The sequence below is a fragment of the Janthinobacterium saanense genome (genome assembly GCF_014200675.1).
Taxonomy (GTDB): Bacteria; Pseudomonadota; Gammaproteobacteria; order Burkholderiales; family Burkholderiaceae_D; genus Janthinobacterium.
The window spans coordinates 1-57,434 of the sequence record NZ_JACHCI010000020.1 but is presented as its reverse complement, the minus strand read 5'-3'; the positions used below and the strand labels follow the sequence as shown (position 1 = coordinate 57,434).

Sequence of the window (57,434 nt, the reverse complement as noted above, 5' to 3'; positions counted from 1 at the left end):
TTGCGGCGGACTCCATGTCCACCGCCACGATGCGCGATACGCCTTGCTCCTGCATCGTCACACCGATCAATTGATGGGCCATTTCCATCGCAATCTTGTTATGCGAAATGAAAAGGAATTGGGTCTGGTCGGACATGCGCTTGACCATGCGGCAGAAGCGTTCCGTATTCGAATCGTCCAGCGGTGCATCGACTTCGTCGAGCAGGCAGAACGGCGCCGGATTGAGGCGGAACATGGAAAACACCAATGCGGTCGCGGTCAGCGCCTTCTCTCCACCGGACAACAGGTGGATGGTCGCATTTTTCTTGCCTGGCGGTTGCGCCATGACTTGTACACCGGAATCGAGAATCTCGTCGCCCGTCATGGTCAGGCGGGCCTGGCCACCGCCGAACAGAATCGGGAACAGCTCGGAAAAGTGATGGTTGACCTTGTCGAACGTGTCTTGCAGCAAGTCGCGCGTTTCCTTGTCGATCTTGTGGATCGCGTCTTCCAGGGTGTTGATCGCTTCGGTCAAGTCGGCGTTCTGGGCATCGAGGAAATTCTTGCGCTCGGACGCCTGCGCCAGCTCGTCGAGCGCGGCCAGGTTGACGGCGCCCAGGGCCGTGATGGCATTGGTCAGGCGCGTCACTTCGCCTTGCAGATAAGACGGGCGCATGTCCGGGTGCAATTTTTCAGTCAGGGCGACTTCATCGGCGCCCGATTCCAGCAATTGCTGGGCAAACTGCTCCTGGTTCAGGCGCGCGGCCTGTTCCTTGAGCTGCATTTCCATGATCTTGTCGCGCTGCGGCTGCAAGCTGCGCTCCGATTGCGTGCGAGCATCTTCAGACAAACGCAGCTGCTGCGTGATCTGGTCCAGCTCATGGCGCGCATCGGCCAGCGCCCGCTCCTGCGTGGTGCGGCGCTCCAGCAAATCCTGCAAGCCATCGTTGGCGGCGCCGCTTTCCAGATTGGCCAGTTCCTGCTGGCCCGCCTGCAGGCTTGCCGACACTTGCTGGGCTTGCGTACTGGCCGTGGCGATATTGCGGCGCAATTCCTCGATCTTGGCGCGGTGCGATTTTTCCGCGTATTCGGTATCCTTGGCGGCCCGTTCCAGGTCGCGCAAGGCTTCGCGCGCTTCGGCCAGACGCTGCTCTTTCTGCAAGAAGTCGGTATGGCCGTCTTCGTGGGCTTCCTGCAAGTTGCCCAGCTCCATGTCGAGCTGTTCGAATTTTTCTTCCGATTCCAGCTTGGTCTGCATTTGCTCGGCTTCTTGCGCGGCAATCTCGGCCAGGTCGGCGCCGATCTGCGTGCTGCGCTGATTAAAGCGTGCTTCCACCTCGGACAATTTCACCACTTCCAGTTGCAGACTGTGCACGGACGAGGTCAGCTGCTGTATGCGCAGGCGCAAGTCGGACAGGTTGCGCGTCAACGCCGCCACGGCCGCATCGGCCCGCACGGAGCGGGCGCGCGCTTCTTCGGCCAGCAATTGCTGGGCGCGCAGCTGCTTGCCGATATTGTCGATTTCCTGCTGGCGGCCCAGCATGCCTTCCTGTTCGGAATCGGCCGCATAAAAGCGCACGCTGCCCGCCGTGACCACGTGGCCCTGGCGCGTGACAAAATAGCCGCCCGGCGGCAATTTGCTGCGCTCGAGCAAAGCTTCGGCCGCGTCTTCCACTGCGTAAGCGTTATACAGCCAGTCCTGCAGCAAGCCGCGCAAGCCTGGATCGTTGAGTTTGAGCAAGTTCAAGAACGGTTTCAAACCGGCTATTTCCGGCACAGGCAGCGGCGGCACGGTGGACGGCGCATACAGGGCCAGCTTGGCCGGTGGCGCATCGGCAAAGAAGGCCTTGGCCCAATCGATATTCGACAATTGCAAGGCCGAGGTGCGCTCGCGCAAGATCGATTCCATGGCCGCTTCCCAGCCCGCTTCGATCTGCAACTTTTGCCACAAGCGCGGTAAAGTGTCCAGCTCGTGCTTTTTCAGCCACGGTTGCACCTTGCCCTGGGTCTGCACTCTTTCCTGCAACTGTTTCAGGGCGGACAAGCGCGCTTCCAGCTGGGCGTTGGCGGCCGTTTCGGCATTGACTTGCGTTTGCGCTTCCTGGCGTTCCTGCTCCAGTTTCGGCTGCTGTTCCAGCGCTTCTTCCAGATAAAAGCCCTGCTCTTCGAGCGCCTGCTGCTTTTCTTCCAGTTGCAGTTTCAGGTTTTCCAGATGACTGCTGTCGGGCAAGCTCAGGCTGTTCTTTTCCTGTTGCAGGCGCTCGCGGCGCGTCAACAGGCTGTTCAGGATATTCGAGGCGTTGCGCTGGTGCGCCGATTCCAGCTCCAGCTGCTGCTGGGCCTGCATGATCCTGGCGCGCGATTCCGTGCTCTTGTTTTGCGCGGTCCGCCAGGCGGCGTCGAGCTCGGGCAATTGCTCGCCTTTTTGCTCGGCCATCATTTGCGACTGCTCCACCTTGGCGGCCAGCTCTTCGAGGTGGAATTCCGCTTCTTCGATCTGCTCCTGGTATTCGCTGCCTTGGCTGCTCCATTGATCGCGCTGGGCCGTCAAGGTCGCCAGTTGCGCCTGCAAGCGGGCGCGCGATTCGATCACGAACTTGATTTGCGCTTCCAGGCTGCCGATTTCCGCATTCGTCTGGTACAGATGGCCTTGCGCCGTATGCAAACGGTCGCCCACGGCAAAGTGCGCCTGGCGCATCTGCTCCAGGGTCAGTTCCACATTGCGCAGCTTGGCCGTCTGTTCTTCCAGGTCGGTCTGCGCCTGTTCCACTTCGCGGAAATAACGCGTCTGCTCGTTCTGCGCTTCATTCTTGCGCAGCAGCCACAGCAATTTCTGCTTTTCTTCCTGATCGGCCTGCAAGGTATGGAAACGGGTAGCCACGGCCGCCTGCGCTTCCAGTTTTTCCAGATTGGCGTTCAGCTCGCGCAAGATGTCTTCCACGCGCAGCAGGTTTTCGCGCGTATCCTGCAAGCGGTTTTCCGTCTCGCGGCGGCGTTCCTTGTATTTCGATACCCCGGCCGCTTCTTCGAGGAAGACGCGCAGTTCTTCCGGGCGCGATTCGATGATGCGCGAAATCATGCCCTGGCCGATGATGGCGTAGGCGCGCGGGCCCAGGCCGGTACCGAGGAAGATATCCTGGATATCGCGCCGGCGCACAGGCTGGCTATTGATGTAATAGGTGGACGTGCCGTCGCGCGTCAAGGTGCGCTTGACAGCGATCTCGGCATACTGGCCCCATTGGCCGGACGCCTTGCCATCGTTGTTGTCGAACACCAGTTCAACCGAGGCGCGCCCGGCGGGCTTGCGGTGCGTGGAACCGTTGAAGATCACGTCCTGCATCGACTCGCCGCGCAACTCGGACGCTTTCGACTCACCCAGCACCCAGCGCACGGCGTCGATGATGTTCGACTTGCCGCAGCCATTCGGCCCGACCACGCCCACCAGCTGGCCTGGCACCTGGAAATTGGTGGGATCGACGAAAGACTTAAATCCCGACAACTTGATGGAAGAGAGACGCACGTGTTTTAGAGTTCCTGGCCTGGGCTGGCGGTTGAGTGTAGCAACTGTATAGCAACTGGGTTAATGAAATGCGCATCCGGCGCAGGCACTTGTCTGCGCACTTAGCTAATTATGCACTGGCGATGATGCCACTGAAAAGTGGCTCATCATACCATTTCCTGATGATTTTCTGGCTAAAAACACGTGTGCGCCATAGCAGGCAGTTGCCGCCCTCATTCGCGTGCTCAATGGGCAGGATGCCCGTCTTGCACCAGCTTCCAGTCCGCCCGCGAAAAAACGCGCTCGTGGCCAGACAAATGCATGGCCAATTTATGCAGCCACAGCTCGGTCGGCACCGGTTCGGCCTTGAAGCTGAGCACCGCCATCACAAGCAGGCTGGCCAATGCCAGCGGCCGGCTGATGGCGATATCGACGGCGCCACGTGCACCCCAGATAAAGCCGGCCGCCATGGCCAGGCCCAGCAAGCAACCGCTGACCGCTTCCGACACACTGTGCGCATGGCCGAGCACGCGCGCGATGGCCACCAGCACAGCATAGGCCACGCCCAGGACCACACCAGCCTGGCGCCAGCGCGGCTGGGCGCGCTGCAGCACGACATACAGCAAGACAGGATAGACGGCGCCTGCGCGCATGGCGTGGCCGCTGAAACCGGTAAAGTCGAGCGCGCTGCTGCCCACGCCCCAGCCCATGAAGACCAGCTTGGACAGCACGACCAGCAGCAAGCCGCCGCCGTACCACACGCTCCAGCTCAATACCAGCCGCCACTGCTTCGACACCAGCAACCACAAGGCGATAAGCACGCCAGCCGGCCCCATCAATGCCATATCGGCCGTAAAAGAAATGCTATTCCACCAATTCATCGCCACACCTATTTCATCATCAGGCTGAACTATGCCATGACTGCCCCTCTTGCTGCCCTGCTTTTTGTCAGCGCAAGGCGGGAATTACATTCAATTACAAATTCATTCTCGAACATTGCAATAAGGAAATGGCTTCGCCTCATCATCAGGCAAGCTCCTACACGGGGTCGAGCAGTGTTCCGATACTAGCGCCCAAGCTTTCTGCGCATCATGCAGCCACCGGAAGTAGTTCCGGCGAGTGACTTCTTTTAATTTCAGTAAAGGAAATATGATGAACTCGAATCAAAAAGGCGATCAAGGCAACAAACAGTCGGGTAGCGGCTCACGCAGCGGCAGCCAAAGTGGCACCCAGGGCGGCACGCATGAGCAGCACGTGGACGCCGGCCGTCAAAGCCACAAAAATGACGGCAACAAGCAGTCGGGTGGCAGCGCTGGCAGCAGTGGCAGTGGCAACAAACAGTCTGGCACTGCCAGCAACAAGGGCAGCAAATCCTGACGCCTTTGCCCTTAGCACAACAGGGCTGGCCGCACCACTCATGGGGCGGCCAGCCCTGTTTTATTTGGGAAATTAGATATTGGTCAGGCGCTTGCCCTTGGGCGGCGCGAAATCGCGGATGGCGTCGATCAAGCCCACTTCCAGAGCCTGTTCCGCCGTCAGATGCAGGTCGGAATAGGCATGCACGCGCCAATGCTCTTCATCCAGGGTCACATGGCTGCGCAGGATGCGCTCGGTGCGCAAATCGTCAGCCCGCAAGCCTTCGACGATGATGCTGAGCGCATCGGGCCGCGCACCGGGCGAAGCAGTGGCGTGCGATTTATGCACCATGAAACGGGCCGTGTCGCTGGCACAACGATGCCGCCCGGCAAGAAACAAGGTCACGGCGATCGATGCCACGGCGCCGCCGTTATACGTGACCAGCTCGATCGGCAGCTTGCTGAGGAAGTTGTACAGACAGATGCCGTCGCTGACATAACCGCCGTTCGACTGTATCAGTACGTGGGCGGTGGCGATCTTGTCTTCGGTCATGTCAGAGACCGCGTTGAAGACGCGCCTGACCATATCGCTGTTGACGTCGCCAGACAGCGTGAAATAGGCGTGATGATCGGTATTGCTATGCGTATCGTTCATGGCAGAAACTCGCAAATGAAGCGCTGATTCATCATAGCAAATTTCTGCCGCAGGGCGCGCACGGCGCGGCATGAATGCAACAGCCGGCTAGCCATGAAACATGCGTGCTGCTGCCCTGTTTTGGTGCATTCTGGAAAGCCGTTTCAGATTGACAGAACACCCCTGCTGGCATATATTCCACACACTTGATCGGGAGAGGGCAATCCAGCGTTGCCGCCGAAGGGGCACTACCCAAAAACTCTCAGGCAAAAGGACCGATCAGGCGAGTTCAAACTGTTGCTTTGACAATAGGTTTTGATTCAACTCTGGAGAGCGGCCGCGGCGAAACGCCGGCGGCCCACCGAAGGGGCGCACGGGGCTAGCCCCCGTAATCTCTCAGGTACAAAGGACAGGGGGGTGAGTGAATGCCATGGAGAAACGCGTTGGCGGCTTTCTTGCGTGTTCTGTTTTCATCCCTTACACCTTCGTCCCGAGGATACAATGACGCTCAAAGCGACCCCACTCAATAACGCCCACCGTGCATCAGGTGCCCGCATGGTAGATTTCGGCGGTTGGGACATGCCGGTCAACTACGGTTCGCAAATCGAAGAGCATAACGCCGTGCGCGGCGACGCCGGCATGTTCGACGTGTCGCATATGTGCGTGGTCGATATCGAAGGCCCGAATGTGCGCGCCTTCTTGCGCGGCCTGCTGGCCAATAACGTCGACAAGCTGCAAGTGCCGGGCAAGGCGCTGTATTCGTGCATGCTCAATGCCGAAGGCACTGTCATCGATGACCTGATCGTCTACTTCTTCAGCGAAAACTGGTTCCGCCTGGTGGTCAACGCCGGCACCGCCGAAAAAGACGTGGCGTGGATGCAGCAACAGAACACCGCCACCAACAGCGGCCTGACGATTACCGAACGCCGCAACGCAAACGAGCCGATGGCCCTGGTCGCCGTGCAGGGCCCGAACGCGCGCGCCAAGGTATGGCAAGTGCTGCCGACCACCCAGGCCGCTTCAGAAGCCATCAAGCCTTTCAACGTGGTGATCGTCAAGGACACGCCATTTGGCGAAGTGATGCTGGCGCGTACCGGCTACACGGGCGAAGACGGTTTTGAAATCGGCGTCGCGGCGACGCAAGTCGAAGCACTGTGGAATGCCTTGGCTGCAGCCGGCGTAAAACCTGCCGGCCTGGGCGCGCGCGACACCCTGCGCCTGGAAGCGGGCATGAATCTGTACGGCCAGGACATGGATGAAACGGTCAACCCGCTCGACGCCGGCCTGGCATGGACCATCGACCTGGTCAGCGAGCGCGACTTCATCGGCAAGGCGGCCCTGCTGGCAAAAGGCCAGAATGCGCAATTCGTCGGCCTGATCCTGCGTGAAAAAGGCGGCGTGCTGCGCGCCCACCAGAAAGTCATCGTGGCCGGCACCGAAGCGGCCGGTGAAATCACCAGCGGCACCTTCAGCCCGACCATGCAGGAAGCGATTGCCCTGGCGCGCGTGCCGAACGGCGTGAACGTGGGCGACACGGTGCACGTGGAAATCCGCGGCAAGCAACTGGCCGCCTCCGTCGTCAAGCTGCCTTTCGTGCGTAACGGTAAAATCCTGGCTGCGTAAGGTTTTATAGAGCCGCCCGCAAGACCGAACAAACATAATCAATAACGAACACTTACCCTCTGGAGCATCACATGAACATTCCTGCAGACCTGAAGTACACCGCTTCCCACGAATGGGTACGCCTCGAAGCAGACGGCACGATCACCGTCGGCATCACCGAATACGCGCAGGACGCCCTGGGCGATATCGTGTTCGTTGAACTGCCTACCGTCGGCAACAGCTATGGCGCCGGCGACGACGCAGCGGTAGTTGAATCGGTCAAGGCAGCCAGCGACATCTACGCGCCACTCGCTGGCGAAGTCGTGGCAGTCAACGACGATGTCGTCAATTCGCCAGAAGCGATCAACACCGACGCCTACGCCAACTGGCTGTTCAAGATCAAGCCAGCCGACGTGTCGGCCCTGGACGGCTTGCTTGACGCTGCCGCCTATGGCGCTACCACCGGCGAGTAATCGCAATGACCAGCGGGCCGCGTTTGCGGCCCGTTTGCATTTATTTTTGCTGTCTCTTATTGACACACTCGCCGCCGCGCCCGCGCGCCGCATCCCGGTTTTTCAGTCTTTTTTGGCCTCTATATCATGACCCGCACCAGCCTGACCCAACTCGAAGCACGCGATGCTTTCATCGCCCGCCACATCGGCCCTTCCGCCGCCGAACAGGAAGCCATGCTGTCCACCCTCGGCTACGCCTCGCGCGCCGCCCTGATCGACGCCCTGGTTCCCGCCAACATCCGCAACAAGGGCGCCCTGCCCCTGGGCGCCTACTCGCAGCCGATGCCGGAACAGGAAGCCCTGTCGCGCCTGAAAGCCATCGCCGGCAAGAACCAGGTCTTGAAGTCCCTGATCGGCCAGGGCTACTACAACACCTTCACGCCTGGCGTGGTGTTACGCAACATCTTTGAAAACCCGGCCTGGTACACGGCCTACACGCCTTACCAGCCTGAGATTTCGCAAGGCCGCCTGGAAGCGATTTTGAACTTCCAGCAAGTGATCACCGACCTGACCGGCATGGGCATCGCGAATGCCTCGATGCTGGACGAAGGCACGGCCGCCGCCGAAGCGATGACCCTGATCCAGCGCGTGGGCAAGTCGAAATCGAACGTATTGTATGTCGCCAATGACGTGCTGCCGCAAACCCTGGAAGTGGTGCAAACGCGCGCCCAGCCGATCGGTATCGAGGTGCGCACTTTCGACCCGGCCGAAATCGAAGCGCTGGACAGCTGCTTCGGCGTGCTGCTGCAATACCCGGGCGTGAACGGTGTCGTACGCGACTACCGCGCCGGCGTGGAAAAACTGCATGCCAATGGCGCCATGGTCATCGTCGCCGCCGACCTGCTGGCCCTGACCATGCTCACGCCACCAGGCGAATGGGGCGCGGACGTGGTGGTCGGTAACAGCCAGCGCTTCGGCGTGCCGCTCGGTTTCGGCGGCCCGCACGCAGGCTATTTGTCTACCCGCGATGAATTCAAGCGCAATATGTCGGGCCGCCTGGTCGGCGTGACCGTCGATGCACAAGGCAACAAGGCGTATCGCCTGGCCCTGCAAACGCGCGAACAGCATATCCGCCGCGAAAAAGCCACCTCGAACATTTGCACGGCGCAAGTGCTGCTGGCCGTGATGGCTTCGATGTACGCCGTCTACCACGGCCCTGCCGGCCTGCTGCAGATCGCCCAGCGCGTGCACCGCTACACCGGCGTGCTGGCGGCCAACCTGAAAACCCTGGGCTACACGGTTGCCAACGCGAGCTACTTCGACACCCTGACGATCCAGGTTGCCGATGCAGACAAACTGCATCGCGCGGCCCTGAAACATGGCGTCAACCTGCGCAAGGTCGACAGCACCCACGTCGGCCTGTCGCTGGACGAAACCACCACCCGCGACGATATCGCGCTGCTGTGGAATGTGTTTGCCGACGGCGTGGCCAATGCGCCTGCCGCACCAGAACTGGACGCCATTGAAGCGGCCGTCACCAGCGCGCTGCCGCCGCAACTGGCCCGCAGCAGCGTTTACCTGACCCACCCGGTCTTCAATAGCTACCATTCCGAACACGAAATGCTGCGCTACCTGCGCAGCCTGGCCGACAAGGACCTGGCGCTGGACCGCACCATGATACCGCTCGGTTCGTGCACCATGAAGCTGAACGCCACCTCGGAAATGATCCCCGTGACCTGGCCGGAATTTTCGAACATCCACCCGTTCGCGCCCGATGCGCAAACCGTGGGTTACCGCGAAATGATCTCGCAGCTGGAAGAAATGCTGTGCGCGCTGACCGGCTACGCCGCCGTCTCGCTGCAGCCTAACGCCGGTTCGCAAGGCGAATACGCGGGCCTGCTGGTGATCAAGGCTTACCATGAATCGCGCGGCGAAGGCCACCGCAACATCTGCCTGATCCCCTCTTCGGCACACGGCACCAACCCTGCCTCGGCCAATATGGTCGGCATGCAAGTGGTTGTGACCAGCTGCGACGCCAACGGCAACGTGGACCTGGCCGACTTGAAAGCGAAAGCTGAAAAACACAGCGCCAACCTGGCGTGCGTGATGGTCACCTACCCATCGACCCATGGCGTGTTTGAAGAAGGCATCCAGGAACTGTGCGAAATCATCCACGCGCACGGCGGCCAGGTGTATATCGACGGCGCCAACATGAACGCGCTGGTCGGCGTGGCGGCGCCTGGCTCGTTTGGCGGCGACGTATCGCATCTGAACCTGCACAAAACCTTTTGCATCCCGCACGGCGGTGGCGGCCCAGGCGTCGGCCCGATCGGCGTGGGCGCCCACCTGGCAAAATTCCTGCCGAACCAGCGCTCGAGCGGTTATCAACGCGATGCGGCGGGTATCGGCGCAGTCAGCGCCGCACCATTCGGTTCGGCCAGCATCTTGCCGATCTCGTGGATGTATATCGCCATGATGGGCGCAGAAGGTTTGACGGCCGCCACCGAAACAGCCATCCTGGCAGCGAACTACATCGCGCGCCGCCTGTCGCCGCACTACCCGGTGCTGTACTCGGGCCACGACGGCCTGGTTGCGCACGAGTGCATCCTGGACCTGCGCCCGATCACGGATGCTACCGGCATCAGCAACGAAGACGTGGCCAAGCGCCTGATGGACTTCGGTTTCCATGCGCCAACCATGAGCTTCCCGGTACCAGGCACCCTGATGATCGAGCCGACGGAAAGCGAATCGAAAGTGGAGATCGACCGTTTCATCGACGCCATGATCGCCATCCGCGGCGAAATCGCCAAGGTTGCCAGCGGCGAATTCGACCATGACGACAATCCTTTGAGGAACGCACCGCACACGGCGCAGGTATTGCTGTCGGACAACTGGGAACGCAAATACAGCCGCGAAGTGGCGGCCTACCCAGTCGCCTCCTTGCGCCAGCGCAAATACTGGCCACCAGTCGGCCGCGCGGATAATGTGTATGGCGACCGCAATCTGTTCTGCGGCTGCGCGCCCATCAGTTCTTACGAGGAAGAATAAGCACCCGGCGCAAGCCGGGAGTGAGCGCTGAAAACAAAAACGGCAGGCCATTCAGGCCTGCCGTTTTTTTATGTTCGTACAGTTACTCTTTTACAGCGCCAGCAAAGCCGCTCCTGGCAAGGCCATGGCGCCGGCGGCGATGCTCAGGCAGACTACGTCGCGGCGTTCGCAGCGTGCGCGTTTGGCGCTCCAGGCGGCGAACAGCAGCGCCAGGCCGATACCGAACAGTGAAATTCCTAATGGCACCATACAAGCTCCTTATCTATCGTCGTCAACAAGCCGATCGACTACCGACCGGTAGGAAGTAAGTGTAACCCAAAAATGCATAAATTGCAGCACGCCTGCATCAAGGTCGCTCTGCTTGACGGTTTGCCATCTGCTGGTATGATGGCAAACGCTGCTTATATGCAGTCATGCATCAGCCTGGCAGCGCACTGTCGTGGCCGGCATCGTGCCTTCACTTTCAAAGAATTCTTTCCACCATGAAGAAACGCTCGGCTTCGGCCGATAGAATCTGTGCCGTGGCCGTCGGACATTTCTCCGAACATGGCTATGACGGTTCGTCCCTCAGTGATATCGCCGAACTGGCCGGCATGCGCAAGGCTTCGCTGTATTCCCACTTCGATAGCAAGGATGATTTATTCCTGGCCGTATTTGCCGATGCCTTGCTGGAAGAACACAGCTTCATGCAGCAATGTTTCGATGACGAAGCTGCGCTACAACAAGTGCCACAGCAGGCTGGCGCCCTGTATTGCGACCGCATGGCGCAGCGCTATGGCCAGTCGCCGCATGCGCGTTTTCTGCTGCGCACGGTCTATTTGCCGCCACAAGTGTTGCGTGATCACATCACTGGCGCTTACCGCGCCCTGCTCGACCAACTGGAGCGCCATTACGCGGCCAGCCTGGTCCACGCCGCACCGTGGCTGACCCAGCCGCGCCTGGCGCTGTATGTGCAAGCTTACCTCGGCATCATAGACAGCATGCAGGTGGAATTGATCTACGCCGATGGCGCCGCCTTGCAGCAACGTCATGCTGCGCTGTGGCAGATTTTGTCCGATTCGCTGGCGACGGCGGCGCAGCAACAAGCATAAAAATCCGCACCGCAACATTACAGTTTGGAAATCTAAGATTTCTTCAGTTGACACCTTTTAAGCTCATCAATATGATGCGGGCATTATTCATTTACGGAGTCCCTCGTGGGTACTTGTTCTAGTGACAGTAGTCGATCGCGTAACAGCGATGGTATCGGCAGCTAAGCAGCAAGCAACACGGAATCTGTCATCCTCCGTGCCTTGCTGAGCAAGGTGCGGTGTCTCTTGCGGCCAACTGGCTGTGCGTTTCTCCCCTCTTCCCTTTTTCTTTCCGATCGCGACCGGCTACTGACCCGGATTGCCCGCAAGCATCATGCACATCATGGTACGCTTGTGGCACGCAAGTCTTGCCTGCGGCTGCGCCGCCCGCCAACACCTAGTCGTGAAAGGAAGAGCATGAATCTCTTCACCCGTTTGTTCGAATCGTTCCTGCGCAAGCGCCATACGGCCGGCCATTTCCGCCGCCATGCCATGCCGCTTGAAAACAGCACCGCCCGCCCTGTGCCCGATCATCTGGCGCGCCAGTTATTGCTGGCCGCCCATGAAGAATTGCATGCGGCGCTGGAGCGATTGCACACGCGTGAAAGCGGTTTGAGCGAAGACGAAGCGCTGGACGTGATCGCGCAAACGGGTCCGAACGAGGTGGAGCACGAAAAGCCGCTGGCCTGGTACCAGCATCTGTGGCTGTGCTACAAGAACCCGTTCAATCTGCTGCTGACGGTGCTGGCCACCGTTTCCTACCTGACGGAAGATCCGAAGGCGACCATCGTCATCGGCACCATGGTGATCCTGTCGACCTTGCTGCGCTTCGTGCAGGAAGGCCGCTCGAACCGCGCCGCCGAACGCCTGAAAGCGCTGGTCAGCAACACCGCCACCGTGCTGCGCGCCGGACAGCAGATCGAATTGCCGATCCGCAAGTTGGTGCAAGGCGACATCATCGTGCTGTCGGCCGGCGACATGATCCCTGCCGATTGCCGCTTGTTGTCGGCCAAGGATTTGTTCGTCAGCCAGGCGGCGATGACGGGCGAATCCTTGCCGGTAGAAAAGATGGCCGAATTGGCCGACGGCAATGGCAAAGACCCGATGGACATGGCCAATCTGCTGTTCATGGGCACCAACGTCATCTCGGGCGCCGCCACGGCGCTGGTGCTGGCAACCGGCAACCGCACGTATTTTGGCACCATCGCCACCCGCGTGACAGCCACCGAGCGCACGCCGACCGCGTTTGAAGCGGGCGTCAACAGCGTCAGCTGGCTGCTGATCCGCTTTGCGCTGGTGATGGCGCCGCTGGTCTTCCTGATCAATGGCTGGACCAAGGGCGACTGGATGGAAGCATTCCTGTTCGCCTTGTCGGTGGCGGTCGGCCTGACGCCGGAAATGCTGCCGATGATCGTCACCAGCACCCTGGCCAAGGGCGCCGTGAAACTGTCGAAAAAGAAAGTCGTCGTCAAGCGCCTGGACGCGATCCAGAACTTTGGCGCGATGGACGTGCTGTGCACCGATAAAACCGGTACCTTGACACAGGACAAGATCGTGCTGGAGCGCCATACCGACGTGTTCGGCCAGCCATCGGATGAAGTCCTGCAATTTGCCTACCTGAACAGCCACTATCAGACCGGCTTGAAAAACCTGCTGGACCGCGCCGTGCTCGACCATGTCGAGCTGCAAACGGAAATGCAGCTGGCCCGCGATTACGTCAAGGTCGATGAAATTCCCTTCGATTTCGTGCGCCGCCGCATGTCGGTTGTCGTGTCTGAAAAGAATGATCACCATGAACTGATCTGCAAGGGCGCGGTGGAAGAAATCCTGGCCGCCTGCAGCCATCTGCGCCTGGGCCAGAGCAATATTCCGCTCGACGATGCGCTGCTGGAAAAAGTGCTGGCCACCACCCAAGGCCTGAATGCCGAAGGGCTGCGCGTGGTAGCCGTGGCCGTCAAGGAAGTGCCGCCGCACAAAACCGTGTATGGCGTGGCCGATGAAACGGCGCTGACACTGATCGGTTATGTAGCCTTCCTCGATCCGCCGAAAGAATCGACGGCGCCCGCCCTGCGCGCGCTGGCCGAACATGGCGTGACCGTGAAAGTATTGACCGGCGACAACCATCTGGTGACGGCGAAAATCTGCCGCGAAGTGGGCCTGACCGTGCATGGCGTGCTGCAGGGACCGCAGCTGGACGACATGGATGACGCCACCCTGGCCAGGGCGGCAGAAGACAATACCGTGTTCGCCAAGCTCAGCCCGCTGCACAAGGAACGCCTGGTGCGCGCGCTGCGCGGCAATGGCCATATCGTCGGCTTCATGGGCGACGGCATCAATGATGCGCCCGCCCTGCGCGCCGCCGACATCGGCATTTCAGTCGATTCCGCGGTCGATATCGCCAAGGAAGCAGCCGACATCATCTTGCTGGAAAAGAGCTTGATGGTGCTGGAAGAAGGCGTGCTGGAAGGCCGCCGCACCTTCAGCAATATGCTGAAATACATACGCATGACGGCCAGCTCGAACTTCGGCAACGTGTTTTCCGTGCTGGTGGCCAGCGCCTTTTTACCGTTCCTGCCGATGCTGCCGCTGCATTTGCTGGTGCAAAACCTGCTGTACGATGTGTCGCAGATCGCCATTCCTTTCGACAATGTCGACCCGGAACTGATCCAGCAGCCGCTGAGCTGGAACCCGCGCGACATCGGCCGCTTCATGGTCTTCTTCGGCCCGATCAGCTCGATCTTCGACATCACCACCTTTGCCCTGATGTGGTACGTGTTTGACGCCAATACGCCGGAAAAACAAACCCTGTTCCAATCCGGCTGGTTCGTGGTCGGCCTGCTGACGCAAACCCTGATCGTGCACCTGATCCGCACGCCCAAGCTGCCGTTCATCGAAAGCATCGCTTCCGTGCCCCTGCTGGTGGCCACCACGGCCATCATGGCGGTCGGTGTATTCCTGCCGATGGGATCGTTTGCGACCTACTTCAAGCTCGAAGCCCTGCCACTCAATTACTTCCCGTGGCTGGTCGCCATCCTGGTCTGCTACACCGTGCTGACGACCGTGATGAAACGCATCTACCTGCGCAAATTCGGCTGGCAATAGTATGATGGGCCGCTCTACCTTGACCACTTAAGGCGCGCATGAGCGGCTCTCCCTCCTTTCCACGCAACAAGCGCACCCAGGCCCTGCTGCTCTCTGGCCTGGTCTTCCCCGGCAGTGGACATTTCTTGTTGAAACGTCCACTGCGCGCCTGCCTGTACATTCTGCCCACTCTCGCCGCCCTGCTCTTTGTGCTGCGCGACATCATGGCCCGCACGGACCAGTTGATGGACCAGATCAATAGCGGCGCCTTGCCGCTGGACCCGCAACTGATCCTGGAAAAAGTACAAGCCCTGTCCGCCAGCGATGGCTCCGCGATGGGCATCGCCGTGTGGGTGCTGGTCGCTTGCTGGATAGCCAGCCTGATCGATACCGTGCTGCTCACGCGATGACGGCAGAGGCAGACGCCCGCAGGCAGCGCAAGGAAGCAAAGATGCAGGCGCGGCGAGATTTATGGGCCGCCAGGCGCCAGGATGCTGCAGGTCCGCTGGCCTGGCGCGGCTGGTTCGACGGTTCCGCCCATCCCAACCCTGGCAAGCTGGGCATAGGCGCCCTGCTGCTGGGCCCGCAGGGTGAGCGTATCGAGGTCAGTGAAGCGCTAGACTATGGCAATAGCAGCGAAGCAGAATACGCGGCCTTGACGGCCGTGCTGCAAGCGGCGCTGGCGCTCAGCCCGCCTCCCATGGAACTGCTGCTGTATGGCGACAGCCAGGTCGTCATCAACGATGTGCTGGGCAGTACGCCGCTGGGTGCAAAAGGATTGGAAACACAAAGGGCCAGCGTCGTGGCCCTGCTGCAACAACTCCACAACGTGACCCTGCGCTGGATACCGCGCCACCGCAATGGCGAGGCGGACAGGCTGTCGCAACTGGCGATAGCTGCGTGGGTGGAACAAGATCCTCCAGCGCAAGATTAAGCAGCGCGGCCTATCCGCAAAGCCGGTTTCGGCTTTTGCAGCGCCGGCCGCTTCAAGCCACCCTGCCCACCCAGATTAAACACGCTCACCACATGCGCCAGATTGTGCGCCTGGTGCTGCATCGATTCGGCGGCCGCCGCCGATTCTTCCACCAGGGCCGCGTTTTGCTGGGTCACGGCATCCATCTGGCCGATGGCGCGGTTGATTTCATCGATGCCCACGCTTTGCTCGTTGCTGGCGGCCGTGATCTCGGTAATGATGTCGCTCACGCGGTGCACGCTGGCAACGATATCGTCCATGGTCGAACCGGCCTGCGCCACCAGCTTGCTGCCCGCGCTGACTTGTTCGACGGAATCACCGATCAATGCCTTGATTTCCTTGGCCGCCTGGCTTGAACGCTGCGCCAGGTTGCGCACCTCGGTGGCCACCACGGCAAAGCCACGGCCCTGCTCACCTGCCCTGGCCGCTTCCACGGCCGCGTTCAAGGCCAGGATATTGGTCTGGAAAGCAATGCCGTCGATCACGGAAATGATGTCGACGATCTTGTTGGACGAGGCGTTGATCGCATCCATCGTGCCCACCACCTGCGCCACTACCGTGCCGCCCTTGACAGCCACTTGCGCCGCCGTTGCCGCCAGCTGATTGGCCTGGCGTGCATTGTCGGCATTCTGCTTGACGGTCGAGGTCAGTTCTTCCATGGACGAGGCCGTCTCTTCCAGCGAGCCGGCCTGCTGCTCCGTGCGGCTGGACAAATCCTGGTTGCCGGCCGCAATCTGGGTCGATGAGGTAGCGATGCTGTCGGTGCTGGTGCGCACTTCGCCGACGATGGTCAGCAAACTGCTGTTCATGTCTTTCAAGGCCAGCAGCAATTGCCCCGTCTCATCCTTGGCGCTGGCATCGATCTGCGCCGTCAAGTCGCCATCGGCCACCCGGCGCGCCACATCGACAGCCGTACGCAGCGGGCCGACGATGCCGGTCGTCAGCAGCCAGGAACAGACGACGCCAAAGACCAGCGCCAGCACGGCCAAGGTCAGCAGCAAGTTGCGGCTGGTGCTGGCCACCCGGTCGATATCGCGCGCGGTGGCGTCGATACTGGCGCGCTGATGCTCGAGCAATTCAAACACCATCTTCTGGTATGTGGCGGCAGCCGGCACGAAGGTTTTTTCAAATACCTCGTTGGCGGCCTCGGCCTGGCCTTCGCCCTTGAGCTGGTAGACCTGGTCACGCGAACTCAGGTACAGCTTGCGCTGTTCCAGCAAGGCGGCAAACATGGTTTTTTCAAGCGGCTGGGCTATCAGCGCCTCGATCTTCTTTTGCAGTTCGGCCGAGCTGGCCGACGAGACTTTCGATTCTTCGGCGAAATACGCGCTCAGCGAGGTATCGGAGCTGCGGGCAATCGCGATCGTGCGGCGCACCGCGCTGTCGATGCGGCCATACCAGTCGGAAATATGGCGCTCCTTGGCCAAAGGCTGCTCCATCATTACGCGCGTGGCCGTGGCCACGTCGTGCAAACGCCATACGCTGATGCCGGTAATCAACATGGAAAACAGCAGGATCACGGCAAAGCCCAGGCCAAGGCGGGAGCCGATGCTGATATTTCTTAATATATTCATAATACTATCCTGAAAAAATTGGCGCATGGTCCAGTGGAACCGTGCGCCAGGAAAATCTGCTACATGGCGATGGCTTAGGCAGCCAGCTTTTCGATCAAGCCCATCTCGGCGCTCGACATCAGCAGATCGATATCGACCAGTATCAGCATGCGCTCGTCGAGCGTGCCCAGGCCAATCACGTATTCCGTATTGAGCGAGCGGCCCATGTCGGGCGCCGGCTTGATTTGCTCGGGCAGCAAGGTGGTGACGTCGGAGACGCGGTCGACCACCATGCCGACCACGCGGTTGCCGATATTGAGGATGATGACGACGGTGAACTGGTCATAGCTGGGCGTGCCCAGGTTGAACTTGATGCGCATGTCGACGATGGGCACGATGATGCCGCGCAGATTGACCACGCCCTTGACGAATTCCGGTGCATTGGCGATGCGGGTCGGCGTTTCATAGCTGCGGATTTCGCTGACCTTCTGGATGTCAATGCCATACTCTTCCTGCCCCAGGGTAAAAGCCAGATATTCGGCAGCTTTGGCGACGGCCGCGCCAGACTCGCTAGCGATAGTGTTCATGATAATCCTTTAGTAAAATAATCTATCTATTTTTACAACTAATTTGCCGCAAAGCCTGCGTCTTAAATTTCTGCGTGGCAATATTACCTCATGTAAATTTTACATGCACAAGAAAATGCATCTAGCCAAAAGCGCTGCGCTGCAGGCCGCTTTATGCCACACTAGCGCCTCCGTTTTTCACCCATTGAGAAATATGCAATCTTTGCTTACCCTATGGCAGCCTCGCCTGCTGGCCCTGGCTACCGCCGGCCTCGGCGATGACAGCGCCCACGACATCGCGCATCTGCACCGCGTCTGGCGCAATGCCTCCATCTTGCTGGAACAGCACCCGGAAGCCGATGCGCTGGTGGTGATGGCGGCCAGCTATCTGCATGACCTGGTCAACTTGCCGAAAAACCATCCCGAACGCCATCTGGCGTCGCGCCAGGCCGCTGCGCTGGCCTGCCGCCAGCTGGCCGAACAGGATTTTCCATCCGACAAGCTGGCCGGCGTGGGCCACGCCATCGAAACGCACAGCTTTTCTGCTGATCTGGCGCCGCACACCATCGAGGCACGCATCGTGCAGGACGCCGACCGCATCGACGCCCTGGGCGCCGTCGGCCTGGCGCGGCTGTTTTATACGGCGGCCCGCATGGATAGCGCGCTGGCGCATGGCGCCGATCCGCTGGCGCTACAGCGTCCGCTGAACGACAAGGCTTACGCGCTCGACCATATCGAGACCAAGCTGGCCAAGCTGCCAGGCAAGATGCAGACGCAGGCTGGGCGCGCGCTGGCCGAAAGCCGCCTGACCATACTCACCGACTTCCGCAGCACCTTTGCGCAAGAGTGGACCATCGCACCGGCTGCTTGATGGTGATAGCCAGCAAGACGCCTGCTGTCTATAATACAAGGCTCAGCTAGCGCTGCGGCCTGATACGCCGGCGCCACGCCAACCACCTATCCCCGCCCAGCCTGGCCAGACCGGCGGCGCGGGGACTGCGCCGAAAGCCTGCATGTCCAACGACACCGTTACCCCCTCCCCCGCGCCCTCAGCACCGGCGCGCGGCGGCAATCTGAACTTCATCCTCGTCTGCGTCTTTATCGACATGCTGGGCATCGGCCTGGTCGTGCCCGTGCTGCCCATACTGATCGGCGACTTCGTCAGCGGACGCGAGCAGCAAGCTTTCTGGTACGGCATCATGGCCGCCGTGTTCGGCTTGCTGCAATTCATCTTCATGCCCATGCTGGGCGCCATCAGCGACCGCGTGGGGCGCCGCCCCGTGCTGCTCTATTCAATGGCCGGCATGTGCATCAACTTCCTGGCCACGGGCTGGGCGCCGAACCTGGCTTGCCTGTTCATCGGCCGCATCATCGGCGGCGTCTCGTCGGCCAGCATGTCGGTCGCCTCGGCTTACGCCTCTGACGTCTCCACGCCCGAGAACCGGGCCAAGAGCTTCGGCAAGATAGGCGCCGCCTTCGGCCTGGGCTTTATCTGCGGTCCGATGCTGGGCGGCTTGCTGGGCGATATCAACCTGCACCTGCCCTTCTTTGTGGCGGCCGGCCTGTCGGCAGCCAATTTCATCTACGGTTATTTCTTCGTGCCTGAATCGCTGGCGCCAGGCGCCAAAGCACCGTTCACCCTGGCCCGTATCAATCCCTTCGCGGCCCTGCTGAAACTGCTGCGCCGCCTGGAAATCCGTGGCCTGGTGCTGGCCTTTGGCTTGATGACGTTTGCGCAAATGATGCTCAACACCACCTGGGTGCTGTACACCCATTTCCGTTTTGACTGGACGCCGCGCCAGAATGGCATCGCGCTGTTTTGCGTGGGCCTGTGCGCGGCCGTCGTGCAGGCAGGCTTGCTGGGCATACTGATCAAGCGCCTGGGTGAAGTGCGGCTGTCCTTGCTGGGCATGGTATCGGGCGCCATCACCTATTTGCTGTATGGCCTGGCGACGCAGGGCTGGATGATGTACGGCTTGATCCTGTGCAACCTGCTGGCGTTTGCCGCCGGTCCTGCCCTGCAAGGGATTATTTCCAAGGCCTCGGCAGCCGGTGAACAGGGCGAACTGATGGGCTCCCTGCAATCGATCAGCAGCCTGGGCATCATCTTCATGCCGCTGCTGGGCAGCGCCATCCTCGGTGAAGTCAGCCATTTGCCCGCCAACGACTGGCGCATCGGCAGCACCTTCTTTGTCTGCGCCATCATGCAAACCCTGGGTCTGATTGTTGCCTGGCGTTATTTCAAGTTACGCGGGGCAAAGTAAGCTGCGACTAAAGTTATTATCCAGCCTACGCACTACACCCGGGTAGCCCAGCTAAGCATTGCACGTAAGAAATAAATAGGTGAAAATGAAGGAATCCGCCGGGCGTACAAACGCTCGGTATTCGAGTGCGAGCAAGGATGGGTATGACTGATTTTTATTGCAGCGCCTGGCGCCGTACCGCGGCCATGCTGGCGCTGGCCCTGCCAACCCTGGCGTGGGGGCAATGTTCACGCGATATCCAGGTGCCTGTCTCGGCGGTCAGCCCCAACGTCGTCGTCAATGGCGCCAGCATCAGCGGCATCTATCCCGAGCTGCTGCGTGCGCTGGGCGCCAGGATGGGTTGCACCTTCGTCTTCACCGCCGTGCCGCGCGCACGCCAGGAAGCCATGTTTGAGCTGGGCAAGGCCGACCTGCTGATCCCCGCCACCAGCACCCAGCGGCGCGATCAGCAAGGCTTGTTCGTGCCCCTGATGGGCAATCGCCCCCTGCTCATTTCACTGCAAAGCGCACGCGCACCCATCAACAACATGCAGGAATTGATCGACAGACGCGAATTGCGGGTGGCGCTGGTGCGCGGCTACGATTACGGCGCGTCCTACCAGGCACTGGCCAAGGAATTGAGTAGCCAGGGCCGGCTGTTTTATGAAGTCGACGCCCTCTCGGTGGCGCGGCTGATGCAAAGCGGATTCATCGACGCCACCATCATGAGCCCGACCATCCTGTCCGGCGTGGCGCAAAACGATGCCCGCGTGTATGGCATGGCCGACCGCCTGCGTCTGGAAGCCTTGCCCGAATTACCTTGGGGCATGAGCGGCGCCTATCTGTCGCGCAAAACCCTCACGCCGGAAGACCAGGCCACCTTGCGTGAATTGCTGGAAAAAGTGGGCCGCTCAGGCGCACTGCTGGACGCCTTGCAGCGCAATCACAGGTCTGAGCTGCTGTCGGCCAGCGTCAGGCCGCGCTAAGGGCCTCTCGCGCCATGTCCGCTTCCGTCGTCGCCATCGTTTTATTTGCTGCCCTGCTGCACGCCAGCTGGAAGGCCATCGATCGGATAAGGCGCGTCAACCCGGAACCCGCCTGGCAAAAAAACCAACAGCATGCCCGCTAGGGCTTCCAGTCAGCAGCGCCGGCTCACGCCATTGCTTTGAGCCATTCCAGCAAATCACGCTGTGGCGTGCCCTCGGCCAACGGCGCGGGCGACAGCAGGCAATAGTGCGATCCATCGTCGACGAAGCCCATCGGCGCGGCCAGCACGCCATGCTCGATATCGTCGCGCACCAGATGCCAGGGACCGATGGCCACGCCCAATCCAGCCACGGCCGCCTGCAAGCTGAAATAAAAATGTTCAAAGCGCTGTCCGATTGCCTCGGACTGTGGCTGGCCGGCCAAGTCCGCCCACGCCGGCCATGCGTTCGGCCGGGTGCGCGTATGTAGGCGCGGCGCCGCCGGCCGCAACGCGGCGTTTCTCCCCGACGTGAACCATGTGCTGACCTTGTCCGGGCGGCATACCGGGCCGTTTTTTTCCGCGAACAGCGGCGCCGCATGAATCGCATCGGACCACGCGAAATCGTCGCGACGAATGGCAAGATCGATGCCGCTGTCGAACGAAAACGCTCCGCCGCCGGCAACCAGGTGGATATTAATGGCGGGATGCCTGGCCTGGAAGTCCGGCCAGCGCGGAATCAGCCAGCACATCAGCAGTGTCGGTTCGCACGACAGTACCCACTGCCGCTGTTGACGCGCACTGGCGCGCAATTCGCGGGTAGCCTGGCGCATCAATCCCAGCCCATCGCGAACCGCCTGCGCCAGTTTGCGGCCGGCGTCGGTCAGGAACACGCGGCGGCTGCGCCGCTCGAACAGCGCCACGCCGAGATCGTCTTCCAGCGTGCGCACGGCACGGCTGATCGCGCCGTGCGTCAGGTGCAACTCATCAGCCGCACGGGTGAAATTCTCCAGCCGTGCCGCCGCCTCGAAGCAACGCAGCGCCAATAAAGAAGGTAGCCGGGCGTCATTTAATGGTGACTTTGAATCACTATCGTGGTCAGGAATCATCGTTATTCACTGGTGGTTTATTTGGATAACATCAGGCTATTCGTAAATCACCGATAGGATAAAGCATGACTGAACTGTTAGCTGTAATCACCATCACACTACTCGCCGTCATCAGTCCCGGCCCGGACTTCGCAATGGTCACGCGTAACAGCCTGATATTGTCGCGCCGCGCCGGCGTGCTCACCGCCGTGGGCGTCGGGCTGGGCGTGCTGGTTCACGTCGGCTATACCCTGATTGGCGTGGGCATACTGATCAAGCAGTCGCCGTGGCTGTTCAGCACCGTCAAACTGGCCGGGGCGGCCTACCTGATCTGGCTCGGCGTGAAAATGCTGCGCACTGCGCCGGGTGGCGCGCTGGCCGACGCCACCATGGCGCCGCTGTCCGACATGGCGGCGCTGCGCACGGGATTCCTGACCAATGCACTGAATCCGAAAACCACGGTGTTCATCATCAGCCTGTTCATGCAGGCGATGCGGCCCGACACCCCGCTGGCCATGCAAATCGGCTATGGGGCGTTCATCTCGGGAGTCCACATGGTCTGGTTCAGTTTGGTGGCGCTGTGCTTTTCAAGCGGCACCGTGCGTGAACGGCTGCTGGCCATGCGTCACTGGATCGACCGGTTCTTCGGCACATTGCTGATCGGCTTTGGCGTGCTGCTGGCCTTGATGGGCGGGATCCGCTAGGAACCTATCGACGGCATCGGCGTACGCCTGTCAAGCGCGCCAGCAGCGTACACCATGTGGATATTCTTACTGAATGGAGTGGAATTAGTGCTATGGATGCTGGCGCGCTGTTCAGCGGTTTCGGCACGCTCGCTTTCTACGCCCTTGCCCTGTGGGCCATGACGCAGGCGCCAGTGGCAGCCGGCGCCGCACTGATGCGGGCCGGCTGCCTGTTTACTTCTTACTTGTCGTTCGGCACGATCGGCAATTCGATCGCGCTGCCCGCTCCCACCGCGTGGTAGACGCGCTGCGTGGCCTTCTGGTAATCAGCAGGCTGGGCCAGGAAGATATTCGGCACGAAGGTTTGCGGGTTGCGGTCGTACAGCGGGAACCAGCTCGACTGTACCTGCACGGCGATGCGGTGGCCCGGCAGGAAGACGTGGTTGGCGTTCGGCAAGGCAAAACGGTAGCGCTCGACCTTGCCCGATGGTATCGCCGTCGGATGTTCCAGGCTGTCACGGTAGCGGCCACGGAAGATATCCATGGAGATGCCCAGCTGGTAGCCGCCCATCGCAGGCTGCGATGGCACTTCGTCCGGATACACGTCGATCACTTTCACCACCCAGTCGCTATCGCTGCCGCTGGTCGAGGCAAACAGGTTCACCACCGGGGCACCGGCGATGCGCACCGCTGCTTTCAATGGCTCGGATACATAGCTGAGCACATCGGTACGGTCGGCATAGCCGCGCTGGTCGCTGACCAGCCATGGTTTCCACACATCGCCATCGTTCAGGCGCACGGGACGGGGCACGAAAGGCACGGGTTTGGCCGGATCGGACACGTACTCATCATAGGCGCCAGTCGCCTCGACACCCACCTGTGGCGCGGTAAAGCCCAGCTTGTTGCCGTCTTGCAGGTAGATGGAAGTGAGCTTGGTATCGCAGGTATCGCACGCCAGCGGCCACTGCTGCAAACGCTGCCATCGGTTGGTGCCGCTCTGGTAGACCGTCACGGGCGCCGTATTGGCCACCGGTGCATCATCCTTGAGGTACTGGTCCAGGAAAGGCTGCATGACTTTTTCGCGGAACTGGCGCGCCGTGTCGCCGTCGAACTTCAGCGGTCCCAGGGTCGAGCCTTCATAGTTGACGCCGCTATGGCGCCATGGGCCTACCGCCAGATAGTTCAGGTTATTGTTCTTGTCGCGCCCTTCCATCGCCGTATAGGTGGCGTAAGGGCCATAGATATCTTCCTGGTCCCACAGGCCCACCACGTGCATGGTCGGCACGGTCAGCGGCTTTTTCGCCAGGATCTTGTCGAGCGCCTGTTCCTGCCAGTAGCTGTCGTAAGCCGGGTGCTCGAACAGTTTTTTGGTGTAGGTCAGCTTGTCGATACCGAATTTCTTGGCAAAGTCGCCGGCCGAACCGATGCGCAGATACGCCTCGTAATCGTCGGAGACGCCCAATACCGGCGATGGACCGCCGCTACGCGCGCCAGTCTGGCCCGCGATATACGACAGGCTGGGCTGGCGGAAAGCGCCATTGTGGAACCAGTCGTCGCCGCGCCAGCCATCGACCATGGCGCTCATCGGAATGGCCACCTTCAGCGCAGGATGCGGGTCGACCAGCGCCATCAGCACCGTGTGGCCTTCGTAGGAAGAACCCAGCATGCCGACCTTGCCGTTACTTTCTGGAATGTTCTTCGACAGCCAGTCTATGGTGTCCCAGGCGTCCGTCGTATTGTCGACCTTGGTATTGTTCAGCGGGCCGCGCACCGGGCGCGTCATCACATAGTCACCCTCGGAACCATATTTGCCGCGCACATCCTGGAACACGCGGATGTAACCGTGCTCGACCAGGGTATCGTCACCCTGAGGCAACAGTCCCAGCATGGTGGGGCTGGCGGCCCGCTCGGCGCGCCGGGCCGCATTGTACGGCGTGCGGGTCAGCATGATGGGCGCCCGCCTGGCGTCTTTCGGCACCACGATCACCGTGTACAGCTTGACGCCGTCGCGCATCGGTATCATCACCACACGCTTGACGTAGTCGTTCAAGTCCGGCATGGCCAGCTTGGCGCCGATATCGGGCTGCATATACGGCGTCATCGGCGCTGTCTTTTGCTGCGTTTGTGCATGCAAGGCTGGCGCAGCGGCCATGATGGCGCCGAGCAGGGTGAGTTGGGTATAGCGGGCAGCAGGCCGGAGGCGCATGTATTTCTCCAAAGAACGACAAAGATAAACAGCCATGGTAGCGAAACAATGGCCCTGAAGCAATGCAACGCGGCCCACCTTTCCCGACAAAACTTGACAGATTGCCGTTGAACTGCAACCATAACGCCATGAACTTTATCCCTTCACAACACGCCTGCTTGAATTGGTGGTCCCGCTCACTCCGCGCGGCCACTGTATAGTGATGTGATTATGATCAACGCCGCCTAACTCGGTGGCGTAACAGGCTCAGTCCTGGATCATCCCCGAACCAGGTGGCTCGAAAGGAAACTTGATGAGCTTACCCAATACCCCAGATACCCCCGACACCCAGGACAACGCACCGGCGGCACCGCTGTCCGCCGCCGCCATCGCTTCGCAATCCGTGATCCTGACGGGCGACCGCCCGACCGGCCCATTGCACCTGGGCCATTACGTGGGCAGCTTGCGCAACCGCGTGACCTATCAGCACGACTACCAGCAATTCATCATGCTGGCCGACGCACAGGCGCTGACCGACAATATGGATGACATCGACAAGGTGCACCGCAACGTGGTCGAAGTGGCGCTGGACTACCTGGCCGTCGGCATCGACCCGAGCAAGACCACGGTGTTCATCCAGTCGCAGATCCCCGAACTGGCCGAGCTGACCTTTTATTACCTGAACATCGTCACCGTGGCGCGCCTGGAACGCAACCCGACCGTCAAGGAAGAAATCCGCTTGCGCGGCTTCGAGCGCGACATCCCGGCCGGTTTCCTGACCTACCCGGCCAGCCAGGCAGCCGACATCACGGCCTTCAAGGCAGGCGTGGTGCCGGTCGGCGAAGACCAGATCCCGATGATCGAGCAAACCAATGAAATCGTGCGCCGCTTCAACCGCATGTACAACCGCGAAGTGCTGATGGAATGCAAGGCGCTGGTGCCGGAAATCGGCCGCCTGCCCGGCATCGATGGCAAGGCCAAGATGAGCAAATCCCTGGGCAACACCATCAACCTGGGCGCCACGCCGGAAGAAATCACCGCCGCCGTGAAAAAAGTCTATACCGACCCGCTGCACCTGCGCGTGGCCGATCCTGGCCACCTGGAAGGCAATGTAGCCTTTACTTACCTGGATGCCTTCGATCCGGAAAAAGCCGCCTTGGAAGAAATGAAAGCGCATTATGTACGCGGCGGCCTGGGCGACAGCATCGTCAAGAAACGCCTGGAAGTGGTGCTGCAAGACTTGCTGGCGCCGATACGCGCACGCCGCGAAGAGTTCGCCAAGGACAAGGGCCAGATCATCCAGATGCTGAAAGAAGGCACGTTCCGCGCCCGTGAAGTGGCGGCCCGCACGGCCGATGAAGTCAAGTCGGCACTGGGTCTGAATTACTTTTAAATCATCATTTAGTATTAGCAAGCTGATGCGCCCTGCCGGAGTCGGGTAAAATCTCGTCTCCGCCAGGGCGCGGTGCGTTTGTAACCATAGAATAAGTCATTAAGTAATCGGCAAAGAAGGCGCAATGAACGATACCGCTATCGAGCAGCTGCTGCAGCAGCATTTTTCCATCGATGCTCTGCAGCAGGCGCCCGCTCCCTTGCAGCAGGCGCTGCGCATGCTGGGCGGCTGGCTGGCTGCCGGGCGCGACACGCCCTATCCGCATACGCCGTATGCGGAACTGATACCGCAACTGTCCAGCATCGCCCCGCCCGCACATGGCATGGCGGTGACGGATTTCCTGCAAGAACTCGATGCGACCGTGCTGGCCAATACGGCCCAGCTGAACCACCCGCGCTATATCGGCCACATGACCCAGGCCCTGCCCTGGGTCAGCGTGCTGGCCGAAGCGTTTACGGCGGCGCTGAACCAGAACCAGGTCAAGATTGAAACCGCCTATGTCTCGACCCTGATCGAAAAGCAGATTCTGGGCTGGCTGCACCGCCAGGTTTACCAGCACGACGATGCGGTCTACACGCAGGCGATGGCGGCCACCAGCGGCGCGCTGGGCAATGTGGTCAATGGCGGCACCATGGGCAATTTGACAGCCTTGGCCGTGGCGCTCGAGCATCACCTACCGGGCACGCGCAAGCGCGGCCTGTTTGCCACCATGCAGGAATCCGGCTATAGCGGCCTGGCCGTGATCGGTTCGGCCCGCAGCCATTATTCGGCCAAGAAAGCCCTGGCCACCCTGGGCCTCGGTGAAAACGCCTTGCACCTGGTGCCCGTCGACCGCGACAACCGCATCGATATCACCGCGCTGGAAACCACGATTGCCGGCTTGAAAGCGCGCAACATCAAGGTGGTGGCCATGATCGGCATCGCCGGCACCACGGAAACGGGCGCCATCGATCCTTTGGCCGCCATGGCGGCCATTGCCGCGCGTGAAAACATCTGGTTTCATGTGGATGCGGCCTGGGGTGGCGCCCTCTTGATCGCCGAGCAATTCCGCCCGTTGTACGACGGGATAGCTTTGGCCGACTCCGTCGTCATCGATGGCCATAAACTGCTGTGGGTGCCGATGGCGCAAAGCATGGTGCTGTTCAAGGATAGCGCCAGCCTGAATTTACTGAAACACAACGCCAATTACATCCTGCGCGACAATTCCGGCGACCTGGGCCAGACTTCGCTGGAAGGTTCGCGCCGCTTTGACACCTTGAAACTGTGGGCTACGTTCAAGGTGCTGGGCGTCTCCGGCTACACTACCCTGCTGCAACAGGCGGCCACCTTGTCGCGCCAGTTGCAGGATTTGCTGGCCTGGCAGCAGGATTTCGAGCTGCTCACGCGCTCGGACACGTTTATTCTCACCTACCGCTACGTGCCCGCGCACTTGCGCCAGCGCATGGCCGCCTTGCTCGAGAGCGGCCAGATCGAAGCGGCAACGGCATTGAACCAGCAACTCAACACCCTCACCGCCAAGCTGCAAAACCGGCAAAAAGCCGAAGGCCACAGTTTTGTGTCGCGCACGGTGCTCGAATCGACGCCGTATCCAGGCCCGACCAATGTATTGCGCGTGGTGATGAGCAACGTCCAGACGCGGCCCCAGCATTTGCAGGCCATCCTCGATGAACAACGGGCTATCGGCCAGGCGCTGGTGGCCGAGCTGGGCTTGTAAGAGGATGATTAACATCCTACTGTAGTGTCCTTTGCTCAACAGTGCTAGAATTTTGTCTGGAGATGGCATTCCTCCCACGCAACTTTAAAATTTTTCGTGAACCGCCTTCGGGCTGATGATGCCTGCAGACTTTCCTGGATGATTGGAAAGATGCAGGCGCGCGCTTGGCGTGGATGCATCGGCCGCCTGTCCAGGTTCGAACCACCCCAGACTGGACACGCATCATGACCCGGATTTCCGCCCTCACCGACCTGCTCTTGCATCTGTTGAAATGGCTGCTGATTGCCGCCCTGGTGGCCATATTGGCGGGCACAGCCTCGGCCGGCTTTTTGTTTGCCCTGGCATGGGCGACCAATACGCGCATGCTTCACCCCTGGCTGATCTGGCTGCTGCCGCTGGCCGGTTTTGCCGTCGGCTGGCTGTACCTGCGCTACGGCAATAGCGTGGAAGGCGGCGCGAATCTGCTCATCGATGAAATCCACGATCCGAAAAAAATCATTCCACTACGCATGGCACCGCTGGTGCTGGGCGCCACCGTCGTCTCGCATTTGTTCGGCGCGTCTGTGGGCCGCGAAGGCACGGCCGTGCAAATGGGCGGCGCTCTGGCAGACCAGCTGACACGGCTGTTTCGCCTGAATAACGAGGACCGCCGCATCATCTTGATGGCGGGCATCAGCGCCGGTTTTGCTTCCGTGTTTGGCACGCCGCTGGCCGGCGCCATCTTCGGCCTGGAAGTGCTGGCCATCGGCCGCCTGCGCTACGAAGCCATGCTGCCCTGCCTGGCCGCCGCCGTCATTGCCGACCAGGTGGGTTTGCTGTGGGGCATACAACACACCCACTACGCCGTGCCACTGATTCCCGCCATCTCGGCCTGGACCCTGGCTGCCATGGTGATTGCTGGAATGTTGTTTGGCATCACCGGCAAAGTGTTTGCCACCGCCACGCATGGCTTGTCGCACGCCATGAAACGCTGGATCAGCTACGCCCCGCTGCGCCCCTTGGCGGGTGGCCTGGTGGTGGCCTGCGCCGTCTGGCTGCTGGGTACCGACAAGTACATCGGCCTGGGCATCCCCACCATCGTCGACGCCTTGAAACAACCGCTGCCGGCCTGGGATTTCCTCGGCAAGATGGTATTTACCATCGTCTCGCTCGGCACCGGCTTCAAGGGCGGCGAAGTCACGCCCTTGTTTTTCATCGGCGCCACCCTGGGCAACGCACTCGGTCCCTTGCTGCACCAGCCCGTCACCTTGCTGGCCGCCATCGGTTTCGTGGCCGTGTTTGCCGGTGCGGCCAACACGCCTATCGCCTCGACCCTGATGGCGATGGAACTGTTTGGCGCCGAGATCGGCGTGTACGCCGCCATCGCCTGCGTGGTGGCGTATCTGTTTTCAGGCCACGCCGGCATTTACCGGGCGCAGCGCAGCGGACATGTGAAACGGCAGCAAGCTCGGCAGCAAGATGGCAAGCCGGATTGAACGCCGCCCGCCACGGGCCTCTGCCCAGGAGGGCAATATAGTGCCGCTAGTATAATGGGAAACATTTTGCCCACCGCATAGCTTTCGATGAAAATACCAGTACCTTCTGCCACCAGCACCAAACCCCGTACTTCTTCCCTTGTCAACCTGCCCGAACTGGCCCTGATCGCCATCACCTTTATCTGGGGCGGCACTTTTCTGGTCGTCCACAATGCCGTCACCGCCAGCGGGCCGCTGGCCTTTGTGGCCGCCCGCTTTGCCATCGCCGCCGCTATCTGCGCCCTGATTTGCCGGCGCCAATTGTTCAAGCTGACCAAGGCCGAGTTCGTGACGGGCGTGGCCATCGGCGTGACCATCTTTGGCGGCTACACCTTGCAAACCTATGGCTTGATGTTTATTTCGAGCAGCAAGTCGGCCTTTATCACCGCCTTTTATGTGCCGCTTGTGCCGCTGGTGCAATGGCTGGTCTTCAAGCAACGCCCTCACCCGGCCGTGTGGGTGGCTGTGGTGGTGGCCTTTACGGGTTTGCTGCTGCTGACGGGCACCGATGGCCTCAGCATGGGCCTGGGCCAGGGTGAATTGATCACGGCCGTGGGGGCGATTGCGATTGCGCTGGAAATTATCCTGGTCAGCCGCGTGGCTGCCAGCCTGAATATCTTGCGCGTGACCATTGTGCAGCTGGCCACTGCGTCATTGATCGCGCTGCTGCTGATGCCGGTGCTCGGCGAAGCGCCGCCGCCACTCGGCAAGACCTTTGTATTGAGCGTGATCGCGCTGGGCTGCGCCAGCGCGCTGATTCAATATGTGATGAACTGGGCGCAAAAACGCATTTCCGCCACCAAGGCTACCCTGATCTATGCGGGTGAACCGGTGTGGGCGGGCGTGATCGGCCGCATTGCAGGTGAACGCCTGCCCGGCCTGGCCATCGTGGGTGCCGTATTGATTATCGCCGCCGGCATCCTCAGTGAATGGCGGCCTAACAAGGCCGGCAACAGCGCTAAGGCCGAGCTGAGCCAGTAATCAGACCAGCGCCAGCGCCTTTAAAGCTGGCACGATGTCGTGCAGGCTGGCCACTTCAAACGTGGGGATCGCCAGCGAAGTATTGGCCAGACGGGCCGGATTGAACCAGCAGCTGTCGATGCCATAGCGGTTGGCGCCAAGGATATCGGCGTCCAGGCGGTCGCCGATAATGATGGCTGCTTCCTTGACAAAGGGGCGCGCCATATCGGCGGCGTACTCGAAGAAGCGGACATCGGGCTTGGCATGGCCGCATGCTTCGGAAGTGGCGACAAAGGAAATGCAGTCGCCCAGGCCCGAACTGGTAATGCGGCGGTTCTGGATGGTATCGACACCATTGGTGATGATGCCCACCTCGCCGATGGCGGCGAGCGCCACGCACACCTCGCGGGCGCCGTCGATCAGCACCACGGTGTCTGGCAGGGAGTCCAGGTACAGCAGGCTGGCCGCTTCCGGGTCCAGCCCCAGGCCATGCCTGGCAAAGGTGGCGCGGAAACGCTCCACCTTCAGGAAATCCTTGCTCACTGCGCCCGTTTCAAATTTGCGCCACAGTTCGGTGTTGATCACCTGGTAATCGGTGAACAGCCCGTCCACGCGCTCGTGCAAGCCCAAAGCCTGCATGGTGCGTACAAACGACAGCTTTTCGGAAGCCCGGAAGTCGAGCAAGGTATCATCTAAGTCAAACAAAAACAGGGTGTGCTTCATCAGTTCCGCTATGAGAGTGGAGGTAATGTTGCATGTTAGCATGACCTATCTCAAAGCAGAGCTCGCCTCCCCCTGCAAGGCCAGCGGCACCGCCCGCGCCCAGCGGTTCGATGAGAGCGAAAACGTCAGCGCGCGCACCTGATGGTACCAGCCGGCCGGCACGTACAGCATGTCGCCCGGGTGGACGATGCATACAACCATGCTGGCCTGGCGCGCCAGCGGGAACTTGTCGAAATCGGGCGCTTCCGGGTCGAACGGTGAACCGAACAGGATGGCGTTCGCTTCGCTCGGGTACAGGAATTCGTCGTGATGCGGCGGCGCAAGGAAAATGCGCTTGCTGCCCCAGATTTGCGCAAAGATATTGTCATCGTAATCGCAATGCAGGGGCGTCACCGTGCCAGCCGGGCCGATCCAGAAACGCGGCGGCCCCATCTTGTCGAAATACGTGGGCCAGTGGCACTGGCTATTTAATTCGCGCAATTCCAGGTTGCCCAGATACGGCGGCAAGGCGTGTACGCCACTGTCCACCAGGTCCAAATATGCCAGCATAGACATATCCTGCATGGCGCGATCAAGCGCAAAAGCCGTGTTGATATAGTCGCCCACGCGCGCCCGCACGGGCACATGGCCATAGCGCTGACGCAGAATGTCGGGCGTTTCGCCAAACAAGGGCCAGCGCTTGACCAGCCCGCTCATCAAAAAGGGCAAGCCCCGTGCAGCCTGCGCCCGGAATGCGGCGGCCCCTAGCATGCCCATCTGCGGCACGCTGGAAATGGTGGGCAGCTCGCGCGCAGCGTGCTTGATCGCGGTGCGCATGGCGGCGATGGACGCCACGCCGCGCACCTGCGCATCCTTGCGCTCGCGCGCCTGTTTCCTGGCAAGCGCGTCTTCGGGCGAGGCAAACGCGGCCGGCGGCCTGGGCGGCAACACGCGTGGCGCTGGATGGGAACTGGCTATCTTCTTCTCTACTGGCATCGACTTTACACTTCATGGGGAACGCTGCAACCGTGCAGCCAAACTGGCCGCCAGTTTAACATCGTGCTGCTAGGGGGGAGAACTGGCCAGCGCCAGCAAGAGCGGACCGATCTTGTCTGCCGGCAAGCACCAATCCACCTCCACCTTGTCGAGTGCGCTTTGCGGCATCGATGGCGCCAGCGCATCGGACGGCGCTTGCACCACGACCTTGCCGCCGCCAGCCTTGATCGCCTGCAAGCCCGCCGTGCCATCATCCAGATAGCCGCTGAGGATGACACCCACCACGTTGGCGCCGTATGCGCTGGCGGCGCTGCGGAACAGGGGGTCGATGGCGGGGCGTGTATGGTGTTCTTTCGGTCCACGGCTCAAGCAGACCATGCCCTGCCCCTTCATCCGCCGGACCAGCATATGCCAGTCCGGCGGCGCCAGCAGGATGCGCCCTGGCATCACAGGCTCCCCGTCACGCGCATGGCGTAATGGCAAAGGGCAATGCCGGGACAGAATTTCGGGAAGCAGGCTCTTGCGCGCGCCCACGTGCGAGACGATCAACACAGGCGCCGAAAAGTTTGCTGGCAAGCAGGCACAAATGACAGGCAACGCTTTCAAGCCACCTGCGGAAGCACCAATAAGTACCAACGGCTCCATGCAAGCCTCCTTGCACACGACGATGGAAGAGGTCCTGATTACGTCACGCTATGGCCAGCCCTGACCGTATGAACGTGAACCGGTGGCGAAGCTCAGACCGGCGTCTTGAAGATAGGATCGACAATGAATTGCTGGGCCTTGATGCGCAAGGTGCGCTCTTCGTCCAGTTCGGCGCGGGTCTCGCCCAGCTCTTCGCGCTCGGCTTCCAGTTCCAGACGTGCGCTAGCCAGTTCCGTTTCCACGCGGGTCAGGGTTTCCAGTTGCAGCTGCGCCTGTATCAGTTCGGCACGCGCCGCTTCGGCAGCCTCTTCCAGGCGCGGTATGCCTTCCAGCTTGAACTGCGCCTTGGCCAGGTCCATGCGTGCCTGCTCGGCGGCCTCTTCCAGGCGCGGCAATCCTTCCAGGCGCAGTTGCGCCTTGGCCAGATCCGTGCGGGCCTGGTTGGCCACCTGGCGTTCACGCTCCAGTTCAGCGCGCAAGGTTTCCAGCTCGCCAGCCTGCACTTCCAGCAACTCTTGCTGGCGCTCGTTTTCACTGGCCAGGTCCATCAATTCCTGTTGATTGTCATTCATCTCGGCTTCATGCGCGGTGTGGCTGGCGCTCAGTTCCTGTCCTACGAAATCGAGTATGGCTTGCTGCAGCACCGGCGACAAGGTGGCAGCCGCGGCGATTTGGCGCTGCGCACCGGCCTTGCGGCGCTGCAACAGCTTGCTGACCGTGCCCAGGCACGCTCCGTTGCCCAGGGTTTCGCGCAGGGCGCGCACCGTGATGGCCTGGCCTTGCGCCGCCATCGCATCCATCGCCGCATTGATCTGTTCCGCGCTTACTTTTGCCATCTCGTTTTCTCGTGTATTGCTCATGGTTGTTGCCGGGGTCACCATGTTTCTGAGACATGATGCTTAGGGACAACATCTTATCCAAGCGAGGGCAAAACGTAAAGTATTTCTCAATAGAAATTATAATTGAACAATAGAATCTTGATCTGGATTTAACCGGGCTTACTCATTTTCCAGCAAACCATGTTCGCTCAGTTCATCCTGCACCAGTTCCAGCCGCAGCACGGGGTTGTCTTGACTGAGCAATAACTGTTTTTGCATCGATGTCAACGACAGCAGTTCACACCAGCGGTTCGCCACCCAGCCGCTCTCATCGAGGCGGTATGGCGGCTGCATCGGCATCTGGTCCACGGGGATTTTTTGTTCCTGCAAGGTGCGTATCAGCGCGCCCAGGGCATCGGCCACATTTTGCTGTTCTTGCGGGATGGCGATGATCTTGTCGGATACCAGCATCTCTACCTGCCCCATCCACAAGCCATGCTGCAGCTGTTCACTGTGCAGGATGCGAAAGCGCTGCGTGCCGATGCATTTGATTTGCAGCAAGCCCGACAAGGGCGCCGCCCATTCGATCACGCGCGCCAGGGTGCCCACCGGCGCCAGGGTTTCATGCTGGCCCGGCTTGCGCACTTCCGTGCCGTCCAACAACTGCACCACGCCGAACGGCTGCTCGCCCATGATGCATTTGCGTATCATGTCCAGATAGCGCACCTCAAAGATCTGCAGCGGCAGATAACCGTCGGGATACAGTACCGTATTGAGCGGGAACAAAGGTATCGAAGTCATGGCGCATGATGGCACGAATGGCATATCCTTGCAGCGCGCCCCGACTCGCCGCCCCTCCAGCCGCTTTTACTTGTAAAAACGCCGCTTGCTGGCCCGTTCAGCCGCCTTCGGCGTCATCACTTTCACGGCTTTTTTCTGGATCGCACCACCGGCGCCCGTACCCGGCACGCGATGTTCTGCCTCGAAACCCGGCTCTTCGCTGCGCTTCAGGGTTTGTTTGATCAAGACCTCGATCGCCGACAGCAATTCCACCTCGTCGGCGCAGACCAGCGACAGCGCCATCCCCGACGCGCCGGCGCGGCCCGTGCGGCCGATGCGGTGGATATAGTCTTCGGCCACCGTCGGCAAATCGAAATTGACCACCTGCGGCAACTGCTCGATATCGAGACCGCGCGCCGCCACATCGGTGGCCACCAGCACTTGCACTTCTTGCGCCTTGAAGCGGGCCAGCGCGCGCAATCGGTTGGGCTGCGTCTTGTCGCCATGAATCGAATCGGCGCGCACGCCGTGTTCCAGCAAAGTACCCACCAGTTGCTCGACGCCCTTGCGCGTCTTGACGAATACCAGCACCTGGCCCCAGCGTTTTTTCTTCAGCAAGTGCAAGAACAATTCCGGCTTGCGTTTCTTGTCGCACACAATCACCGATTGCTGCACGGCTTTCACGGTGCTGTTGCGCGGACTCACTTCCACCGACACCGGGTCTTTCAGCATGGTCTTGGCCATGGCGCGGATGGCGTCCGAGAAAGTCGCCGAAAACAGCAAGGTCTGGCGGTGCTTGGGCATGGCCATCAGCAACAAGTCCAGCTCGCGCTCGAAGCCCAGGTCCAGCATGCGGTCGGCCTCGTCCAGCACCAGGGTTTGCAATTGCTCGAAGTTGACGGCGCCCTGCGATTGCAAATCGAGCAAACGGCCCGGCGTGGCCACCAGCACATCGAGGCCCTTGCGCAGCTTGGCAATTTGCGGCTCGATCGGCACGCCACCGTAAGCGACAAAGCTGCGCAGCGGCAAGTTGCCGCCATAGCTGCGAAAACTCGCATACACTTGCTCGGCCAGTTCGCGCGTGGGCACCAGCACCAGCACGCGCACGCATAACGGTTCCACCACGCCTTCCAAAGTCAGGCGCTGCAACAGCGGCACGGCAAAACCAGCCGTCTTGCCGGTCCCCGTCTGGGCCGCCGCCATCAAATCGCGTTTGGCCAGCACGGCAGGGATAGCTTGCGCCTGCACCGGCGTCGGCTTGGCATAGCCTAGCTCGTCAAGTTTGCGGACCAGGGGATCGATCAGGCCGAGGGAAGAAAAACTCATGGGGAAACCTTGCAGCAAAAGAACACGAAGCCGCGATTATAGGCCAGCAGAGATGCCGGCCCATGCTTTCATCAGGAAAACCGCCATTTCAAAACGTCGTCAAAACTTCATTTCCATCGTCGCACGCGCCTGCACCGAACTTGGCGAGATGCTGTTGCGGGCGATGGTGCCGCTGGCATCCGTGTAACGCGTGTCGCTTTCAAAGTCTTGCGCCAGCAAGTTCGATACGGCCAGGTGCAACGCGTTCTTGGGGTTGAATTTCCACAAGGCATATAGATCGAGGTCGCGCCGTGGCGAGCTGTAGGCGCTCTGGCGCTCGGTGATGCGCACCGGGCCGCCATTGCGGAAATTAAAACTGCCGCCCGTCGTCAGCGCGCCATCCGGCGTCTTGTAATCGATGCCAAAGTTGGCGCTGACAGGGGTTTGCTGGTCGAGCCGGTTATTTGGTCCCGGCACCTGTTCCACCTGCGACCAGTTGTGGCTGATGCTGGCGCGCAAGTCTATCGCCGGCACCGGCGTGGCAAACACGGCGCGCAGCGGGAACTTTGCTTCCAGCTCCAGGGTCTGCGTATTGGCGCGGCCATCGTTGACGGGCGTGGAGACCCAGCGCTCATCAATGAACAGCAAGCCCTGGCGCGTATAACCATCGATGCGGCGGGCTGAGGCACGCACACTGAGCAAGGCGCCTTCAGCCCAGTAGTGTTCATAAGAAGCGTCGATGCCCAGCGCCAGCTCAGGCTTCAGATTCGGATTGCCCTCGCGGTCAGGCTCGGTCTGGCTATTATTGGTCGAGAGCATGCGCCGTGGTATCAGGCTGGAACTGGCAGGCGCCTTGTAGGTACGCGTCAGAGCCAGGCGCACCTGGTCTCCCTTGGTGTCGGGCAACTTCCACAAGGTTTGCAACAGTGGACTCCAGACGCTGCTGCGCTGCTGCACCTCGTCATAGCTATTGCCCACGCTGCGCGTATCGATGCCTTCCCAGCGCACGCCCGCATACATCGACCAGCGCGGCGTAATATCCCACTCGTCCTGTGCGTACAGCGCCAGGCGCTTGATATAGGCATTGAAGTCTTCATCGAGATTGATGGGAGGACGCCCGCCCGGCAAGGCTACTTCACGCTGCCGGCGCTCTTCATCGCGCTTGCTGTAACCGCCATCCCAGCCCATGGAGAGGGCATGGCCCGGTATCAGCGGCGAAGAATACTTGCCGGTGGAAGACACGTTCTTTTCCGATGCTTCCACGCGCGCGTTACGGTCCAGCGCCAATCCCACGCCATCGATGTAGCCGAGTGGGTGGTTATCGGACGAATTATTGCCGACGCCTGCGCGCAGCCCCAGTTCCAGCTTGGCGCCGCCGTCCAGCTTGCGCACCCAGCTCAAATCAGTACGGCCATAGGCATAATGATTGCCGCCTTGGCCATTATTCGTGTCGTAGTCTGGCCGTAAGCCGATGATGGTATCGGTACGGCTTGCGCTGCGGCTTTCGTTACGCCCGCCATTGATGAAAAATTGCGCTGTCAGATTATCGCCGCCAGCAAAAGCCCAGTTCAGGCGCGGCGACAGATTGATACCTTCCGAACGGCCATCGCCCGTGCCATTGCTACGGCGCAGCAGATTTTGCTGCCCATCCGGCAAATAGCCAAGATCCAGTGCCGGATTTTCATAGTGATAGTCATAGCGGTAGAACGAGGCCGCCAGTGAATATGAAAAAATGCCGTCCTTGTCCGACAATTGCAAATTGCCATTGCTGGAAAAAGCATCGCGGCCACCGCCCACCCCGAGCTTGACGTCGCGCTGCGCCGTCTTGACGGCTTTCTTCAACACCACATTGATGGTGCCGGCGATCGATTGCGTGCTGTATTCGGCGCTGGCCGCATGCAAAATTTCGATACGCTCGATCACATCGGGCGACAAGGTATCGAGCGAAAAACCGGCCGGCGCGCGTTCGCCATTGAGCAAAATCTGCGTGTAGCCGCTGCCCAGGCCGCGCATGCGGATCTCGCCGCCCGAGCGTCCGGCCGCGCCGGAGACGGTAATACCGGGCAGGCGCTTGAGCACGTCGGTGACATTGGTGTCGCCATACTTGAGGATTTCTTCGCTGCTGACGATCATCTTGCTGGCCGTATCGTCACGGCGCGGATCGTAGCCACTGCCCTTCACTTCCACCGTCTGTATCGCGGGCGCATCGGCTTTTGTGACTGGCTTGGCAGGCTGGACAGGCGTGGCATCGGCATCAGGTGCCGTGCTGGTGGAATTTTGCTGGGCCTGGGCATTCCAGGCAAACAGGACAGCGGCGGCGACAACGGTAAGGCGCAAGGCAAGCGGGCGGCGAGGGATCATTGAGATAAGAAAAGCTGGCTAAATAAGAATGGCTAAAAGATAAAAAATACGCAGCCGCATTTTGCGTCAATTTTGTTCTTATGGCACACCTTTTTGAAAATATTTCTTATAGAAAATTAACTTCGGTTTGCTAAATCACTGCAAGCGCCCGCGTACGGCGCATTTCGCCGCGGACCACATCGCCGCTATAATGCGTTTTCACCATTCCCCAACAAAGGCTCACCATCGTGTCTGACCGTCTTGCCGTCCTGCCTCAATATCTGCTACCCAAGGGAGCATTGACCAATTTCGCCGGCAGAGTCGCGGGCGCCAAGGGTGGCGCCATGACCACGCGCTTGATACGTTGGTTTGTCGGCCGCTACAACGTCAACATGGATGAGGCGCTGGACCCGGACATCACGCACTACAGCAGCTTCAACGATTTCTTCACGCGCGCGCTGCGCCCCGACGCCCGCCCGCTGGCCAAGGCCGCTTACGTCTGCCCCGTCGATGGCCGCATCAGCCAGTTCGGCAAGATCGACAAAGACCAGATCTTCCAGGCCAAGGGCCACCATTTCAGCACTACCGCCCTGGTCGGTGGCGATGCGGCGCTGGCTGCCCAGTTCGAGCACGGCAGCTTTGCCAATCTCTACCTGAGCCCGCGCGACTACCACCGCATCCACATGCCGTGCGACGGCCGCTTGACGCGCATGATCTATGTTCCAGGCGAACTGTTTTCCGTCAACCCGACCACCGCGCGCGGCATCCCCGGCTTGTTCGCCCGCAACGAACGGGTGGTCTGCGTATTTGACACGGCAAACGGCCCGTTCGTGATGACACTGGTCGGCGCCACCATCGTCGGCAGCATGGCCACCGTCTGGCACGGCGTGGTCAACCCGCCACGCACGGGCCAGGTACGCGACTGGAGCTACGCCAACGACAATATCGTGCTGAAACAAGGCGAAGAACTGGGCCGCTTCCTGCTCGGTTCGACCGTGGTGATGCTGTTCCCGAAAGACACCGTGGAGTTCAATACGGCATGGCAACCGGCTGGACCAGTCCAGCTCGGTGAAGTGATGGGCAACACGCCTGGCTAAACCGGCATATCAGCCTGGTACATCTCCTCCATTAAATCCAGAAACACGCGCGTCTTGGCCGGCATCAAACGCCGGCCGGGAAACACGGCCCAGCCCGTCACGCGCGGAAAACGCCATTCCGGCAGCACGCGCACCAGTTCGCCCCTTTCCTGATACGGTCTCGCAAACCGGTCGGTGCTGGCCGCGATGCCGGACCCCATGCACGCCATGCGCACCAGCAATTCCGGCGAATTGGCCAGCAGGCGTACCGGCAAGTCGCGTTCCCAGCTGATCTTGCCACGCGTCAAATTCCAACGCACCATGCCATGCACGGCGCGCGGCAGGCTCAGCAAATCGTAGCGGTATAAATCATCGGGATGCTCGGGCAAGCCGTGCAGGCTGGCGTATTGCGGCGAGGCGTATAGCGACCAGGTACTGAAGGCCACCGGGCGCGCAGCCAGGCTGGCATCGTCAGGCAAGGTGCCCATGCGGATGGCCAGGTCAAAATTTTCCGCCAGCAAATCCACCCGCCGCGCCGACAAGTCCAGTTCCAGCGAAATGGCCGGGTAGCGGCGCACGAATTCTGCCAATACCTGGCGCATCACGGTATCGGCAAAATCGCCCGGCATGGAAATACGCAGCAAGCCGCTGGGACCGGCCTGCCGATGCTGGGTCAGCGCGGCGGCCGCATCCGTTTCTTCCGCCACGCGGCGCGCATGTTCGAGCAGGCTGGCGCCAAACTCCGTCAGCGCCAGCTTGCGCGTGGTGCGCAGCAGCAAGCGTTCACCGAGTTGCGTTTCCAGCTGTGAAATTCGGCGCGACAAGGTCGATTTCGGCAAGCCCACCCTGTCGGCCGTGCGTGAAAAACTGCCGTTTTCCACCACCCTCGCAAACAGCAGCAAGTCGCCCGGATCGATATTCATATTCTTCCTTTTTCAATAATTGTTCCATTAATGGACCAATGTTATCCATTTTAACGGCTTCCGGATGCTTTTTGGGATTGCTATAGTTCATCCATCGCAAGACAACTCACCCGGAGAAACACCATGAACATCCTGCAAATCAATTCCAGCGCCCGCAGCACCGGCTCCGCATCGACCCGCCTGGCTGACGCCATTGTCGCCCGCGTCCGCAACAGCAAGCCTGAAGCCACCCTGGTGCGCCGCGACCTGGCTGCAGAACCGCACCCCGTGCTCGACGAAGCTACCCTGCAAGCGCTGTTCACGCCAGCGGACAAACGCACGGCAGAACAAGCTGCACGTATCGCCCAGGACGACGCCCTGATTGCCCAAGTGCAAGCTGCCGACGTGATCGTCATCGGCGCACCGATGTACAACTTCGGTATCACAGTGCAACTGAAAAGCTGGTTCGACGCGATTGCCCGCGCCAACGTGACCTTCAAATACACGGAAAACGGCCCGGTTGGCCTGCTGACCGGCAAGAAAGTCTACGTGGGCCTGTCGCGTGGCGGCTTGCACCGCGATGGCGTCACCGATAGCCAGGTGCCATTCCTGAACACCATGTTCCGCTTCCTGGGCATGACCGACGTGCAATACGTGTACTCGGAAGGCATGGGCATGGGCCCGGACGCCGTGGCCAAGGCACAGACACTGGCCGATGCAGAGATCAACGCGATTCTGGTGTAAGTTTTACGCCAAAATACAGAGCTAGCGTAACTTTTCACCCAGAGCAAACCCTGGGGTCGGACCCTGAGGGTCCGACCCCGGCACTTTCGCCGTCGGGATACGGGCCAGGGTTTTGCATCAGCGTCCGTAATACTGGAGAACACAATGAGCGACATCCTCAGCCTCACACCTGTCACCACACCACGCGCGGTCGAACGCGTGCTCGCCGGCCAGTCCGTCATGGATGGCGCCGGCGTCAAAATCAACCGCGTGCTGACGCAGGCGCTGCAGCGCCGCCTCGACCCTTTTTTGATGCTCGACAACCTGGCCAGCGACCAGCCCAACGATTACCTCGCCGGCTTTCCCGCCCATCCGCACCGGGGCCTGGAAACCGTGTCCTATATGGTGGCCGGCCGCATGCGCCACCGCGACAGCGCGGGCCACGAAGGCTTGCTGGCCACCGGTGGCGTGCAATGGATGACGGCCGGCAGCGGCGTGCAGCACTCGGAAATGCCGGAACAGGAAGAAGGCGTGATGGAAGGTTTTCAGTTATGGCTGAACCTGCCCGCGCGCGACAAGATGTGCACGCCCTGGTACCGCGATTTCGCCAGCGAGGAAATTCCCCGCTACACGACGGATACTGGCGTAACCGTGCAAGTGATCGCCGGCGACAGCCATGGCGTAACGGGCGCCATGCAGCGCGCCGTGACGGAACCGGTCTACCTCGATATCGACTTGCCGGCCGGCAGCAGCTTCGACCAGCCCTTGCCGCAAGGCCATAACGCCTTCCTGTATGCCTTTCGTGGCGAAGTGCAAGTCGATGGCAAGTCCGTACCGAACCAGCGCATGGCGATACTGGCCAACACGCCAGAGGCCGACGGCGTGCGCATCACCGCGCCCGCAGGCGGCCGCGTCATTCTGGTCGCCGGCAAGCCCTTGAACGAACCTATCGCCCAGTACGGCCCGTTTGTGATGAATACCCAGGCAGAAATCTTCCAGGCGGTACAGGATTTCCGCGAAGGCAAGTTTGGCCAGACGACAGCCTGATCAACGGGCGTCAGGCAAGGCAGCCGCAGTACAAAGCGGCTGTTTTTCCATTACACTGGGAGCAAGATCATTCTCCCAAGCATGCCATGCAATCGACCCACGATAGTCACGACCACGCCAGTCACGATCATGCCCAGGGCGCCCATCTGCACGCGCATCTGAAAGGCGACGCCAAGCATACACACTCCTTCGAAGGCCGCAGCCAGCGCACGCTGGCCTGGGCGCTGGGATTGACGATCTTTTTTGCCGGCGTGGAAGTCATCGCCGGTTTCATGTCCAATTCGCTGGCCCTGATTTCCGATGCCGGCCATATGGTGACGGACGCAGCAGCCCTGGGCCTGGCATTGCTGGCGCAAATCATCGCACGCCGTCCGCCCTCCCCCCGCCACTCTTTCGGTTTCGGCCGTGCCGAAGCGCTGGCCGCCTTCGTCAACGGATTATTGATGCTGTGCGTGGTCAGCTGGATTTGCTACGAAGCGGTGATGCGCTTTTCCACGCCGCAAGATGTGCATGGCGAAATGGTGTTTATCGTCGCCAGCATCGGCCTGGCCATCAACCTGGTGGTGGCGTGGGTGCTGTCGAAAGACCAGCAAAGCGTCAACACCCGCGCCGCCCTGGTGCACGTGATGGGCGACTTGCTGGGGTCGGTAGCCGCCATCGTCGCCGGCGTGGTGATTTATTTCACGGGCTGGATGCAGATCGATCCGCTGCTGTCGGTATTGGTCTCATTGCTGATCCTCAAATCCACCTTCGGCGTGCTGCGCGACTCCTACCACTTCCTGATGGAAGGCGTGCCCCACGAAATCGACTACATCACTGTCGGCAATGACGTGGAAGAAATCGACGGCGTCAAGTCCGTGCACGACCTGCATGTGTGGGATATGTCGCCGGGCCAGCCGGCCCTGATCGGGCACGTGGAAATCGAACACCTCGACCACTGGCCCACCGTCTTGCGCGCCATCAAGAAAATGCTGCTAGCCAAACATGGCATCGACCATATCACCTTGCAGCCGGAAACGGCGACGATGGCGGGGCTGCATCAGGATGATCATACGCACTGATGCAACTTTGGATTATTTATCCAGCTGTTCCAGTATCCGATACGCCACCGTCACCCGTTCCGCGCCGGGATATCCACGGTTGGCCAGGATGACGATGCCCGTCTTCTTGCCCGGGCTGTACAGCACGTAGGCGCCAAAGCCGCCTGTCGATCCTGTCTTGTGGATCAGCACATCGCTTTGCGCTGGCAAGGGCGGCGTGATGCTGGTGGCGGGATTATTTCCAAAGACGATTTTTTCGTCCACGCTGGTCAGCAGTCCCGGCAGTTTTGAAGATGCCGGGAATTGTTCCCACACCAGGTCCTGGGTCAGTGCGCCAACTTTGAAATAAGCGGTCTGCGTGGCTTTGATGGCTTGCGACAAGGGTGCATCGACTTTCGCCAGGCCCAGGTTGGCGTCGACAAACCGCAGCAGGTCGGAAGCCGTGGTCTTGACGCCGTACGCTTCGTCGGCCAGCACATCCGGGTTCACGCGCACCGGCTGATTGCGGCCGTTATAGCCCTGGGCGTAATGCGGCATCTGCGCTGGCGGCACGTTGATGTAGCTATGCTGCATCCCCAGCGCGGGGAATAACTGCTGTTCCATCGCCTGCGCAAACGTCACGCCCAGGCTGTTGGCGGTGACGATGCCCAGCAAGCCTATACCCAGATTCGAGTAAGTACGGTGGGTGCCGGGCGCATCGGCGGGCTGCCATTGCTTGAAGTAATCCATCAGCTGCGCTTCGCTCTTGATGGCGTCGGGCACCTGCATGGGGAAGTTGCCAGCCGTGTGGGTAGCCAGGTTGATCAGGCTGACATGGTCAAAGCTGCTGCCGCGCAAAGTCGGCAGGTGCTGGCTGACGCTGTCCGTCAAGGCCAGCTTGCCCTGGGCTTGCGCGTACGTTGTCAGGGTCACGGCCAGGGTCTTGCTGACCGAACCGATTTCAAACAGGGTGTCATTGCTCACGGCCAAGCCCGTTTCGCGCGAGGCGAGACCGTAATTGAAGACGTAATGCTTGCCATGATCCGTGATGGCCACGGCCATGCCCGGCACACCGTATTGCTTCATCAGCGGCGCGATCAGTTTATCCACCGTGGCTTTCAGCTGGACTTGCGTTTCCAGCGGCCCCGGCTGTTGCGGCAAGCTCTTGAGAGCGGGCTCAGCAGCATGTACGGCCGATAGCGAGGCGCAACTAGCCAGCGCCCCCATGATGATGTGGCGAAAATTCATACAACTCCTTTGTAGTGAAAAGCGGTTAAAGCGTATCGAGTTGCGCCGGCAAGCCGCGCAAAAAAGCTTCCTTGGCGCGTGGACCTGCCGAGCTGCCTTGCTGGCTGGCTTCCAGCACCAGGCGGGAAAACACCACCGTGCGCCCGCCCTTGCTGGCCCAGCCGACAAACCAGCCATAGCTGTGTTTCAAGTCATCCTTGCCGTTCGCCAACACCGGCGAAGCGGTGCCCGTCTTGCCGTGGACTTGCCAGCCGTTGGACAAGGTGCCCAGGGAGGTGAGCCGGGACGTCATCTCATACGCATGGGCTGACACGGGCAGTTGCCGGTTCACCATGCTCCGCAAAAAGGCCACTTGCTCGACTGGCGAGATCTTCAGGCTGGAGGCGATCCAGGACATGGTGAGGCCGTTGTTCTTGCCCACGTCGCCAGAGACATCCTGATTGCCGTAATTAAAGTTCTTGATATAGCGCTGAAACTGCGGAACGCCCAGCTGCGTGGTCACCTGCTGGGCGTACCAGACGGTGGAGTTGTGTATCCAGCTGCTGGGGTCGGTTGCCACCCGCCAATCCGGATTCCAGTCTGTATAACCAGCCTTGAAAGGCAGACGCGGAGTATGTTCATCGCGCAGGATGGCACTGTCGTAGCCCATCAGGCTGACGACGATATTGAAGGTCGAGGCAGGCGTGACCCTTTCATCGCAATGGCCATCGTGCACCAGGCGCTGGCCGCTAACGGCGTCCACCATTTCCGTGCAGCTGAAGGGCGCGGTGGTGGCTGGCGACGTGGCTGGCGACGGCGCTACTGCGCGCCATGCCAGCGCCGGTTGCAATACCAGGCTGCCGCCGGACACTGCTACCAGGCCAACGATGGCCATGGCTCTGGCCAGGCGGCCGTGCTTGCTACCCGGCTCACGTATCCAGCCTATGCGCGCCGCCACGGTGCTGGCGCTCACGCCGCCAAACGCCAGTGCCGCCTTGACCTGGCGATGCTGCAGCCGCAGTTGCGCCACCAGCGCCGCCGCATAGGCGCGGCGCGCCGATTGCGGGCGGCGATGCAATACATCGCGGTCGCAGCCGAGTTCCTGCGCCCAGGCAAGCTCATTACGCAGCAAGCGCATGAAAGGATTGAACCACAGCAAGGTTTGCAGCAGCAGGCCAAGACTCATCCAGTGCAGGTCGCGCCGGCGCAAGTGCATCAATTCATGTTCGATGATCATTTGCTGTTGCTCAGGCTCAAAATCGCGCAAGTGGCCAGGCAAGAGCAGATGCGGGCGCAGCAGACCGAACAGCATGGGAGAAATCGGTGCATCGACTTCGGTGACGGTCAAGCCAGAAGGATATTGGCTTGCAGGGAAACCCTGATGCAGCTGCGTGCCGGCAGCAGCCAGGCCATGCAGGACGCGCCGCGCCTGCCACAAACGGCCCACGGTATAGGCCAGCCCCAGCAGATAGGCCAGCAGCCAGGCGTGAGCAAGCAAACTCAGCCAGGAATGTTCTTTCACGGCTACTTTGGACTCAGCCTCAGTGCTGGCAGCGGCGGCTAGCTCACCCGATTTATGCGGCGCAGCCTCTTGCGCCAGCAGCGACTCGGGCAACTCGATAGGCGGAGCCAGGCGCAGACGCTCACTATGCGGCAGCAAGATCAGGGCAAAGCTGAGCACCACCGCCAGCTGACTCAGCAGCCAGCCGGCGCGTTGCAGGGAAAACACGGGGAAACGGCGGCGGCACAAGGCCATCAGGCCCCAGACGAGCAGGCCGGTGAGCAGGCAGCCACAGCTTGCCAGCAGAAAACGGAACACCAGAATATTCGATAACATCATTGCGCACTCACCTGTGATACATGTCACTATTGTGTGACAACTGTCGCAGCAAGTCAAGCAGGGAAGTAAAAGTGTGACAGAGTACTATGAGGAAAAAGTATCGGGCCAGCTGAAACCCGATACTAATGAGGCTAGCGACGCTTAGCTGCGCCGCGCTTCCAGCACGCCGCTGACATCCTTGATCACATTCAAGGCTTTCAGCAATTGCGCCGTCGAGCTGATTTCAGCCGTAAAGGTCATGCGGGCCTGGCCTTTGGCGCTTTGGGTATTGACGCCGATGACGTTGATTTTTTCACGCGAGAAAATTTCGGAGATATCGCGCAGCAAGCCCTGGCGGTCGCCTGCCAGGATAAAGATGTCGACCGGGTAGACGGTGTCGTGGCCGGCGCTGCCCCATTCCGTGAAGATCACGCGTTCAGGCGCCTTGGCGCGCATTTCCTCGAAGTTCTTGCAGGTAGCGCGGTGGATCGACACGCCTTTTCCGCGCGTCACAAAACCGACGATGCTGTCGGGCGGCGCCGGTTTGCAGCACTTGGCCAGCACCGTCATCAAGCCTTCCGTGCCCACCACCAGCACGCCGGACTTGGCGCCCTGCTCCACGCTGGAAGCACGGCTCTTGCCCAGCAGCACGGCGTCTTCCGGCACCGCCACTTCGCCATTGTCGTGCAGCGCCTGCTCCACGTGGCGCAGGCTGAATTCATCCTTGCCGACCGACAGGAACAATTCATCGACCTTGCCAAAGCCCAGCTTTTGCGCCAGCGCTTCGAGGTTGACGGCGGTCTTGCCTTCGCGCTGCAAGGATTTTTCCACCAGCGCACGGCCGTGTGACAAGGTTTCTTCCATGTCGATCGCATGGAACCAGGCGCGTATCTTCGAGCGCGTGCGGGTGCTGACGGCATAACCGGCGCCTAGCCAGTCGCGCGATGGTCCGGCCGTGCCGGGTGCGCCCTTGGCGGTGATGATTTCGCAGGTCTGGCCATTTTTCAGCTGCGTATTGAGCGGCACCATGATGCCGTCGACCTTGGCGCCGCGGCAGCGGTGGCCCACGTCGGTATGCAGGTGGTAGGCAAAATCGACCGGCGTGGCGCCGACCGGCAACTCAAGCACGCGCGCCTGCGGCGTCATGACGAAGATGCGGTCGTCCAGGGTGGCCGATTTCAGCTTTTCCACCCACTCGCGCTGGATTTCTTCCTGACCCACGACGGCGTCGGCCACCTCGGTCTTCCAGGCCAGCAACTGGCGCAGCCAGGCGATTTTCTCGTCATACTTTTGGCCGGCAAAGTTCGAACCGCCCTCTTCCTTGTAGCGCCAGTGCGCGGCCACGCCATATTCGGCAAAGCTGTGCATTTCATTGGTGCGGATTTGCACTTCCAGCGGCCGGCCGTCTTCAGCCGTGACCACCGTGTGCAGCGACTGGTAGCCGTTCGGCTTGGGCCGCGAAATATAATCGTCGAATTCTTTCGGGATCGGGGTCCAGATATTGTGCACCACGCCCAGCACCGTGTAGCAAGTCTTGACGTCGGCCACGATCACGCGGAAGGCGCGCACATCGTACAGGGCCGTAAAGTCCAGCTCCTTGCCGCGCATCTTGTTCCAGATGCTATAGATATGTTTCGGACGGCCAAATACTTCCGCCTGGATACCGGCCGAAGCGAGCTCCGTTTGCAGACGCAAAATTGCCGAGGACACAAAACCCTCGCGCATCATGCGCTTTTCTTCCAGCATCTTGGCGATGCGTTTATACGCTTCCGGCTCGATGAAGCGGAACGACAGGTCTTCCAGTTCCCACTTCAGTTGCCAGATACCAAGGCGGTTCGCCAGCGGCGCGTACAGGTCCAGCGTTTCCTTGCCGTAGTCGCGCGTCATTTCGTTGAACAGCTTCAACTCGGCAAAATAGCGCAAGGTTGTCACGCAAGAGGCCAGGCGCACCAGCACGACACGCATGTCGGACGCCATGGCCAGCAACATCTTGCGCAAGGTTTCCACCTGGGCCACGGCTTGCTGCGCCGCATTTTTGCCGCGCCCGCTGCCCGCATGCTGCGTCTGGGTCAGCGCGCGCAAGCGTATCAGCTGGCGCACGCCGGTCGCCAGGTCGCACACCTGCTTGCCGAAACGGGGCTCGATATCGGCCGCCGTATCGGGTTCGATCAGGGTCAGTTCGAACATCAGGCCGGCGATGCGCGTTTCCGCATCGCTGCGCAAAAACGCCAGGGTGGCGGCCACGCCGATGGCAAATTCCAGCGCGGAACGGCCGGCGAAGGTTTGCTTGTCGCCATACGCTTCGGTGGCGTAGGCGAGCGCATCGAGTACGCGCGCGCTGTCCGGCGCACTCAAGCCTTCTACCAGTTGTTCCGATGTGCTATTCGGGGCCGAGATGGAAACCATGTAATACCTTTAACTTTTCAGCGTAGTAACTTAGCGTTCTGCAGCAATGATGACGATTTCAACCAGGCATGCCGGATTGGCCAGTTTCGCTTCGACCGTGGCGCGCGGCGGCGTGTGGCCGGAGGCGACCCAGTCGTCCCACACTTCGTTCATGCCGTCGAAGTCTTTCATGTCGGCGATATAAATCTGGCACGACAGGATGCAGGTCTTGTCGCTGCCCGATTCCATCAGCAAACGGTCGACATGGCCCAGCACTTCACGCGTCTGGCCGACGATGTCTTGCGTGGTGTCTTCGGCGATCTGGCCAGCCAGGTAGATGGTGTTGTTGTGTATCGCTACTTCAGAGAGACGCTTGCCTACGTACAGTCGTTTAATTTCCATACTTTTTCTTCCGGTTGTTTCAAAATCTGTAAAGCGTTATTACTCAGTCTTGTTCAGCAAAAACTTGCGTGCGATGGCGATCTGGTCTTCATGGATAAAGGTCGGTGCATGGCCGACGCCGGCAATTTCCACCAGCTGCGCTTTCGGCCCACGTTGCAGCATGGACATCGCCGTCTCGTGCGACAGCAAGTCCGAGTCGGAGCCGCGCACCAGCAAGGTCGGGCAACGCACGGCGTCATAGGCAGCCCACAACAGCGCTTCATCGCTGGCCGCCGATTCAGGCGTTGCCGAGCGGAAAGGCATGGCCAGTCCCATATCGTAATGGCGGCGCCAATGGCCGTCTTTGTCCTGGCGCAATACATCGGACGCCAGCTTGTGCCATTCGGCATCCGTATGCGGGCCGAAACTGGCCGAAACATCGCGCACGAACTTGGCGCCCTGCTCGAAGCTTTCAAAACGCAAGTCCTGGCCGATATAGTCGCCGATGCGCTGCAGCGCTTCCGGCGCCAGGGTCGGGCCGATATCGTTCAAGACCAGCTTGCTGATCGGGCTGTCCGGCAAGGACGCCAGGCCCAGGCCGATCAAGCCGCCCATCGAGGTGCCGAACCAGTCCACCGTCTGGCGCTCGCCATTGGCCAGCACGCGCGCCAGCAGGGTCACCATGTCGCTGACATATTGCGGTACGCGGTAAAACTGCGGGTTGGCCAGCCAGCCGGAACGGCCACGGCCTACCACGTCGGGGCAGATCACGCGGTAATCGCTGGCCATGGCGCGCGCCAGGCTGTCGAAATCGTCAGCCACGCGCGTCACGCCATGGGCGCAGACGAGCACATTCGGATTGTCGGGAGCGCCCCACTCTTTATAGGACATGCTGTGCAGGCCAGACGGGGAGATGCACTGGACGGACTTGATGCTCGCTTCTATCATGCAATTCCTTCTAAACACGGGACCTAACCTGCTGTGGGTCGGTTTTGTCCAGCGTTTTCACTTGGTGTTGGGTAATAAAAAAACAAGAAACCGGTCATTTTCCGGCTGCCCGCGCGCGACTCTACGGCAGTGTAGCGCAGCGCGGGCAATGCTCCAAGCGGACGGCAAAAATGCTGCAATGCAGCAGCTGCACAGCAGTGAAATACCGGATATATTGAAAGTGCATATCTGCGGTTATCCACAATTGAGCAGGGGCAGCAATGCGCGGATGATCACGCCATCAACCCGCAAGAGGAGACCACTCGTGAAAAAACCATTTTATAAAATCCTGTACGTACAGGTGATATTCGCCATTGTCGTCGGCGTGCTGCTGGGCGTATTTTACCCAGCCAACGCCGTCGACATGAAACCTCTGGGTGACGGCTTCATCAAATTGATCAAGATGATCATTGCTCCGGTGATCTTCTGCACGGTTGTATCCGGTATTGCCGGTATGCAAGACATCAAGAAAATCGGCCGCGTGGGCGGCAAAGCTCTCTTGTACTTCGAAGTGGTGTCCACCTTCGCCCTGGCAATTGGCTTGCTGGTCGCCAACATTCTGAAACCAGGCGCCGGCTTCAACGCCGACCCTGCCCACCTCGACGTCAAGTCCATCGCGCAATACACGCACGCCGAAGGCTTGAGCACGATCGACTTCCTGATGAATATCATCCCGAAAACGTTCGTCGATGCCTTCGCCAAGGGCGACATCCTGCAAGTGCTGCTGATCGCCATCCTGTTCGGCTTCTCGCTGTCGCTGCTCGGTGAGCGCGGCCGTCCGGTGACCAAGCTGATCGACGAACTGTCGCATGCGATTTTCGGCATGGTCAACATCATCATGAAAGCCGCTCCTATCGGTGCTTTCGGCGCGATGGCCTTCACCATCGGTAAATACGGCCTGCATTCGCTGATCCCGCTGGCTAAACTGATGGGTTCCTTCTACCTGACCTGCGGCCTGTTCATCTTCGTGGTACTGGGCGCCATCGCCCGCTACACGGGCTTCTCCATCGGCCGCTTCCTGCTGTACATCAAGGAAGAGCTGCTGATCGTACTGGGCACCAGCTCGTCGGAATCGGCCTTGCCGGCACTGATGAAAAAACTGGAACGCCTGGGCTGCTCGAAACCAGTGGTTGGCCTGGTGGTCCCTACCGGCTACTCGTTCAACCTGGACGGCACCAACATCTACATGACCATGGCCGCCCTGTTCGTTGCGCAAGCCACCAACACCGACCTGACCATCTGGCAAGAACTGACCATCCTGGGCGTGGCGATGCTGACCTCCAAGGGCGCGTCCGGCATCACCGGCGCCGGCTTCATCACCCTGGCCGCGACCCTGGCCGTGGTGCCGACGATACCAGTGGCCGGCATGGCGCTGATCCTGGGTATCGACCGTTTCATGAGCGAATGCCGCGCGCTGACCAACTTCATCGGCAACGGCGTGGCCACCATCGTGGTATCGAAATGGGAAAAAGAACTGGACATCGACAAGCTGCGTAGCGAGCTGGCCCATCCAACCTTTCCGGCTGATGACGCTTATGTTGCACCGGCCGTCAATACCGTGAAGTAAGCAACACTGCTAATTCAGTAGTCAGAAGGCCCCGACAGCAAACGCTGCCGGGGCCTTTTTCATGGGACTGGCCCACCTATCGGGGACACAATAGCGGATAAGGCCGCTGCTCGGTCACGCCGTGAATACGTAACGGCGCGCTGCCGGCAGTGATTCTTGTTTTGGCGCTGACATCCATGACAGCAGCAGGCGGCGGCGTCCTGTCCTCGCATTGACTGAACAGGTTTGCCGGCCTGTCGCCAACCGACCAATGCGCCAGCCCCAGCGGGTCACCACGCAATGACGGCGGCGGTAACGGCGCAAAACTTTGCACCAGACCGGCACTCATCCATTGCAAAGGCAAATCGGATAGCGCTTGCGAGTCGGCATACCCACCGCCAACATCAGCATGCGCCCCTGGGAACCAAAGCTCGTTGACGGTCGTGAATGCGGGATTAATCGCTGGACACAGCAAGATGGGATGAAATCTGCTGCGCTTTTCATCGAGCGCCACGGCATGCAGGATACGGTGGATCGGTGGATACGAATCGGACTTGTAACGATCCCCATCCCTGCTGTCGCTTTGCTCCTTGCAAGTACCGAAATGCTTGAACAACGATCCCGGCACCGTATCCCACACGCCGAGAAAATCGATCTCCACCGGCGATGTGGACACGCTCAAGCGCTCGTATATTTCCTGGCCCAGCATCGGCGCCTGCCCGGGCCGCCATGCCTGCCACCTGGCAAGGTATGCCTCATCGTTCTTGCGCTTGACGATCTCCAGGATGGCATTGCCTCGCTTTAGCCGGGCGGCAAGATCGTCCGTCGACCTTGCCGGCACGCCGGCATAGGCAATCAGGCCAGCCAATGCGCGGGCCTGGTGAGCGCCGCGGCTGAAACCGATGATGAACACCCTGTCGCCAGGCCGAAATGCCTGGGAGATGAAATCATAACCGCGCAATATGCGCGGCTCCATGCCAAGACCGAGACTGGCGCCCAGCACGGGGCTTTCGACACTGCCCACGCCCTCGATATAGATGGCGCTGGTCTGCATATCATTGGCGCCAGCCACCGCCTCGAACACTTTGCGTACATTGGTGTTCGACGCGATATCGTTGCGCGTTCCATCCAAAAATACAAAGATGTTTTTTGCCGTGGCCGGATCTCCGGCAAACACCTTTTCCGTCACCGCCGGAGCCGCAGTGTCGCCACCGGGCGTTGCACAGGCAGCCAGCAACATCGCCATGCCGACTCCCAGGCAAGCCTGCACCACACGTTGAACGACCAACTGCGCAAGCCCGTGTTGACTCATGATTGCTCCCTATCCATCTGGATGATATGAACCGCCCTATGCCCTATCAGCATAGACCCGGCGCACATCGGCCATTAGACATGGCGCATGCTGGCACGCCTAAAAACGGCTGCTCAGCTGCAAATACACGGTGCGTGGCTGGGCCACATATTTACCCTGGTTATTGTCGTCAAACGAGCGCGTGAAATAGCGGTGGTCAAACAGGTTTTTCAGGCCCAGGCTCAGGCGGAAGGCAGCCGGGCCGCCATCCAGGTCGACGCTGCCGCGCGCAGCCCACACGCCATAGCCGGGAATGCGGCCATTGTTGCCGGCCGCACTCTCGAGCAACGTATTGGCGCTGTCGGCATATTGCCCGCCTTCGAACATGCCATCAAAACTGGCGCTCCATTTGCCAGCCCGGTAAGCGACACCGGCCGTGCCCTTGTGGCGTGGTGAAAACGGCACTTGCTTGCCGAAATTATCGCCCTCTTCCTTGATGGCCGCGTCGACATAGGCATAGCTGGCGTAGACATTCACACCGCGCAAAGATGCTCCAAAGGCATATTGGGCGCTGCCTTCCAGGCCACGGTGGCGCGTCTTGCCGCGCGCATACACGCTATTGGTTTGCTGGTTGCTTTCATACTGGTTGCTGAAGCGGATCAGGAACAGGTCGGCGTCCAGGCGCAAGCCGCCTTGCTGGTAGCGCGTGCCCAATTCCCAGGAACGGGCTTTTTCCGGTTCGGCGCCACCGCTGACGACGGCATTGGCCATCTTGCTGTATTGCACGGTGCCAAACGAGCTATCGCTGCTGGCGTACACATTCCACTGCTCGCTCAAGTGATAAATCACGTTCAGCGCGGGCAACAGCACATTGTAGTTGCCGCCATCGCGCTTGGCGGTCAGATTGTTATCTTGATGGGAACGTATGCGTTCATTGCGCACGCCGGGCGTGACAGTCCAGCTGCCGACGTCGATGCGGTCATCGATAAAGAAGGCGTTGGCGCGCGTGCCGCCCGAAGTGTCGCGGTCGATCGGGCTCGCTTCTGTCGGCAGAATGCCGCCCGACTTCAGGCGCCAGTAGCGCAGCTCATGGCTGGCTTCATCGATATAGCGGTGGCCGAGACCGATCTCATGCCGCACGGTACCTAGACGAAATGCCTGCGAGTAGCGCGTCTCGATGCCGCGCACCGTGTAGGTACGCGGCGACAAAGTCAGATTCTTGCCCTGGTCCAGATAGCCGCTGCGCAAGGTATCCGTATAGAAAGTCTGCACGGTGAGTTGGCGCTGGCGGTCCGGCTTGTATTCATACGCCAGGCTGGCCAGGTTGCGGCGGCCCCAGAAATTATCGTAGGGACGCGTCGATTGATACGGGTCGCGCGCATAGGCGGCCGCTGTCAAGCCACCCGGCATGTCGGCACGACCTTCATAGTTTTGCAGCATGGCCGTCAGGGTGCTGGCGCCATCGATGCGGTAGCGGCCTTTCAGGATCACGTCATCGATCCTGGTGTCGCTGTGTTCACGCCAGTCGGCGCCGCGCACGCCGCTATACAGAATGGCGCCGCCCAGGCCATTGTCCAGCGTGCCGCCCAGCAAAACGCTGGTATGCGTCTTGATGCTGTCGCTGGACGACGATGGGCTTTGCTCGCCCTGTACACTGACTTCGCCGCTAGCTTTATCGGGAATCGCGCGCGTGACGAAGTTGACGATGCCGCCCACGTTTTGCGGACCATAACGCACGGCGCCGCCACCGCGCACCACGTCCACGGCATCCATATTGCCCATGGAAATGGGCGCGAACGACAGTTGCGGCTGGCCGTACGGGGCGAACGGCACGGGGATGCCATCCATCAAGACCGTGGAACGGGCCGCCAGGCGTGGATTCAAGCCGCGCACGCCAAAGTTCAGCGCCATGTCGTGGCTGCCCGTGCCATTGTTGGCAGGCGCCAGCACGCCGGGGATACGGTTGAGCACATCGCGTGCATCGGTCGCCCCCAGTCGCACGAATTCGTCACGCGCCACCACATTACGCGCGCCACCATGTTCGAACACCGATTGGGCATCGGGCTGGGCCAGCCAGTTGCCCACGACCGTGATCACGGCCATCGATTGCTCGGCCGGCGCAGCTGCCATCATCGCCTGGCGCAGCACATAACTGCCCGGTGCGCGGGCCAACGCTTCCAGACCGCTGCCAGCCAGCAAGTATTGCAAGCCTTGCTCGGGCGTATAACTGCCTTGCAGGGCCGGCGCCATCTTGCCATCGGTCAAGCTGCCATTGACGGACAGGCTGATGCCGGCCTCGCCGGCAAAGCGGCTCAGGGACGTACTCAGGGGGCCGGCAGGAATCTGATAGGCGCGAGCGGCAACTTGCGTGGCAGGAATATTTGACACCGGGGCGGCCAAAGCCATGCTGGCAGGCAGCATCAGCAAGGCAGCCTGGACAGCAGCAGCCAAGCGGCGCGGAGAAGCGATACGGGGAGAAACAAAATGCATGGATTTCCTTTTCGATCAACACAACAGAGATGAGGCTTACTCTTGTGTGCCAATCGAAACGCCAAAAGCGGAACCACTTTTTGAATTTATTTGAACTTTTTTTATGCTGCTCAGGAATCCTGCCGCGCCGACACGCTGAGCCACCATGGCAGCGGCCGCCGCACTTGCACCGGCAAGCTTGCTTCCAGCATGGCAAAGATGGCGTCCTGGTCGTCCAGCGGATACGCACCCACCAGACGCAGCGCTGCCACTTCCGGCGCGCAAGCCACATAACCGTGGCGGTAACGCGACAGTTCAGCCAGGAAGGCGTCGAGGCGCATATTGTCAGCCAGCAGCATCTTGCGCGTCCAGGCGGGCGCAGCGGCGCCAACCTGGTCAGGGGCATCAATGCCTGCGGCATCAAAACGGGCGCCCTGCCCTGCGGCAAGCACCTTGACCCGACCGCGCAGCGGCGTAATTTCAACCGCGCCCTGCTCCACGCTCAAGTGCGTCTGTCCGTCGAGTTGGCGCACTTCGAAACGCGTGCCCAGCGCACGCAAGCTGCCTTGCCGCGTTTGCACCAGCAGGGGGCGCGGCGGCGTTTGCGGATCGGGCGCACTGCTGACATAGATGCGTCCGCGCCGCAAAATAATGCGCCGCGCCGTAGCGCTGTAAGCAAGTTCGACTTCGCTATCCGTATCGAGATGCAGACTGCTGCCATCGGCCAGCAGCAACTGGCGCACTCCGCCGACTGCGCTGCCGTACGCGCTATTGGCCAGTGCATTGATGGATGCCGGCTCCTCATCGCCACGCCATTGCCACAATGCCAAGCCTCCCACCGCCGCCACCAGCATGGCGGCAAACGCGCGCCGCCCCTGCACGCCGCCGGCCGACAAGGCCGCATGCGCCGGTGCGCCGGGCAGGCGCTGGAATTGGCCGCTGATGAATTGCACTCTTTGCCAGGCAGCCGCATGCGCCGGGTCGGCGTCCAGCCAGCGCTGCCACTTGGCATGGTCGGCGGCGCCCGCCTCATTGGACGCGAGCAAGGCCCACCATTCGGCTGCTTGCTGCAAGATAATGAATTCGGGCCTGGCCGGCATGGCGCGCGTCGTCAAGCGAACCTCAGGCTGCGCTGGCCAGGCAATGCAGCATCGCCTGGGCCATGTATTTGCGCACCATGCGCTCGGACACCCCCAGCGCCAGCGCGATCTCGCCATAGGCGCAGCCATCGAGCTGGTGCATCAGGAAAGCGCGCCGCGCCTTGCCTGGCAGGCGCGCCAGCATGGCATCGGCCGCGTGCAATGCTTCGAGCACCAGCAAGCGCTCTTCAGGTGAAGGGACCAGCGCCATCGGCATGGTCGCCAGGGCATCGAGATATGCGCGCTCGATATCCTGGCGGCGCCAGTGATTGACAGCCAGGCCGTGCGCGATGGTGCACAGGTAGGCGCGCGGCTGCAAGATGCTCACGCCGGTACGCGCCGTCAGCACACGCAAAAAAGTGTCGTGCGCCAGATCGGCCGCCAGATGGGCAGACCCCAGCTTGAGGCGCAGCCACGACAGCAACCAGCCATGGTGCTCGCCATACAGCCGCCCTACCGTATCGGCGTGCTGAACAGGGATGGGAAGCGTCAAATCGCTGGCGGGCATGAAACAGGGAGTAGCGCGCTACATCACGCATTAAATGAGAAGTATTCTCATTATCAAGCAAAAGCAGGGGGATCGCAAGGCAGATGTTTTAGGTTCAACAACAATGACGGAGCAATCATCAATAAAAAGGAAATGATATCTCAATAGAATGCATGATGATCAACCCAGCAAAAATCATTATAGTCAACATCACTCGCAGTCATGTTGCAGGGTACATAATCAACTTTGCAGCATGACATTGATTTATCCACTTTTGAATGGAGTCTGCCATGTTTCCCTCCCCTGCTTTCACCGCCACCTGGTCACCCCGCGCACAAGGCTTGCTGCGCATCATCGTCGGTTTCCTGTATCTGCAGCATGGCGCGTCCAAGTTGTTCGGCGTGCCGCACGTGGCCATGTTCGATGGTTTGTCAGTGTTTTCCCTGATGGGCGCGGCCGGCGTGCTCGAGCTGGTCGGTGGCAGCCTGGTGTTGCTGGGCCTGTTCACCCGCCCTGCGGCATTTTTGCTGTCAGGCCAGATGGCGATAGGCTACTTCATGATGCATGCGCCGCAAGGTTTCTTGCCCATGCTGAACGGCGGCGAACTGGCCGTGCTGTATTGCTTCACTTTCCTGTACTTCGCCACGGCGGGTAGCGGCGCATTCAGCCTTGATGGCTTGCGCGGCAAAACCGTGCAGGATCGGCATAGGGGACAGCCGTGAAGGCCGCTCCCCTGCCACACCACCCGGCATGCGGGTCCGCACCGGGCGGTTCGAGTAGTTGAGGTCAAGACA

48 protein-coding genes and 3 riboswitches (1 of these 51 running past the window's edge) are annotated in these 57,434 nt (G+C 60.6%); of the genes, 23 read left to right on the top strand and 25 right to left on the bottom strand.

From position 1 onward, the window contains the following. Together smc and HDE72_RS22290 are read right to left on the bottom strand one after the other, a co-directional pair. Window positions 1–3,499 carry the 5' portion of a chromosome segregation protein SMC gene (gene smc, locus HDE72_RS22295; protein ID WP_183745923.1) on the bottom strand. The gene continues 29 nt to the left of window position 1, outside the view, so the window shows 3,499 of its 3,528 coding nt (coding positions 1–3,499); the start codon lies at window positions 3,497–3,499; its stop codon lies beyond the left edge, outside the window. 224 nt (window positions 3,500–3,723) lie between these two features. Further along, window positions 3,724–4,359 carry a phosphatase PAP2 family protein gene (locus HDE72_RS22290; protein ID WP_260176866.1) on the bottom strand — a complete coding sequence of 212 codons (636 nt, stop codon included), beginning with the start codon at window positions 4,357–4,359 and terminating at the stop codon, window positions 3,724–3,726. A 271-nt stretch (window positions 4,360–4,630) separates the two neighbouring features. Between HDE72_RS22290 and HDE72_RS22285 the strand changes: the two genes are divergently transcribed. Further along, the gene (locus HDE72_RS22285) at window positions 4,631–4,855 is read left to right on the top strand and encodes a hypothetical protein (RefSeq protein ID WP_183745902.1); all 225 of its coding nucleotides are present in this window, start codon (window positions 4,631–4,633) and stop codon (window positions 4,853–4,855) included. A 72-nt stretch (window positions 4,856–4,927) separates the two neighbouring features. Here HDE72_RS22285 and HDE72_RS22280 read toward each other — a convergent pair whose 3' ends face one another. Beyond that, window positions 4,928–5,488 (bottom strand): ATP-dependent Clp protease proteolytic subunit, encoded by a 561-nt coding sequence (locus HDE72_RS22280; RefSeq protein ID WP_183745897.1) that lies wholly within the window; start codon window positions 5,486–5,488, stop codon window positions 4,928–4,930. Between the two features lie 180 nt (window positions 5,489–5,668). Beyond that, window positions 5,669–5,755: riboswitch (glycine riboswitch) on the top strand. Between the two features lie 28 nt (window positions 5,756–5,783). Then, window positions 5,784–5,890, top strand: a riboswitch (glycine riboswitch). A gap of 78 nt (window positions 5,891–5,968) precedes the next feature. Between HDE72_RS22280 and gcvT the strand changes: the two genes are divergently transcribed. From gcvT to gcvP, 3 genes are all read left to right on the top strand, one after another. Further along, on the top strand, window positions 5,969–7,090 hold the full coding sequence (gcvT, locus tag HDE72_RS22275; RefSeq protein WP_183745894.1) for a glycine cleavage system aminomethyltransferase GcvT: 1,122 nt from the start codon (window positions 5,969–5,971) through the stop codon (window positions 7,088–7,090). A 71-nt stretch (window positions 7,091–7,161) separates the two neighbouring features. Continuing rightward, a complete protein-coding gene (gene gcvH, locus HDE72_RS22270; RefSeq protein WP_183745891.1) occupies window positions 7,162–7,542 on the top strand; it encodes a glycine cleavage system protein GcvH in 381 nt (126 codons plus the stop codon). Window positions 7,543–7,668: 126 nt separating this feature from the next. After that, window positions 7,669–10,569 (top strand): aminomethyl-transferring glycine dehydrogenase, encoded by a 2,901-nt coding sequence (gene gcvP, locus HDE72_RS22265; RefSeq protein WP_183745888.1) that lies wholly within the window; start codon window positions 7,669–7,671, stop codon window positions 10,567–10,569. Window positions 10,570–10,659: 90 nt separating this feature from the next. Here gcvP and HDE72_RS22260 read toward each other — a convergent pair whose 3' ends face one another. After that, a complete protein-coding gene (locus HDE72_RS22260) occupies window positions 10,660–10,818 on the bottom strand; it encodes a hypothetical protein (protein ID WP_183745885.1) in 159 nt (52 codons plus the stop codon). A 233-nt stretch (window positions 10,819–11,051) separates the two neighbouring features. On the opposite strand from HDE72_RS22260, the gene HDE72_RS22255 reads away from it, so the two are divergent. The 4 genes from HDE72_RS22255 (at window position 11,052) to HDE72_RS22240 (ending at window position 15,654) form a co-directional block, all read left to right on the top strand. Further along, on the top strand, window positions 11,052–11,660 hold the full coding sequence (locus HDE72_RS22255; RefSeq protein ID WP_183745882.1) for a TetR/AcrR family transcriptional regulator: 609 nt from the start codon (window positions 11,052–11,054) through the stop codon (window positions 11,658–11,660). Window positions 11,661–12,056: 396 nt separating this feature from the next. Then, complete coding sequence (mgtA, locus tag HDE72_RS22250) at window positions 12,057–14,741, top strand: magnesium-translocating P-type ATPase (RefSeq protein WP_183745879.1); 2,685 nt, start codon at window positions 12,057–12,059, stop codon at window positions 14,739–14,741. A 38-nt stretch (window positions 14,742–14,779) separates the two neighbouring features. Beyond that, window positions 14,780–15,130 carry a hypothetical protein gene (locus HDE72_RS22245; RefSeq protein WP_183745876.1) on the top strand — a complete coding sequence of 117 codons (351 nt, stop codon included), beginning with the start codon at window positions 14,780–14,782 and terminating at the stop codon, window positions 15,128–15,130. Beyond that, entirely contained in the window at window positions 15,127–15,654 is a 528-nt protein-coding gene (locus tag HDE72_RS22240) for a ribonuclease HI family protein (RefSeq protein WP_183745873.1), read from the top strand. The genes HDE72_RS22245 and HDE72_RS22240 overlap by 4 nt, the downstream gene beginning before the upstream one ends. Here HDE72_RS22240 and HDE72_RS22235 read toward each other — a convergent pair. After that, window positions 15,651–17,267: a methyl-accepting chemotaxis protein gene (locus HDE72_RS22235; RefSeq protein WP_183745870.1), complete on the bottom strand. Its 1,617-nt coding sequence runs from the start codon at window positions 17,265–17,267 to the stop codon at window positions 15,651–15,653. The genes HDE72_RS22240 and HDE72_RS22235 overlap by 4 nt on opposite strands. A gap of 74 nt (window positions 17,268–17,341) precedes the next feature. Beyond that, window positions 17,342–17,833 carry a chemotaxis protein CheW gene (locus HDE72_RS22230; RefSeq protein WP_183676491.1) on the bottom strand — a complete coding sequence of 164 codons (492 nt, stop codon included), beginning with the start codon at window positions 17,831–17,833 and terminating at the stop codon, window positions 17,342–17,344. Window positions 17,834–18,026: 193 nt separating this feature from the next. Here HDE72_RS22230 and HDE72_RS22225 point away from each other — a divergent pair, with 193 nt between their 5' ends. The 3 genes from HDE72_RS22225 (at window position 18,027) to HDE72_RS22215 (ending at window position 21,041) form a co-directional block, all read left to right on the top strand. Next, entirely contained in the window at window positions 18,027–18,683 is a 657-nt protein-coding gene (locus HDE72_RS22225; RefSeq protein WP_183745867.1) for an HD domain-containing protein, read from the top strand. Window positions 18,684–18,825: 142 nt separating this feature from the next. After that, window positions 18,826–20,076 carry an MFS transporter gene (locus HDE72_RS22220; protein ID WP_183745864.1) on the top strand — a complete coding sequence of 417 codons (1,251 nt, stop codon included), beginning with the start codon at window positions 18,826–18,828 and terminating at the stop codon, window positions 20,074–20,076. A gap of 143 nt (window positions 20,077–20,219) precedes the next feature. Continuing rightward, window positions 20,220–21,041: a substrate-binding periplasmic protein gene (locus HDE72_RS22215; protein ID WP_183745861.1), complete on the top strand. Its 822-nt coding sequence runs from the start codon at window positions 20,220–20,222 to the stop codon at window positions 21,039–21,041. A gap of 166 nt (window positions 21,042–21,207) precedes the next feature. On the opposite strand, the gene HDE72_RS22210 is transcribed toward HDE72_RS22215, so the two are convergent. Next, window positions 21,208–22,128: a LysR family transcriptional regulator gene (locus tag HDE72_RS22210; RefSeq protein ID WP_183745858.1), complete on the bottom strand. Its 921-nt coding sequence runs from the start codon at window positions 22,126–22,128 to the stop codon at window positions 21,208–21,210. A gap of 65 nt (window positions 22,129–22,193) precedes the next feature. Between HDE72_RS22210 and HDE72_RS22205 the strand changes: the two genes are divergently transcribed. Both HDE72_RS22205 and HDE72_RS22200 read left to right on the top strand, forming a co-directional pair. Continuing rightward, window positions 22,194–22,811 carry a LysE family translocator gene (locus HDE72_RS22205; RefSeq protein WP_183745856.1) on the top strand — a complete coding sequence of 206 codons (618 nt, stop codon included), beginning with the start codon at window positions 22,194–22,196 and terminating at the stop codon, window positions 22,809–22,811. Window positions 22,812–22,903: 92 nt separating this feature from the next. Further along, window positions 22,904–23,092 carry a hypothetical protein gene (locus tag HDE72_RS22200; RefSeq protein WP_183745853.1) on the top strand — a complete coding sequence of 63 codons (189 nt, stop codon included), beginning with the start codon at window positions 22,904–22,906 and terminating at the stop codon, window positions 23,090–23,092. Here the strand turns inward: HDE72_RS22200 and HDE72_RS22195 are convergent. Then, window positions 23,032–24,996, bottom strand: a complete 1,965-nt coding sequence (locus tag HDE72_RS22195) for a CocE/NonD family hydrolase (RefSeq protein ID WP_260176865.1) — start codon at window positions 24,994–24,996, stop codon at window positions 23,032–23,034. The genes HDE72_RS22200 and HDE72_RS22195 overlap by 61 nt on opposite strands. Window positions 24,997–25,288: 292 nt before the next feature. Between HDE72_RS22195 and trpS the strand changes: the two genes are divergently transcribed. From trpS to HDE72_RS22175, 4 genes are all read left to right on the top strand, one after another. Beyond that, on the top strand, window positions 25,289–26,368 hold the full coding sequence (gene trpS / locus HDE72_RS22190; RefSeq protein ID WP_260176864.1) for a tryptophan--tRNA ligase: 1,080 nt from the start codon (window positions 25,289–25,291) through the stop codon (window positions 26,366–26,368). A gap of 124 nt (window positions 26,369–26,492) precedes the next feature. Further along, window positions 26,493–28,082: a pyridoxal-dependent decarboxylase gene (locus tag HDE72_RS22185; protein ID WP_183745851.1), complete on the top strand. Its 1,590-nt coding sequence runs from the start codon at window positions 26,493–26,495 to the stop codon at window positions 28,080–28,082. Between the two features lie 49 nt (window positions 28,083–28,131). Then, a riboswitch (Fluoride riboswitch) is annotated at window positions 28,132–28,214 on the top strand. Between the two features lie 92 nt (window positions 28,215–28,306). Next, the gene (locus HDE72_RS22180; RefSeq protein ID WP_183745848.1) at window positions 28,307–29,557 is read left to right on the top strand and encodes a voltage-gated chloride channel family protein; all 1,251 of its coding nucleotides are present in this window, start codon (window positions 28,307–28,309) and stop codon (window positions 29,555–29,557) included. A gap of 87 nt (window positions 29,558–29,644) precedes the next feature. Further along, window positions 29,645–30,577, top strand: coding sequence for a DMT family transporter (locus HDE72_RS22175; protein WP_183745845.1), 933 nt, complete (start codon window positions 29,645–29,647; stop codon window positions 30,575–30,577). Here the strand turns inward: HDE72_RS22175 and HDE72_RS22170 are convergent, their stop codons facing one another. The 7 genes from HDE72_RS22170 to HDE72_RS22140 form a co-directional block, all read right to left on the bottom strand. Then, window positions 30,578–31,279: a YjjG family noncanonical pyrimidine nucleotidase gene (locus HDE72_RS22170; RefSeq protein ID WP_183745842.1), complete on the bottom strand. Its 702-nt coding sequence runs from the start codon at window positions 31,277–31,279 to the stop codon at window positions 30,578–30,580. Between the two features lie 45 nt (window positions 31,280–31,324). Further along, window positions 31,325–32,254 carry a cupin-like domain-containing protein gene (locus HDE72_RS22165; protein ID WP_183745839.1) on the bottom strand — a complete coding sequence of 310 codons (930 nt, stop codon included), beginning with the start codon at window positions 32,252–32,254 and terminating at the stop codon, window positions 31,325–31,327. Between the two features lie 69 nt (window positions 32,255–32,323). Continuing rightward, window positions 32,324–32,899 carry a chemotaxis protein CheB gene (locus tag HDE72_RS22160; protein ID WP_183745837.1) on the bottom strand — a complete coding sequence of 192 codons (576 nt, stop codon included), beginning with the start codon at window positions 32,897–32,899 and terminating at the stop codon, window positions 32,324–32,326. Between the two features lie 92 nt (window positions 32,900–32,991). Continuing rightward, window positions 32,992–33,759, bottom strand: coding sequence for a DNA-binding protein (locus HDE72_RS22155; RefSeq protein WP_260176863.1), 768 nt, complete (start codon window positions 33,757–33,759; stop codon window positions 32,992–32,994). A gap of 138 nt (window positions 33,760–33,897) precedes the next feature. Then, window positions 33,898–34,518: an LON peptidase substrate-binding domain-containing protein gene (locus HDE72_RS22150; RefSeq protein WP_183745834.1), complete on the bottom strand. Its 621-nt coding sequence runs from the start codon at window positions 34,516–34,518 to the stop codon at window positions 33,898–33,900. A gap of 66 nt (window positions 34,519–34,584) precedes the next feature. Further along, entirely contained in the window at window positions 34,585–35,823 is a 1,239-nt protein-coding gene (locus HDE72_RS22145) for a DEAD/DEAH box helicase (RefSeq protein WP_183745820.1), read from the bottom strand. A 99-nt stretch (window positions 35,824–35,922) separates the two neighbouring features. Then, on the bottom strand, window positions 35,923–38,163 hold the full coding sequence (locus HDE72_RS22140) for a TonB-dependent receptor plug domain-containing protein (RefSeq protein ID WP_183745817.1): 2,241 nt from the start codon (window positions 38,161–38,163) through the stop codon (window positions 35,923–35,925). A 227-nt stretch (window positions 38,164–38,390) separates the two neighbouring features. On the opposite strand from HDE72_RS22140, the gene asd reads away from it, so the two are divergent. Next, window positions 38,391–39,239 carry an archaetidylserine decarboxylase gene (asd, locus tag HDE72_RS22135; protein WP_183745814.1) on the top strand — a complete coding sequence of 283 codons (849 nt, stop codon included), beginning with the start codon at window positions 38,391–38,393 and terminating at the stop codon, window positions 39,237–39,239. On the opposite strand, the gene HDE72_RS22130 is transcribed toward asd, so the two are convergent. Beyond that, window positions 39,236–40,141: a LysR family transcriptional regulator gene (locus HDE72_RS22130; RefSeq protein WP_183745811.1), complete on the bottom strand. Its 906-nt coding sequence runs from the start codon at window positions 40,139–40,141 to the stop codon at window positions 39,236–39,238. The genes asd and HDE72_RS22130 overlap by 4 nt on opposite strands. 123 nt (window positions 40,142–40,264) lie before the next feature. Here HDE72_RS22130 and HDE72_RS22125 point away from each other — a divergent pair, with 123 nt between their 5' ends. From HDE72_RS22125 to HDE72_RS22115, 3 genes are all read left to right on the top strand, one after another. After that, window positions 40,265–40,864, top strand: a complete 600-nt coding sequence (locus tag HDE72_RS22125; RefSeq protein WP_183745808.1) for an FMN-dependent NADH-azoreductase — start codon at window positions 40,265–40,267, stop codon at window positions 40,862–40,864. A 144-nt stretch (window positions 40,865–41,008) separates the two neighbouring features. After that, the gene (locus HDE72_RS22120; protein ID WP_183745805.1) at window positions 41,009–41,890 is read left to right on the top strand and encodes a pirin family protein; all 882 of its coding nucleotides are present in this window, start codon (window positions 41,009–41,011) and stop codon (window positions 41,888–41,890) included. Window positions 41,891–41,976: 86 nt separating this feature from the next. Beyond that, window positions 41,977–42,951, top strand: a complete 975-nt coding sequence (locus HDE72_RS22115; protein ID WP_183745802.1) for a cation diffusion facilitator family transporter — start codon at window positions 41,977–41,979, stop codon at window positions 42,949–42,951. 12 nt (window positions 42,952–42,963) lie between these two features. Here HDE72_RS22115 and ampC read toward each other — a convergent pair whose 3' ends face one another. From ampC to HDE72_RS22090, 5 genes are all read right to left on the bottom strand, one after another. Next, on the bottom strand, window positions 42,964–44,157 hold the full coding sequence (gene ampC, locus HDE72_RS22110) for a class C beta-lactamase (protein ID WP_260176862.1): 1,194 nt from the start codon (window positions 44,155–44,157) through the stop codon (window positions 42,964–42,966). A gap of 25 nt (window positions 44,158–44,182) precedes the next feature. Further along, window positions 44,183–45,976, bottom strand: coding sequence for a class D beta-lactamase (blaOXA, locus tag HDE72_RS22105; RefSeq protein WP_183745799.1), 1,794 nt, complete (start codon window positions 45,974–45,976; stop codon window positions 44,183–44,185). A gap of 141 nt (window positions 45,977–46,117) precedes the next feature. After that, window positions 46,118–48,361: a RelA/SpoT family protein gene (locus tag HDE72_RS22100; protein ID WP_183745796.1), complete on the bottom strand. Its 2,244-nt coding sequence runs from the start codon at window positions 48,359–48,361 to the stop codon at window positions 46,118–46,120. Between the two features lie 30 nt (window positions 48,362–48,391). Further along, a complete protein-coding gene (locus HDE72_RS22095; RefSeq protein ID WP_183745793.1) occupies window positions 48,392–48,742 on the bottom strand; it encodes a RidA family protein in 351 nt (116 codons plus the stop codon). Between the two features lie 39 nt (window positions 48,743–48,781). Further along, window positions 48,782–49,669, bottom strand: a complete 888-nt coding sequence (locus tag HDE72_RS22090) for an alpha/beta fold hydrolase (RefSeq protein WP_183745790.1) — start codon at window positions 49,667–49,669, stop codon at window positions 48,782–48,784. A gap of 268 nt (window positions 49,670–49,937) precedes the next feature. On the opposite strand from HDE72_RS22090, the gene HDE72_RS22085 reads away from it, so the two are divergent. Continuing rightward, a complete protein-coding gene (locus tag HDE72_RS22085) occupies window positions 49,938–51,275 on the top strand; it encodes a dicarboxylate/amino acid:cation symporter (RefSeq protein ID WP_221291361.1) in 1,338 nt (445 codons plus the stop codon). 76 nt (window positions 51,276–51,351) lie between these two features. Here the strand turns inward: HDE72_RS22085 and HDE72_RS22080 are convergent, their stop codons facing one another. The 4 genes from HDE72_RS22080 to HDE72_RS22065 all read right to left on the bottom strand — a co-directional run bounded on the left by HDE72_RS22080 (window position 51,352) and on the right by HDE72_RS22065 (window position 56,661). Beyond that, window positions 51,352–52,566 (bottom strand): phospholipase effector Tle1 domain-containing protein, encoded by a 1,215-nt coding sequence (locus tag HDE72_RS22080; protein WP_183745785.1) that lies wholly within the window; start codon window positions 52,564–52,566, stop codon window positions 51,352–51,354. Between the two features lie 99 nt (window positions 52,567–52,665). Continuing rightward, window positions 52,666–55,035, bottom strand: a complete 2,370-nt coding sequence (fecA, locus tag HDE72_RS22075; RefSeq protein ID WP_311735268.1) for a TonB-dependent Fe(3+) dicitrate receptor FecA — start codon at window positions 55,033–55,035, stop codon at window positions 52,666–52,668. A gap of 110 nt (window positions 55,036–55,145) precedes the next feature. After that, a complete protein-coding gene (locus HDE72_RS22070) occupies window positions 55,146–56,129 on the bottom strand; it encodes a FecR domain-containing protein (protein WP_221291360.1) in 984 nt (327 codons plus the stop codon). Between the two features lie 7 nt (window positions 56,130–56,136). Further along, a complete protein-coding gene (locus HDE72_RS22065) occupies window positions 56,137–56,661 on the bottom strand; it encodes a sigma-70 family RNA polymerase sigma factor (protein ID WP_183745782.1) in 525 nt (174 codons plus the stop codon). A 269-nt stretch (window positions 56,662–56,930) separates the two neighbouring features. Here HDE72_RS22065 and HDE72_RS22060 point away from each other — a divergent pair, with 269 nt between their 5' ends. Continuing rightward, window positions 56,931–57,362: a DoxX family protein gene (locus tag HDE72_RS22060; RefSeq protein ID WP_183745780.1), complete on the top strand. Its 432-nt coding sequence runs from the start codon at window positions 56,931–56,933 to the stop codon at window positions 57,360–57,362. The last annotated feature ends 72 nt before the right edge of the window (window positions 57,363–57,434 follow it).

Excerpts from the sequence above, each read along its gene's own strand:
- HDE72_RS22290 (WP_260176866.1), bottom strand. The coding sequence starts at position 4,359 with ATGAATTGGTGGAATAGCATTTCTTTTACGGCCGATATGGCATTGATG.
- HDE72_RS22285 (WP_183745902.1), top strand. The coding sequence starts at position 4,631 with ATGAACTCGAATCAAAAAGGCGATCAAGGCAACAAACAGTCGGGTAGC.
- HDE72_RS22280 (WP_183745897.1), bottom strand. The coding sequence starts at position 5,488 with ATGAACGATACGCATAGCAATACCGATCATCACGCCTATTTCACGCTG.
- gcvT (WP_183745894.1), top strand. The coding sequence starts at position 5,969 with ATGACGCTCAAAGCGACCCCACTCAATAACGCCCACCGTGCATCAGGT.
- gcvH (WP_183745891.1), top strand. The coding sequence starts at position 7,162 with ATGAACATTCCTGCAGACCTGAAGTACACCGCTTCCCACGAATGGGTA.
- gcvP (WP_183745888.1), top strand. The coding sequence starts at position 7,669 with ATGACCCGCACCAGCCTGACCCAACTCGAAGCACGCGATGCTTTCATC.
- HDE72_RS22260 (WP_183745885.1), bottom strand. The coding sequence starts at position 10,818 with ATGGTGCCATTAGGAATTTCACTGTTCGGTATCGGCCTGGCGCTGCTG.
- HDE72_RS22255 (WP_183745882.1), top strand. The coding sequence starts at position 11,052 with ATGAAGAAACGCTCGGCTTCGGCCGATAGAATCTGTGCCGTGGCCGTC.
- mgtA (WP_183745879.1), top strand. The coding sequence starts at position 12,057 with ATGAATCTCTTCACCCGTTTGTTCGAATCGTTCCTGCGCAAGCGCCAT.
- HDE72_RS22245 (WP_183745876.1), top strand. The coding sequence starts at position 14,780 with ATGAGCGGCTCTCCCTCCTTTCCACGCAACAAGCGCACCCAGGCCCTG.
- HDE72_RS22240 (WP_183745873.1), top strand. The coding sequence starts at position 15,127 with ATGACGGCAGAGGCAGACGCCCGCAGGCAGCGCAAGGAAGCAAAGATG.
- HDE72_RS22235 (WP_183745870.1), bottom strand. The coding sequence starts at position 17,267 with ATGAATATATTAAGAAATATCAGCATCGGCTCCCGCCTTGGCCTGGGC.
- HDE72_RS22230 (WP_183676491.1), bottom strand. The coding sequence starts at position 17,833 with ATGAACACTATCGCTAGCGAGTCTGGCGCGGCCGTCGCCAAAGCTGCC.
- HDE72_RS22225 (WP_183745867.1), top strand. The coding sequence starts at position 18,027 with ATGCAATCTTTGCTTACCCTATGGCAGCCTCGCCTGCTGGCCCTGGCT.
- HDE72_RS22220 (WP_183745864.1), top strand. The coding sequence starts at position 18,826 with ATGTCCAACGACACCGTTACCCCCTCCCCCGCGCCCTCAGCACCGGCG.
- HDE72_RS22215 (WP_183745861.1), top strand. The coding sequence starts at position 20,220 with ATGACTGATTTTTATTGCAGCGCCTGGCGCCGTACCGCGGCCATGCTG.
- HDE72_RS22210 (WP_183745858.1), bottom strand. The coding sequence starts at position 22,128 with ATGATTCCTGACCACGATAGTGATTCAAAGTCACCATTAAATGACGCC.
- HDE72_RS22205 (WP_183745856.1), top strand. The coding sequence starts at position 22,194 with ATGACTGAACTGTTAGCTGTAATCACCATCACACTACTCGCCGTCATC.
- HDE72_RS22200 (WP_183745853.1), top strand. The coding sequence starts at position 22,904 with ATGGATGCTGGCGCGCTGTTCAGCGGTTTCGGCACGCTCGCTTTCTAC.
- HDE72_RS22195 (WP_260176865.1), bottom strand. The coding sequence starts at position 24,996 with ATGCGCCTCCGGCCTGCTGCCCGCTATACCCAACTCACCCTGCTCGGC.
- trpS (WP_260176864.1), top strand. The coding sequence starts at position 25,289 with ATGAGCTTACCCAATACCCCAGATACCCCCGACACCCAGGACAACGCA.
- HDE72_RS22185 (WP_183745851.1), top strand. The coding sequence starts at position 26,493 with ATGAACGATACCGCTATCGAGCAGCTGCTGCAGCAGCATTTTTCCATC.
- HDE72_RS22180 (WP_183745848.1), top strand. The coding sequence starts at position 28,307 with ATGACCCGGATTTCCGCCCTCACCGACCTGCTCTTGCATCTGTTGAAA.
- HDE72_RS22175 (WP_183745845.1), top strand. The coding sequence starts at position 29,645 with ATGAAAATACCAGTACCTTCTGCCACCAGCACCAAACCCCGTACTTCT.
- HDE72_RS22170 (WP_183745842.1), bottom strand. The coding sequence starts at position 31,279 with ATGAAGCACACCCTGTTTTTGTTTGACTTAGATGATACCTTGCTCGAC.
- HDE72_RS22165 (WP_183745839.1), bottom strand. The coding sequence starts at position 32,254 with ATGCCAGTAGAGAAGAAGATAGCCAGTTCCCATCCAGCGCCACGCGTG.
- HDE72_RS22160 (WP_183745837.1), bottom strand. The coding sequence starts at position 32,899 with ATGGAGCCGTTGGTACTTATTGGTGCTTCCGCAGGTGGCTTGAAAGCG.
- HDE72_RS22155 (WP_260176863.1), bottom strand. The coding sequence starts at position 33,759 with ATGAGCAATACACGAGAAAACGAGATGGCAAAAGTAAGCGCGGAACAG.
- HDE72_RS22150 (WP_183745834.1), bottom strand. The coding sequence starts at position 34,518 with ATGACTTCGATACCTTTGTTCCCGCTCAATACGGTACTGTATCCCGAC.
- HDE72_RS22145 (WP_183745820.1), bottom strand. The coding sequence starts at position 35,823 with ATGAGTTTTTCTTCCCTCGGCCTGATCGATCCCCTGGTCCGCAAACTT.
- HDE72_RS22140 (WP_183745817.1), bottom strand. The coding sequence starts at position 38,163 with ATGATCCCTCGCCGCCCGCTTGCCTTGCGCCTTACCGTTGTCGCCGCC.
- HDE72_RS22130 (WP_183745811.1), bottom strand. The coding sequence starts at position 40,141 with ATGAATATCGATCCGGGCGACTTGCTGCTGTTTGCGAGGGTGGTGGAA.
- HDE72_RS22125 (WP_183745808.1), top strand. The coding sequence starts at position 40,265 with ATGAACATCCTGCAAATCAATTCCAGCGCCCGCAGCACCGGCTCCGCA.
- HDE72_RS22120 (WP_183745805.1), top strand. The coding sequence starts at position 41,009 with ATGAGCGACATCCTCAGCCTCACACCTGTCACCACACCACGCGCGGTC.
- HDE72_RS22115 (WP_183745802.1), top strand. The coding sequence starts at position 41,977 with ATGCAATCGACCCACGATAGTCACGACCACGCCAGTCACGATCATGCC.
- ampC (WP_260176862.1), bottom strand. The coding sequence starts at position 44,157 with ATGAATTTTCGCCACATCATCATGGGGGCGCTGGCTAGTTGCGCCTCG.
- blaOXA (WP_183745799.1), bottom strand. The coding sequence starts at position 45,976 with ATGATGTTATCGAATATTCTGGTGTTCCGTTTTCTGCTGGCAAGCTGT.
- HDE72_RS22100 (WP_183745796.1), bottom strand. The coding sequence starts at position 48,361 with ATGGTTTCCATCTCGGCCCCGAATAGCACATCGGAACAACTGGTAGAA.
- HDE72_RS22095 (WP_183745793.1), bottom strand. The coding sequence starts at position 48,742 with ATGGAAATTAAACGACTGTACGTAGGCAAGCGTCTCTCTGAAGTAGCG.
- HDE72_RS22090 (WP_183745790.1), bottom strand. The coding sequence starts at position 49,669 with ATGATAGAAGCGAGCATCAAGTCCGTCCAGTGCATCTCCCCGTCTGGC.
- HDE72_RS22085 (WP_221291361.1), top strand. The coding sequence starts at position 49,938 with ATGATCACGCCATCAACCCGCAAGAGGAGACCACTCGTGAAAAAACCA.
- HDE72_RS22080 (WP_183745785.1), bottom strand. The coding sequence starts at position 52,566 with ATGAGTCAACACGGGCTTGCGCAGTTGGTCGTTCAACGTGTGGTGCAG.
- fecA (WP_311735268.1), bottom strand. The coding sequence starts at position 55,035 with ATGCATTTTGTTTCTCCCCGTATCGCTTCTCCGCGCCGCTTGGCTGCT.
- HDE72_RS22065 (WP_183745782.1), bottom strand. The coding sequence starts at position 56,661 with ATGCCCGCCAGCGATTTGACGCTTCCCATCCCTGTTCAGCACGCCGAT.
- HDE72_RS22060 (WP_183745780.1), top strand. The coding sequence starts at position 56,931 with ATGTTTCCCTCCCCTGCTTTCACCGCCACCTGGTCACCCCGCGCACAA.